Origin of the sequence: Pararhizobium sp. IMCC3301 (assembly GCF_030758315.1) — a bacterium.
Lineage (GTDB): Bacteria > Pseudomonadota > Alphaproteobacteria > Rhizobiales.
In genome coordinates this window covers 1-57,671 of sequence record NZ_CP132336.1, presented here as the reverse complement: position 1 = coordinate 57,671, position 57,671 = coordinate 1, and the positions used below count along the sequence as shown (strand labels likewise).

Annotated in this window: 53 protein-coding genes; 17 read left to right on the top strand and 36 right to left on the bottom strand. The window is 55.6% G+C overall.

What is annotated here, in order from left to right; translation table 11 throughout:
- Window positions 1-27 precede the first annotated feature (27 nt).
- Entirely contained in the window at window positions 28-945 is a 918-nt protein-coding gene (locus tag RAL88_RS00260) for a LysR family transcriptional regulator (protein ID WP_306266412.1), read from the bottom strand.
- 138 nt (window positions 946-1,083) lie between these two features.
- On the opposite strand from RAL88_RS00260, the gene RAL88_RS00255 reads away from it, so the two are divergent.
- The 4 genes from RAL88_RS00255 to RAL88_RS00240 all read left to right on the top strand — a co-directional run bounded on the left by RAL88_RS00255 (window position 1,084) and on the right by RAL88_RS00240 (window position 5,658).
- Window positions 1,084-1,521 carry a tripartite tricarboxylate transporter TctB family protein gene (locus RAL88_RS00255; protein WP_306266411.1) on the top strand — a complete coding sequence of 146 codons (438 nt, stop codon included), beginning with the start codon at window positions 1,084-1,086 and terminating at the stop codon, window positions 1,519-1,521.
- Between the two features lie 7 nt (window positions 1,522-1,528).
- The gene (locus tag RAL88_RS00250) at window positions 1,529-3,061 is read left to right on the top strand and encodes a tripartite tricarboxylate transporter permease (RefSeq protein ID WP_306266410.1); all 1,533 of its coding nucleotides are present in this window, start codon (window positions 1,529-1,531) and stop codon (window positions 3,059-3,061) included.
- 23 nt (window positions 3,062-3,084) lie between these two features.
- On the top strand, window positions 3,085-4,053 hold the full coding sequence (locus RAL88_RS00245; protein ID WP_306266409.1) for a tripartite tricarboxylate transporter substrate binding protein: 969 nt from the start codon (window positions 3,085-3,087) through the stop codon (window positions 4,051-4,053).
- Between the two features lie 66 nt (window positions 4,054-4,119).
- On the top strand, window positions 4,120-5,658 hold the full coding sequence (locus RAL88_RS00240; RefSeq protein ID WP_306266408.1) for a sulfatase-like hydrolase/transferase: 1,539 nt from the start codon (window positions 4,120-4,122) through the stop codon (window positions 5,656-5,658).
- A gap of 89 nt (window positions 5,659-5,747) precedes the next feature.
- On the opposite strand, the gene RAL88_RS00235 is transcribed toward RAL88_RS00240, so the two are convergent.
- From RAL88_RS00235 to RAL88_RS00185, 11 genes are all read right to left on the bottom strand, one after another.
- The gene (locus RAL88_RS00235; RefSeq protein WP_306266407.1) at window positions 5,748-6,509 is read right to left on the bottom strand and encodes a hypothetical protein; all 762 of its coding nucleotides are present in this window, start codon (window positions 6,507-6,509) and stop codon (window positions 5,748-5,750) included.
- A gap of 173 nt (window positions 6,510-6,682) precedes the next feature.
- Complete coding sequence (locus tag RAL88_RS00230) at window positions 6,683-7,765, bottom strand: BMP family ABC transporter substrate-binding protein (RefSeq protein WP_306266406.1); 1,083 nt, start codon at window positions 7,763-7,765, stop codon at window positions 6,683-6,685.
- A gap of 88 nt (window positions 7,766-7,853) precedes the next feature.
- Window positions 7,854-8,774 carry an ABC transporter permease gene (locus RAL88_RS00225; protein ID WP_306266405.1) on the bottom strand — a complete coding sequence of 307 codons (921 nt, stop codon included), beginning with the start codon at window positions 8,772-8,774 and terminating at the stop codon, window positions 7,854-7,856.
- Window positions 8,774-9,850, bottom strand: coding sequence for an ABC transporter permease (locus RAL88_RS00220; RefSeq protein WP_306266403.1), 1,077 nt, complete (start codon window positions 9,848-9,850; stop codon window positions 8,774-8,776). Before RAL88_RS00220 ends, RAL88_RS00225 begins: the two co-directional genes overlap by 1 nt.
- Window positions 9,840-11,450 (bottom strand): ABC transporter ATP-binding protein, encoded by a 1,611-nt coding sequence (locus RAL88_RS00215; RefSeq protein WP_306269793.1) that lies wholly within the window; start codon window positions 11,448-11,450, stop codon window positions 9,840-9,842. Before RAL88_RS00215 ends, RAL88_RS00220 begins: the two co-directional genes overlap by 11 nt.
- A gap of 94 nt (window positions 11,451-11,544) precedes the next feature.
- The gene (gene xdhC / locus RAL88_RS00210) at window positions 11,545-12,444 is read right to left on the bottom strand and encodes a xanthine dehydrogenase accessory protein XdhC (protein WP_306266401.1); all 900 of its coding nucleotides are present in this window, start codon (window positions 12,442-12,444) and stop codon (window positions 11,545-11,547) included.
- 24 nt (window positions 12,445-12,468) lie between these two features.
- Window positions 12,469-14,814, bottom strand: coding sequence for a xanthine dehydrogenase molybdopterin binding subunit (gene xdhB / locus RAL88_RS00205; protein WP_306266399.1), 2,346 nt, complete (start codon window positions 14,812-14,814; stop codon window positions 12,469-12,471).
- Window positions 14,811-16,289, bottom strand: coding sequence for a xanthine dehydrogenase small subunit (xdhA, locus tag RAL88_RS00200; protein ID WP_306266398.1), 1,479 nt, complete (start codon window positions 16,287-16,289; stop codon window positions 14,811-14,813). Before xdhA ends, xdhB begins: the two co-directional genes overlap by 4 nt.
- Window position 16,290: 1 nt before the next feature.
- Complete coding sequence (uraH, locus tag RAL88_RS00195; RefSeq protein ID WP_306266396.1) at window positions 16,291-16,641, bottom strand: hydroxyisourate hydrolase; 351 nt, start codon at window positions 16,639-16,641, stop codon at window positions 16,291-16,293.
- Between the two features lie 88 nt (window positions 16,642-16,729).
- Window positions 16,730-17,707 (bottom strand): quinone oxidoreductase, encoded by a 978-nt coding sequence (locus RAL88_RS00190; protein ID WP_306266395.1) that lies wholly within the window; start codon window positions 17,705-17,707, stop codon window positions 16,730-16,732.
- A 10-nt stretch (window positions 17,708-17,717) separates the two neighbouring features.
- Window positions 17,718-18,941, bottom strand: a complete 1,224-nt coding sequence (locus tag RAL88_RS00185; RefSeq protein ID WP_306266393.1) for an MFS transporter — start codon at window positions 18,939-18,941, stop codon at window positions 17,718-17,720.
- Between the two features lie 105 nt (window positions 18,942-19,046).
- Between RAL88_RS00185 and RAL88_RS00180 the strand changes: the two genes are divergently transcribed.
- Window positions 19,047-20,219 carry an FAD-dependent monooxygenase gene (locus RAL88_RS00180; RefSeq protein WP_306266391.1) on the top strand — a complete coding sequence of 391 codons (1,173 nt, stop codon included), beginning with the start codon at window positions 19,047-19,049 and terminating at the stop codon, window positions 20,217-20,219.
- A 49-nt stretch (window positions 20,220-20,268) separates the two neighbouring features.
- Window positions 20,269-20,940, top strand: coding sequence for a phosphoglycolate phosphatase (gene gph / locus RAL88_RS00175; protein WP_306266389.1), 672 nt, complete (start codon window positions 20,269-20,271; stop codon window positions 20,938-20,940).
- Between the two features lie 11 nt (window positions 20,941-20,951).
- Here gph and galE read toward each other — a convergent pair whose 3' ends face one another.
- Together galE and RAL88_RS00165 are read right to left on the bottom strand one after the other, a co-directional pair.
- Window positions 20,952-21,983 (bottom strand): UDP-glucose 4-epimerase GalE, encoded by a 1,032-nt coding sequence (galE, locus tag RAL88_RS00170; protein WP_306266386.1) that lies wholly within the window; start codon window positions 21,981-21,983, stop codon window positions 20,952-20,954.
- Between the two features lie 5 nt (window positions 21,984-21,988).
- Window positions 21,989-23,167: a glycosyltransferase gene (locus RAL88_RS00165; protein WP_306266384.1), complete on the bottom strand. Its 1,179-nt coding sequence runs from the start codon at window positions 23,165-23,167 to the stop codon at window positions 21,989-21,991.
- A 266-nt stretch (window positions 23,168-23,433) separates the two neighbouring features.
- Here RAL88_RS00165 and RAL88_RS00160 point away from each other — a divergent pair, with 266 nt between their 5' ends.
- Entirely contained in the window at window positions 23,434-24,030 is a 597-nt protein-coding gene (locus tag RAL88_RS00160; protein ID WP_371932131.1) for a L,D-transpeptidase, read from the top strand.
- A 48-nt stretch (window positions 24,031-24,078) separates the two neighbouring features.
- Here RAL88_RS00160 and RAL88_RS00155 read toward each other — a convergent pair whose 3' ends face one another.
- A complete protein-coding gene (locus RAL88_RS00155; RefSeq protein WP_306266382.1) occupies window positions 24,079-24,444 on the bottom strand; it encodes a DUF971 domain-containing protein in 366 nt (121 codons plus the stop codon).
- Between the two features lie 188 nt (window positions 24,445-24,632).
- Here RAL88_RS00155 and moaA point away from each other — a divergent pair, with 188 nt between their 5' ends.
- Together moaA and RAL88_RS00145 are read left to right on the top strand one after the other, a co-directional pair.
- Window positions 24,633-25,661 (top strand): GTP 3',8-cyclase MoaA, encoded by a 1,029-nt coding sequence (moaA, locus tag RAL88_RS00150; protein WP_306266380.1) that lies wholly within the window; start codon window positions 24,633-24,635, stop codon window positions 25,659-25,661.
- 109 nt (window positions 25,662-25,770) lie between these two features.
- On the top strand, window positions 25,771-26,997 hold the full coding sequence (locus tag RAL88_RS00145) for a multidrug effflux MFS transporter (RefSeq protein ID WP_306266378.1): 1,227 nt from the start codon (window positions 25,771-25,773) through the stop codon (window positions 26,995-26,997).
- 22 nt (window positions 26,998-27,019) lie between these two features.
- Here RAL88_RS00145 and RAL88_RS00140 read toward each other — a convergent pair whose 3' ends face one another.
- Both RAL88_RS00140 and apbC read right to left on the bottom strand, forming a co-directional pair.
- Window positions 27,020-27,976 (bottom strand): rhodanese-related sulfurtransferase, encoded by a 957-nt coding sequence (locus tag RAL88_RS00140; RefSeq protein WP_306266376.1) that lies wholly within the window; start codon window positions 27,974-27,976, stop codon window positions 27,020-27,022.
- Window positions 27,948-29,147 (bottom strand): iron-sulfur cluster carrier protein ApbC, encoded by a 1,200-nt coding sequence (gene apbC, locus RAL88_RS00135; protein ID WP_306266374.1) that lies wholly within the window; start codon window positions 29,145-29,147, stop codon window positions 27,948-27,950. Before apbC ends, RAL88_RS00140 begins: the two co-directional genes overlap by 29 nt.
- Window positions 29,148-29,342: 195 nt before the next feature.
- Between apbC and RAL88_RS00130 the strand changes: the two genes are divergently transcribed.
- On the top strand, window positions 29,343-31,343 hold the full coding sequence (locus RAL88_RS00130) for a bifunctional 2',3'-cyclic-nucleotide 2'-phosphodiesterase/3'-nucleotidase (RefSeq protein ID WP_306266371.1): 2,001 nt from the start codon (window positions 29,343-29,345) through the stop codon (window positions 31,341-31,343).
- Here RAL88_RS00130 and RAL88_RS00125 read toward each other — a convergent pair.
- Both RAL88_RS00125 and RAL88_RS00120 read right to left on the bottom strand, forming a co-directional pair.
- Entirely contained in the window at window positions 31,333-32,280 is a 948-nt protein-coding gene (locus RAL88_RS00125; protein ID WP_306266370.1) for a hypothetical protein, read from the bottom strand. The genes RAL88_RS00130 and RAL88_RS00125 overlap by 11 nt on opposite strands.
- Before the next feature lie 155 nt (window positions 32,281-32,435).
- The gene (locus RAL88_RS00120) at window positions 32,436-33,044 is read right to left on the bottom strand and encodes a hypothetical protein (protein WP_306266368.1); all 609 of its coding nucleotides are present in this window, start codon (window positions 33,042-33,044) and stop codon (window positions 32,436-32,438) included.
- Window positions 33,045-33,423: 379 nt separating this feature from the next.
- On the opposite strand from RAL88_RS00120, the gene RAL88_RS00115 reads away from it, so the two are divergent.
- From RAL88_RS00115 to RAL88_RS21675, 3 genes are all read left to right on the top strand, one after another.
- Window positions 33,424-34,377, top strand: a complete 954-nt coding sequence (locus RAL88_RS00115) for a tripartite tricarboxylate transporter substrate binding protein (RefSeq protein ID WP_306266366.1) — start codon at window positions 33,424-33,426, stop codon at window positions 34,375-34,377.
- Between the two features lie 76 nt (window positions 34,378-34,453).
- Window positions 34,454-36,421 (top strand): tripartite tricarboxylate transporter permease, encoded by a 1,968-nt coding sequence (locus RAL88_RS00110; RefSeq protein ID WP_306266364.1) that lies wholly within the window; start codon window positions 34,454-34,456, stop codon window positions 36,419-36,421.
- A gap of 32 nt (window positions 36,422-36,453) precedes the next feature.
- Window positions 36,454-36,885: a GFA family protein gene (locus RAL88_RS21675; protein ID WP_371932130.1), complete on the top strand. Its 432-nt coding sequence runs from the start codon at window positions 36,454-36,456 to the stop codon at window positions 36,883-36,885.
- 105 nt (window positions 36,886-36,990) lie between these two features.
- On the opposite strand, the gene RAL88_RS00105 is transcribed toward RAL88_RS21675, so the two are convergent.
- The 10 genes from RAL88_RS00105 to RAL88_RS00060 all read right to left on the bottom strand — a co-directional run bounded on the left by RAL88_RS00105 (window position 36,991) and on the right by RAL88_RS00060 (window position 48,310).
- Entirely contained in the window at window positions 36,991-37,695 is a 705-nt protein-coding gene (locus tag RAL88_RS00105) for an SCO family protein (protein WP_306266363.1), read from the bottom strand.
- A gap of 120 nt (window positions 37,696-37,815) precedes the next feature.
- Window positions 37,816-39,348 carry a Ppx/GppA family phosphatase gene (locus RAL88_RS00100; protein WP_306266361.1) on the bottom strand — a complete coding sequence of 511 codons (1,533 nt, stop codon included), beginning with the start codon at window positions 39,346-39,348 and terminating at the stop codon, window positions 37,816-37,818.
- A 260-nt stretch (window positions 39,349-39,608) separates the two neighbouring features.
- Window positions 39,609-40,994 carry a TrkH family potassium uptake protein gene (locus tag RAL88_RS00095; RefSeq protein ID WP_306266359.1) on the bottom strand — a complete coding sequence of 462 codons (1,386 nt, stop codon included), beginning with the start codon at window positions 40,992-40,994 and terminating at the stop codon, window positions 39,609-39,611.
- A 330-nt stretch (window positions 40,995-41,324) separates the two neighbouring features.
- On the bottom strand, window positions 41,325-43,595 hold the full coding sequence (locus tag RAL88_RS00090; RefSeq protein WP_371932129.1) for an RNA degradosome polyphosphate kinase: 2,271 nt from the start codon (window positions 43,593-43,595) through the stop codon (window positions 41,325-41,327).
- Window positions 43,596-43,760: 165 nt separating this feature from the next.
- Window positions 43,761-44,423 carry a hypothetical protein gene (locus tag RAL88_RS00085; protein ID WP_306266357.1) on the bottom strand — a complete coding sequence of 221 codons (663 nt, stop codon included), beginning with the start codon at window positions 44,421-44,423 and terminating at the stop codon, window positions 43,761-43,763.
- Between the two features lie 101 nt (window positions 44,424-44,524).
- Window positions 44,525-45,589, bottom strand: coding sequence for an AI-2E family transporter (locus RAL88_RS00080; RefSeq protein ID WP_306266355.1), 1,065 nt, complete (start codon window positions 45,587-45,589; stop codon window positions 44,525-44,527).
- Window positions 45,590-45,718: 129 nt separating this feature from the next.
- Window positions 45,719-46,261 carry a CDP-alcohol phosphatidyltransferase family protein gene (locus RAL88_RS00075; protein ID WP_306266353.1) on the bottom strand — a complete coding sequence of 181 codons (543 nt, stop codon included), beginning with the start codon at window positions 46,259-46,261 and terminating at the stop codon, window positions 45,719-45,721.
- Between the two features lie 112 nt (window positions 46,262-46,373).
- A complete protein-coding gene (locus tag RAL88_RS00070; protein WP_306266351.1) occupies window positions 46,374-46,571 on the bottom strand; it encodes a hypothetical protein in 198 nt (65 codons plus the stop codon).
- A complete protein-coding gene (locus RAL88_RS00065; RefSeq protein ID WP_306266350.1) occupies window positions 46,568-47,317 on the bottom strand; it encodes a trans-aconitate 2-methyltransferase in 750 nt (249 codons plus the stop codon). The genes RAL88_RS00070 and RAL88_RS00065 overlap by 4 nt, the downstream gene beginning before the upstream one ends.
- A 99-nt stretch (window positions 47,318-47,416) precedes the next feature.
- Window positions 47,417-48,310, bottom strand: coding sequence for a dihydrodipicolinate synthase family protein (locus RAL88_RS00060; protein ID WP_306266349.1), 894 nt, complete (start codon window positions 48,308-48,310; stop codon window positions 47,417-47,419).
- 225 nt (window positions 48,311-48,535) lie between these two features.
- Between RAL88_RS00060 and purM the strand changes: the two genes are divergently transcribed.
- Window positions 48,536-49,627 carry a phosphoribosylformylglycinamidine cyclo-ligase gene (gene purM, locus RAL88_RS00055; protein ID WP_306266348.1) on the top strand — a complete coding sequence of 364 codons (1,092 nt, stop codon included), beginning with the start codon at window positions 48,536-48,538 and terminating at the stop codon, window positions 49,625-49,627.
- The gene (purN, locus tag RAL88_RS00050) at window positions 49,624-50,268 is read left to right on the top strand and encodes a phosphoribosylglycinamide formyltransferase (protein WP_306266346.1); all 645 of its coding nucleotides are present in this window, start codon (window positions 49,624-49,626) and stop codon (window positions 50,266-50,268) included. The genes purM and purN overlap by 4 nt, the downstream gene beginning before the upstream one ends.
- Here purN and RAL88_RS00045 read toward each other — a convergent pair.
- Window positions 50,253-50,969, bottom strand: a complete 717-nt coding sequence (locus RAL88_RS00045) for a YafY family protein (RefSeq protein ID WP_306266345.1) — start codon at window positions 50,967-50,969, stop codon at window positions 50,253-50,255. The genes purN and RAL88_RS00045 overlap by 16 nt on opposite strands.
- 87 nt (window positions 50,970-51,056) lie before the next feature.
- Between RAL88_RS00045 and RAL88_RS00040 the strand changes: the two genes are divergently transcribed.
- On the top strand, window positions 51,057-51,470 hold the full coding sequence (locus RAL88_RS00040) for a VOC family protein (protein WP_306266344.1): 414 nt from the start codon (window positions 51,057-51,059) through the stop codon (window positions 51,468-51,470).
- A 73-nt stretch (window positions 51,471-51,543) separates the two neighbouring features.
- On the opposite strand, the gene ndk is transcribed toward RAL88_RS00040, so the two are convergent.
- The gene (gene ndk, locus RAL88_RS00035; protein ID WP_306266342.1) at window positions 51,544-51,966 is read right to left on the bottom strand and encodes a nucleoside-diphosphate kinase; all 423 of its coding nucleotides are present in this window, start codon (window positions 51,964-51,966) and stop codon (window positions 51,544-51,546) included.
- 217 nt (window positions 51,967-52,183) lie between these two features.
- Window positions 52,184-52,837: a glutathione S-transferase N-terminal domain-containing protein gene (locus tag RAL88_RS00030; RefSeq protein ID WP_306266341.1), complete on the bottom strand. Its 654-nt coding sequence runs from the start codon at window positions 52,835-52,837 to the stop codon at window positions 52,184-52,186.
- A gap of 169 nt (window positions 52,838-53,006) precedes the next feature.
- On the opposite strand from RAL88_RS00030, the gene RAL88_RS00025 reads away from it, so the two are divergent.
- Window positions 53,007-54,935 carry an ABC-F family ATP-binding cassette domain-containing protein gene (locus RAL88_RS00025; protein WP_306266339.1) on the top strand — a complete coding sequence of 643 codons (1,929 nt, stop codon included), beginning with the start codon at window positions 53,007-53,009 and terminating at the stop codon, window positions 54,933-54,935.
- Window positions 54,936-55,010: 75 nt separating this feature from the next.
- On the opposite strand, the gene RAL88_RS00020 is transcribed toward RAL88_RS00025, so the two are convergent.
- The 4 genes from RAL88_RS00020 to RAL88_RS00005 form a co-directional block, all read right to left on the bottom strand.
- Window positions 55,011-55,715 (bottom strand): phosphodiester glycosidase family protein, encoded by a 705-nt coding sequence (locus RAL88_RS00020; protein ID WP_306266337.1) that lies wholly within the window; start codon window positions 55,713-55,715, stop codon window positions 55,011-55,013.
- Window positions 55,672-55,884 (bottom strand): hypothetical protein, encoded by a 213-nt coding sequence (locus RAL88_RS00015; RefSeq protein WP_306266335.1) that lies wholly within the window; start codon window positions 55,882-55,884, stop codon window positions 55,672-55,674. Before RAL88_RS00015 ends, RAL88_RS00020 begins: the two co-directional genes overlap by 44 nt.
- Before the next feature lie 872 nt (window positions 55,885-56,756).
- Window positions 56,757-57,323 (bottom strand): ImmA/IrrE family metallo-endopeptidase, encoded by a 567-nt coding sequence (locus tag RAL88_RS00010; protein WP_306266334.1) that lies wholly within the window; start codon window positions 57,321-57,323, stop codon window positions 56,757-56,759.
- The gene (locus tag RAL88_RS00005) at window positions 57,316-57,654 is read right to left on the bottom strand and encodes a helix-turn-helix transcriptional regulator (RefSeq protein WP_306269789.1); all 339 of its coding nucleotides are present in this window, start codon (window positions 57,652-57,654) and stop codon (window positions 57,316-57,318) included. The genes RAL88_RS00010 and RAL88_RS00005 overlap by 8 nt, the downstream gene beginning before the upstream one ends.
- Window positions 57,655-57,671 lie beyond the last annotated feature (17 nt).

Below are 57,671 nucleotides of genomic sequence, written 5' to 3'. Positions count from 1 at the left end.
ATCGATAGCCGCAAATCCTGCATCGGCCTAATTATAGCCTTCGCAGATCGTCTTGATTTCGGACATCAGCGATCTGCCGGCCGGTGGCAGCCTGTAGCCTTTGCGGACCGCAATTCCCGCGACACGGGTCCAGGTGATGTTCTGGCAGTCGATGCGAACGATGTCGCCGTGATAGGGATTGGTGCGAATGTTCGGCAACAGGGTCAGCAGGTCAGACTGCTGCACAATGCGGATGGCGACCGTGCGCGACACAGCCTCGACCGAGACATGCGGAAACACCCAGCCGCGCGAGCGAAAAACGCTTTCCAGATAGAGATATTGCGGATCATCCTCGCCACCCAGAACCCAGCCGAAATCCCGAAGATCAGCCGGACCGATATTCTTGCGTTCAGCCAGCGGATGGCCGGCACGGGCGACAATATCCATCTCGTTGGTGATCAGCGGCTGCCAGTCGATGTCCTGCATGGTGGCGATTCCGGGAAATTCGGACACGAACAGCAAATCGAGCTTTCGCTCCCTCAGCAAATTCAACAGAACCGCGACCGTATCCACCTTGAGATGGATTTTGGCGGTCGGGCTGCGCGAAACCACATTGGCAATCGCCCGGGGCAGCAAAGCATCCAGGAACGAGGCCCCAGCTCCGACGTGGACCTTGCCGGGGGAATTTCTGAGACCGTCAATCGCATTCATGATCTGATGGCTCTGACTGCGGATGATCTTGGCGTGCTCCAGAGCGGCCTTGCCGGATGCCGTTGGAAGAACACCTTTGGAATGCCGGTCAAACAGCCGAACCCCCAAATCCTCCTCTGCCCGTTGCAGAGCCTTGGTCAAGGCCGACTGGGTCATGCCGAGAATGGTTGCGGCGGCATTTATACTGCCATGCTCCTCAAGTGTGAGCAGGACAGCAACATGGCGGAGCGGCAGGTAAGTATTCATTTTATTCATATCATATGCCTGATATTCAGTCTTGACCAGAATGTATCTTAGATGCGAGCCTTTGTTCAATCAAGTGGTGACAATCCCGACGCCGCCTAAGCAGGCCGTCGCATTAATAACGGGACATCATCACAGGGAGGATTGTTTGTGCGCCAAGCGCTGTTCCAGGAATTACTGGTTTTATCGGCCATTTTAGCTGTTGCCGTTCTGGTATTTGTCGAAACCGCATCTGGAACGGGCGGCGGCCAGGTGTCCTCTGGCACTTTTCCGCGCCTGGTTGCCGGCGCTATGGGTGTTTTCGCCATTGCGCGGATGCTGCTGTTTCTCGCAAAAACAACTACGCTGGATGGCGATTATGACTGGCATTTGAGCGCCACGCACCGCGCGCTTGCGGCGAGCGTGCTGATGATCCTCTACATTTTGCTGTTCAGGCAGGTCCATTTTGCATTGTTGACCTTTGTGTTCCTGTTGCTGGTGTTCTTCGCCTTCGGTGTGCGGCCATTCAGCCGTGTTCTGATCGGAGCAGTTCTTTCCACCGGCTTCCTTTACATCCTGTTCGTGCACATTGTCGGCATTGTGAGGTGAGTTTTTAATGCAATTCATCCTTGGTGCCTTCGCCGATATATTTCAGCCGGTCAGTTTTGCGTTTTTGTTCATTGGCAGCGCATTGGGGCTTCTGGTCGGTGTCCTGCCCGGGCTGTCATCTCCCATGGCGCTGGCCATTCTCATTCCGATTACATTCGGCATGGAACCGTTTTCCGCCTTCATGATCCTGATCGGGATCTATGTCGGCACCAAAACCGGCGGTGCCTTTTCCGCCATCCTGATCCGTACGCCCGGAACTCCGGCAGCCGCAGCAACAGCCATGGAAGGCTTTCCCATGGCCCAGCGCGGTGAAGCCGGCCGGGCTCTTGCCCTGTCGATTGGAGCATCCTTTTGCGGGGGAACGGCCAGTTGGCTGGTCGCCGTTCCGCTGGTCGGCGTCATCGGAATTTATGCGGTCCGGATTTCGTCGGCTGATCTGGCAATGATCGGGCTGCTGGCGCTGGCAGCTGTTTCAAGCCTGTCCGGGCGCGATCTGCTGAAAGGCCTGATGGCATCGTGTCTGGGGCTGATCATTTCGACCATCGGGCTTGATGAACTGACCGGAATGCCGCGATTGACGCTGGGTTATTATCAGTTGCTCGGCGGCATCCCGTTTCTGGCCGCCATTGTCGGCCTGTTTGCAGTGGCGACCGTGCTGGTTGATATTTCCCAGGATGCAGCCAGTGCAAAACCACCATCAAAAGACGGCAGTTTCAGAATGGGCGGGTTGCTGCGTGATTTGTGGAACATGCGCAAGCAGCTTGCCGTGGGAACCACAATCGGGTCGCTTCTTGGCATCGTTCCGGGCGTTGGCTCCGATACAGCCGGCTGGCTATCCTATGCCTATGTGAAACGCCAGATCGAAAAGGGCTTCCTGAAGAGCGACCGGAAAATGGGCGAAGGCGTGCCGCAGGGACTTGCAGCGCCGGAGGCTGCCAATAATGCGGTCACAGGCGGCGCCACAATCCCGATGCTGACATTGGGTATACCGGGCGACGGATCGACTGCCATCATGCTTGGCGCTCTGATGCTGTTCGGCCTGCAGCCGGGTCCGCTGTTCTTTCGTGAAAGCCCGGAAATGGCCTATGGCATTCTGGTGGCGCTTGGCGTTGCCAATCTGACAACACTGATTGCCGCCTTTGTGCTCATCAGACCTTTTACAGCCGTGTTGCGGATAGACCGGGCCGTGCTGCTCGGCAGTGTTCTGGTTCTGGCTCTGGCAGGCAGCTTTGCCAGCACCAACAATTCCTTTGAAATGGTCGTCGCACTGGTCTTCGGCGTACTCGGCTACATCATGTACCGGTTCAATTTTTCAATCCCCGCCCTGGCGCTGGGGCTGATCCTGGGACCGGTGATCGAAAGCAATTTCCGCCGCGCCCTGATGATCTCGCGCGGGGACGCAACGGTTTTTCTGACAAGCCCTCTTTCGCTTCTGAGCATTGTTGTGCTGACCGCGATTGCCGGAAAATTTCTTTATGACTTCGCTTCCCGTTCAAAACACCGATCAGAAGCAAGACAAGGCCGGAAACCCGGCCCATGATTTTAATCAACAAGGAGGAAAACATGAAAATATTCCACTCAATTACCAGCTGTGCAGCGGCTCTCGCCACTGCGGCGGCGGTCAGTTTTACCGGGATGGCCGTTGCACAGGAATTTCCATCCAAACCAATCCACATCATCAACGCTTTTGCGCCCGGAGGCGCAACGGATACGGCCATTCGCGGGCTGACCAAAAACTCTGACGCGTTTATCGACCAGCCGATTGTGATCGATTCAGTGACGGGTGGTGGCGGTGTCGCAGGCATCTTGCAGGCGGCACAGGCAGAACCGGACGGTTACACGCTGCTTGTCGCCGACACGGTGCTGACCACGCTGGCCCTGTTCCAGGAAAATCTGCCGGTCAGTGCAGATGATTTCCGTCCGATCGGTGTTTTCAATCTGCGCGGTGCCTGGTTTTTGACCCGGCCCTCGAAGAACTGGAAGACGCTCGATGAATTTGTCGCTGCGGCGAAGGAAAAACCCGGCGAACTGACAGTCGGTGTGCCGGCCCTCAGCAGTCCGCAACACCTTGCCATCATTGCTATCGAAGATACTTATGGGATCGACGTCAATATCATTCCCTATGGCGGCGGTGCACCAACCATGGCCGCCCTGCTGGGCGATCAGATCGATGCAGCCATGCCGGGCGTGCCAGCGGGGCTGGATTCCATCAATACCGGTGATGCCGTCTTTCTGGTGGCGTCGACAGATCTGGAACTGGTGAAATTCAAAGGCGATCTGACCTCCTTTGCCGATGTCGGCATTCCGCACGATCTGGGAATCTGGACTGCGGTCTGGGCTCCCAAGGACACCCCGGACGACGTTATGGTCCGGCTTTCGGAGATCTTTGGCGGCATGGCGCAATCCTCCGAGTGGATCGACTTTGCAAAAAGTTATGGCGTGACGCCGATCTGGAAACCTCTGGATGACGCGGCTGCCTATATCGCGTCGTCTTCAAAAAGCATGTCCGATCTCGCTAAACTCATCAAGTAACAGCGCTGTTTGGCCCTGCATCCGCTTTGCAGGGCCAATCTGCGCCTGCGCCACAGGAATTCACCCATGAGCAAACGGCCAAACATTATTTTCATCACTGCCGACCAGCATCGCGGAGATTGCTTCGGCTTTGAAGGACGCAAGGTCAAAACACCGCATCTGGATCAACTGGCCCGTGAAGGCACCCATTTTTCCACCTGCATTACATCCAATCCGGTCTGCCAGCCGGCCCGTGCGTCGATTGTGACCGGCCTGCTGCCGGCGACCCATGGAGTTTCGGACAATGGCATCGACCTTGATCCGGCACTTGGCGAAAAAGGCTTTGGCGGCGCGCTGACCGCCTCTGGCTACAACACTGCCCTGATCGGCAAGGCCCATTTTGCCACTGCGCACACATTCGCGCCGACCGGCACAGCTGAATGCCGCGACAGTATGGATAAATATGATGCGGACTGGTTTGGACCCTATATGGGGTTCGGCTATGTCGAACTGGTGGTTGAAGGCCATAATCTGCATTTGCCGATGGAGCCGCCGAATGGCCAGCACTATGACCGCTGGTACTATGCTGACGGCCATGGCGAGGCCAAGAACAAAGCCTATGCGAGCAATGTCGGCCCGGACACCAAGGACGCTCCCCAGACTTGGCATTCCGGCCTGCCCGTAGCCTGGCATAATTCAAGCTGGGTCGCAGACCGGACCATTGCCCGTATCAATGAAGCGGAAAAGGACGACGAACCTTTTTTTATCTGGGCGTCGTTTCCCGATCCGCACCATCCGTTCGACTGTCCTCTGCCCTGGAGCCTTTTGCACCGGCCCGAGGACGTCGATCTGCCGGAACACCGGACACTTGACCTGGAAAACCGTCCGTGGTGGCACCGCAATTCGCTGGAAGGCAAGCCCGAAATCCGGGCAGATCTGGCTGAATTTCGCGAAAAATTCTCTCGCACCCCGGTGATGGATGACGATCAGCTGCGCGAGGTCATTGCCAATTACTACGGCATGATTTCACTGATCGATCACAATGTCGGACGCATCATGGCGGAACTGTCCCGGCTTGATCTCGATGACAATACGATCATTATCTATTCCGCTGACCATGGCGACTGGCTCGGTGATCATGGTCTGCTGCTGAAAGGGCCGATGCTGTATGACGGGTTGCTGCGTGTCGGCTGCATTCTGCGCGGCCCCGGTATACCGGCGGGGAAACGCGTTGCTGATCCGGTTTCCAATCTGGATTTTGCCGCGACAATTCTCGACTACGCTGATGCAGCGCCGCTGATGGAGATGCACAGCCAGAGCATGCGCGATCTGATTGAGCAGGACGATGCGCACCGCGAATTCGCCTACAATGAATGGGACCTGCGTCCGTCACGCTCTGGGGTCGCACTTGAACTGCGCACCGTCAGAACGCGGACCCACAGGCTGTCACTGGATCAGATCAGCGGCGTCGGGGAATTGTATGATCTGGAAAATGATCCCGACGAAATGATCAATCTGTTTGACAGTGCCGATCACGCTTCCTTGCGCAAATCACTGGAAGCAATGATCGCCTTGCGCCCGCAGGATGCCCGTAAGGTCCCGCTGGAACAGATCGGGATGGCCTGACAAATTTGAAGCATGACGGCAACTTCCCGGACTTGCGGCGCTTATTTTGATCGCAAAGTCCGGGAATGTGAGTCGCCTGTTGGATATTGTTAAATAATCGACGGGCGGCCGACGATTGTGCGGTGGCCTATTCCGGCTTCCAGCAGATTTTGCGCGATGTCGGCTCTGGCGCTGGCGCCGAATTTGCGGATCAGATTGGTCTCGCGGCCGGTCAGCAATGTCAGGGAAATCAGGGCGATATCGCCCATCGGACCATCAATATAGAGCGTATCAAAATCCGCTTTCGGAGCGCCCATCAGGATGCAGGCGCTGCCGTCGGCGGTGAGATGCGTAGCGGGCAAATCGCTTTCGGGAATTTCCATGGAAATTACGCCGAATTCGTCCAGCAGGTCCTCCATGCCGCCGCGGGCGACCGTGTTGTAGGCCACCGTCATCAGCGTTTCGACGGCGATATTGCGTGACTGTTCCGACATCGGACGTTCGGCAATATCCATGAAAAATTCCAGCCCGAAACCCTGATTGCCCTGATGGTTATCGTGGAATGGATCAGACAGGCCATCTGTGGCCAGCACCGTCGAGCCTTCACGCTCGATGGTCAGGAAGGCAAGACGATCAGATGGCCAAGCGGGAATGTTCTTGTAGATCGAATTGACCTGGGGCGCGATCAGCTCCGGCGCCAGATCGCCCAGTTCCTGCCAGAAAACCCAGCGCGCGCGAATGCTCTCCGTCAAAGCGCCGTCAAATGCCTCTTCGGCAGCGATATCGGTGATTTCGTCAACGTCGCGAAAGCGTTTCCGGCTGCTGCGGGTTTTGACAGGTGGTTTCGGCTCGGCGTCCGGTCGCCGACCCATCATTCGCTTCCAAAGACTCATATGCGCACCCCTGGCGCCGACTGCCGACGCTGTTCCCTCGGCCTGAATCCTAGATTGTTTGATGCAGTATGTCACGGAATTGTATCGGCAAATGCCGAAAAGCAAAGAGCCGGCCTTCCAGCCGGCTCCCTTCTGTTCACCATCAAAGGTGATTATTGCGGCAGTTCACCGTCAACGCCTTTGACATAGAAATTCATGCCCAGCAGTGTGCCGTCATCAACCGTTTCACCTTCACCGACGAGCAGCGTTCCGTCCTTCTTGTAGATTGGGCCGGCGAACGGATGCAGGTCGCCATTGCGGATTGCCGCCTCGGTTTCGGCAGCTTCTGCAGCAACATCATCGGGAAGGTTGGTGTAAGGCGCCATATTCACCATCTTGCTGTCCAGACCGCCCCAGACCTCGGTCGATGTCCAGGTGCCATCCATGACGGCCTGGACACGGGACACATAATAGTCTTTCCAATTGTCAACGATTGAGGTCAGCTGCGCATCCGGCGCAAATGCGATCATGTCCGATGCCTGGCCGAATCCCTTGACGCCGCGCTCTGCTGCAACCTGAAGCGGCGCCGGAGAATCCGTGTGCTGGGTGATGATATCAACGCCCTGATCGATCAGCGCCTTGGCAGCATCGGCTTCCCTGCCCGGATCAAACCAGGTGTTGACCCAGACCACTTTCAACTTGAAATCCGGATTGACGGATTGTGCGCCGAGCATGAAGGCATTGATACCGCGCACCACTTCGGGAACCGGGACTGATCCGATGTAACCTGCGGTTCCGGTCTTTGAGACTTTTGCCGCGATCTGACCGATAATGTAGCGGCCTTCGTAAAACCGCGACGAATAGGTCGCAACATTGTCGGCGCGCTTATAGCCGGTGGCATGTTCAAAATAGACATCGGGGAATTTCGCCGCCACCTTGATTGTCGGATTCATGTAGCCGAAGGATGTGGTGAAAATCATATTGTATCCTTCACGGGCGAGACGTTCGATTGCCCGCTCCGCATCCGGTCCTTCCGAGACGCTTTCCACATAGTTTGTCTCAACCTTGTCACCAAAGGCTTCTTCAATGGCAAGCCGGCCTTGATCGTGCTGATAGGACCAGCCGAAATCGCCAATTGGTCCGACATAGATAAAGCCGACCCTGATTTTCTCATGACTGTCGGCAAACACCGTCCCAGCCAGACCGATGGTGGCAAGAGCGACAGCTCCCGCAAGAGTTCTGATAATGCGTTTCATATGACAAAATCCCTGATTATGTGACTGATTGCGTGCCTGATTGCGTGATTGCGTGATTGCGTGATTGTAAAAGCTGCTCTGATGCTGATTAGACATCAGGTACAAACGGCTTGCCAAGGCAGGCCGGTGCGTTTTTCTTCACCAGCGTGCGATTTCTGGATATCAGAACAAGCACAATGATGGTCGCCAGATATGGCAGACTTGAGAGGAACTGGGAGGGAATTTTGACGCCTGCGGCCTGTGCGTGCAGTTGCAGGATCAGGACAGCACCAAACAGATAGGCCCCGGCGAGCAGCCGACCCGGCATCCATGTGGCGAAGACCACCAGAACCACTGCAATCCAGCCCCGTCCTGCCGTCATGCCTTCAGTCCATTGCGGGGTATAGACCAATGACAGATATGCCCCTGCCAGACCGGCACAGGCCCCGCCGAAAATAACCGCCAGATAGCGCACCTTGCGCACTGATACACCCAGGGCATGAGCCGAGGAATGGCTGTCGCCGACCGCGCGCAGCGCCAGGCCGGCGCGCGATTTGAACAGGAAATACCAGACTGCCAACAGCAGCACGATGGATGCATAAACGATGATGTCCTGCGAAAACAGGATTTTGCCGACATAAGGCAGATCCGAAAGCCCTTCAATGTAGATCGGTGCCAGTTTGACGCCGGGCAAGCCGATATAGGCATCACCGATCATTCCGGACAGCCCAAGCCCGAGGATGGTGAGCGCAAGGCCGGTCGCCACCTGATTGGTGACCATTGAAATCGTCAGAAATGCAAAGGGCAGCGAGGCCAGTGCACCAGCGGCAATGCCAGCCGCCACGCCAAGATAGGGCGAACCGGTGGTATAGGCAATGGCGAACGCACTCACCGCACCCATGATCATCATGCCTTCAACGCCGAGATTGAGAATCCCGGATCGTTCTGCGACCAGTTCACCACAAGCGGCCAGCAACAGCGGCGTGGCAGCCGTGATGATCGTCAGAATGACAGCTTCATAAATTTCCATCAACCTGGCTCCCTGACTGCACCGACACGGCGGATGGTGTAGACAATGAACGTATCGCAGGCGAGCACGTAAAACAGCAGCAGACCCTGGAACACCCTGGCAATCTTGTCGGTGATGCCAAGCGATACCTGGGCCGCCTCGCCGCCCAGATAGGACAAGGCCAGCACAAAGCCTGCAATGACAATGCCAATCGGGTTGAGGCGGCCAAGAAACGCGACGATAATCGCAGTGAATCCGTAACCGGGCGAGATCACCGGGCGGAGCTGGCCGATCGGTCCCGCTACCTCCAGTATTCCGGCCAGACCGGCTAATGCGCCGGAAATCGCGAAGGCGAGAAAGATCATCCTGCTCTGGCTGAAACCGGCAAAGCGCGCGGCCCGCGGAGATTGTCCGATCACCTGTATCTTGAAGCCGTGAATTGTACGGCTGAGTAAATAGGCCGCGACAATGGCGATGACGAGTGCGATGGGAAAGCCGATATGCATCCTGCCGCCATCAAAAATCAATGGCGTTACGGCATCGCTGCCAAACAGCCGGCTTTCGGGGAAATTGAACCCTTCCGGATCGCGCCACGGTCCACGGACCAGCCAGTCGAGGAGAAACTGCGCAACATAGACCAGCAGCAGACTGGTGAGAATTTCGTTGGCGCCAAACCGGACTTTTAGCAGCGCCGGTATCAATGCGAAAAGCGCGCCGCCGGCCAACCCAGCAGCAACCATCGTGGGAAACACCAGAGGCCCTTCCCAGCCGGACATCATGATCGGGATGTATGATCCGGCCAGAGCGCCCGCAATGAACTGTCCTTCTGCGCCGATATTCCAGATATTGGCCCGGTAGCAGATCGACAGGCCAATGCCGATCAGGATCAGGGGCGTTGCTTTCACCACCAGTTCCTGCAGCGACCAGGCACTGAGCAACGGTTCGAGGAAATATACCGACAAGCCTCTGACAGGGTCAATCCCCAGGCTTGTAAACAGCGCGGCTCCGGTGGCCAGCATCAGCAGCACCGCGATCAGGGGCGAGAAGACCGTCATCCATGTTGAATGCTCTTCCCGGCGCTGTAACTTAAACTGCATGGTCCACCTCGGTGTTGGCATCGGCGATCGGCCGATCCGCTGGTTCGAGAGGCTCTGACTGTTCGATGGGACCGGGCGGTTGCGATACGGGCCGCGCTTCTGCATCCACCCCTCCCATCAGAAGGCCGATCTGCTCACGGGAGATTTCATCAATCGGATAGGATTGTGACATCCGGCCTTCCGATATCACTGCCACCTGATCAGCAATCTCGAATATCTCGTCGAGATCCTGGCTGATCACAACAATTGTGGTGCCGCTTCTGGACAGATCAATGAGCTTTTGCCGGATCAAACTGGCGGCACCCGCGTCGACACCCCAGGTGGGCTGGGAAACGATCAGCAGCCTGGGATTGCGCTTAACTTCGCGGCCGACAACAAATTTCTGCAGATTGCCCCCGGACAGGGCACCGGCTTCCACATCGGCATGGGCCATCCGGACATCAAAAGCTTCCGTAATCCTGCCTTCCAGACGGGCCAGTGCCAGGCGGTCGATGACACCTCGTGAGGTGGTTCCATCATTGGCATTGTTCCAGGACAGCAGGATATTGCGGCTGAGTTTCAAATCCGCCAGCGCGCCATGGCCATTGCGTTCTTCGGGCACGAAGGCTGCACCGCGTCTGCGCCGTTCGGAAATTCCGTCAGCCGCGCATGGCCAGCCATCAAATACAATGGCACCAACGTCCGACACCGGGGTTTCCCCGGACAGGGCACCGAATAATTCGCTTTGGCCATTGCCGGCAATACCGGCAATGCAAAGAATTTCGCCATGCGCAACATCAAAGGACACATCCACCAGACTGGTGCCGGTGTTCACCTCCGGTTCAACATTCAGAGCGCGAACCACCAGACATTTCTTGGCGCCATGAAAATCCCGCGGAACGCGGCTGACATCGGCGACTTCACTGCCGACCATCATCGCCGCCAGTGTTTTTGCAGTTTCCTGTTTTGGATCACATTCGGAAATCAGTTTGCCGTGGCGCAATATGGTCGCCCGATGACAAAGCCGCTTCACTTCGTCGAGCCTGTGGCTGATATACAGAATGCTCTTGTGCTCGGCGGCCAGTTTTTCCAGCACCAGAAACAGTTCATCGGCTTCCTGAGGTGTCAGCACCGATGTCGGTTCATCCATGATGATCAGATCCGGTTCCTGCAGCAGGCAGCGGACAATCTCAACCCGCTGGCGCTCGCCAACGGACAGATCGGCAATCGTCGCGGTCGGATTGAGCGGGAGACCATATTCGGCAGACACTGTCTTGATCCGCTGCCGCAGGTTTTTGGCCTGCTCTTTTGGCAAAGCCAGCAGGATATTCTCTTCAACGGTCAGGGCTTCAAACAGCGAGAAATGCTGAAACACCATGCCGATGCCCAACTCCCGGGCCATGGCCGGGTTGGTGATGGAAACCTCGTTACCCTTCCAGCTCAGCGTTCCCTCATCGGGGCGCAAACTGCCATAGAGCATTTTGACAAATGTCGATTTGCCGGCACCGTTTTCGCCCAGAAGTGCGTGAATTTCACCCGGCACCAGAGATAGATCGATATAATCATTGGCAGTCAAAGTCCCGAACCGTTTGACAATGCCCCGGGCCTGCAACAATGGCATCGCATTATTCGACTGTTCAACTGTCAAGACTGTTAACCCCCTGCTCTTCAAGGTCGTATTAGGGCGCGTTGCCTGGTAAAAGACAAGTTCCGTTTTAGGTTTTAGGTTGTTTTCCCAAAAAAACCTGTGCTGAAACAGATGCCGCGATAATACTTGGTTCCTTGCCATCAACACCGGGAATGCCGATTGGACAGACAAAACTTCTCGCCAGTTCCGGTGCCATTCCGCTCTTTATCAGCATCGATTCAAACCTTGACCGTTTTGACCTGCTGCCAATGACACCAACGAAGGAAAATGAGGCTTTCAGAGCCGCTTCCAGAATCGACAGATCCTGAGCATGGCTGTGAGTCATGATGAGAATTGCCGTATCGCGGTCAAGATCAGGCAGAATGATGCGGGGATCAGCCAGCGCATGCATGCTGATATTGTCCGGCACCACGCCGGGAAACATGTCTGCGCGGCTGTCAATCCAGGTCATCCGCACCGGAAGCAGCGACAGGGATTTCATCAGCGCTTTGCCGACGTGACCGGCACCGAACACTGCCACGGGCACGGACCGGATGCCAAAATGCTCTGTTCCCCCGGTTTCAACGATTTTTCTGCGAATATGGCCGCTTGTATCGATTTGACTGGCAGTCTGAAAACTGCCTGCGCGTTCCACCCCTGCCAGCAATAGCGCCTCGTCGAGCCGGTCCGGTTGCCAGAGCTCAAAGCTCAGAGAGACATGACCGCCGCAGCATTGTCCCAGATTGGGGCCGAGCGGCACCTGAAGCCGTTCATGGTTCTTGCCGCATTCAGAAAATGATTTTGCATGGCCGAGCGCCTGCCACTCCAGAGCACCGCCGCCAATGGTTCCGTAAAAATCACCGCCCGGCAGCACGACCAGCCCTGCACCGGCACCGCGCGGCACTGATCCCCGTGCCTCCTGCACCAGAACAAGCACCACAGGCTGGCCGGATTTCAGGCATTCAGCAAGAGGTTGCCACAGTTTCATCGCCGCATCTTCATCAGAAACCCGCTATACCTGCCCCGGCATCTCCAGAGAAGCAATCGCATCGAGAATTGCTTCGGGCGTGGCCGGTGCCTGAAGACGCGGCCGCGCGCCCGGCTTGATGCTGGCGATGGCATGGTAAATCGCGCTGAACACCGACACAGCCAGCATCAAGGGCGGCTCGCCGACCGCCTTGGACTGGTAGATTGTATCTTCGCGGTTGCCGTCGTACTCGTAGAGCGTTGTCACAAAATGCTCGGGCACGTCCGATGCACACGGGATTTTATAGGTGGATGGCGCGTGGGTGCGCAATTGGCCCTTTGCATCCCAGACCAGTTCTTCGGTGGTCAGCCAGCCCATTCCCTGAACAAATCCGCCTTCGATCTGGCCGATATCTACCGCCGGATTGAGGGACTTGCCGACATCCTGAAGAATATCGACAGCCGTTACCCTGGTTTCTCCGGTCAGTGTGTCAATCTGAACTTCCGAACAGGCCGCGCCATAGGCGAAATAGAAGAATGGTCGGCCCTTCAACTCCACCCGGTCCCAGGACACTTTCGGGGTCCGGTAATATCCGGACGCAGACAGGGAAATGCGTTCCAGATGCATTTCGCTGGCCAGATCGCTGAAACTGATACTGCTGTCACCGACCGATACCTTGTTGTCGGCAAACACCACCTCGTCCTCGCGGGCCTGGAACCGCTCGGCGACGAATGCCCGCATCCGGTCCTTGATCTGACCGGCGGCAATTTTCGCTGCCATGCCATTCAGATCAGATCCGGAAGAAGCTGCTGTCGGTCCGGTATTTGGCACCTTGTCGGTGGTGGTTGCGGAAATCTTCACCTGATCGAGATCAATGCCGAATTCCTCGGCCACCACCTGGGCGACCTTGATATAAAGCCCCTGGCCCATTTCCGTGCCGGCATGGCTGAGAAACACCGATCCATCCGTATAGACATGGACCAGTGCACCGGCCTGATTGAGATGGTTCAGGGTGAAGGCAATGCCAAATTTGACCGGCGTCAGTGCCAGTCCCTTTTTGATGAACCTGCTGGTGCGGTTGAAGGCGTCGACCGCCTTGCGCCGTTCCCGGTAGCGGCTGGTTTCTTCCAACTGACTGACAAGATCCTCAATGATATTGTCTTCAATCACCATGCCGTAAGGGGTGATGTTACGACTGTCCTGTCCGTAAAAATTGGCCTTGCGCACATCCAGAGGATCAAGTCCGGTCTGAATGGCGATTTCATCCATCATACGTTCGGAAAACACCACACCCTGAGGGCCACCAAAACCGCGAAATGCCGTGTTCGAAACCGTATTGGTGCGCATGCGGCGCGAATGGATGCGCACATGAGGATAATAATAGGCGTTGTCTGAATGAAACATGGCGCGGTCATTGACGCCCAGAGACAAATCCGCCGAGTGACCGCACCGCGCGGCAAAGGATGTATCGACGCCGGTCAGGCGGCCATTGTCTTCAAATCCGACCTTATAACCGACTGCAAAATCGTGACGTTTACCGGTCATGATCATATCATCATCCCGGTCGAGGCGGAGTTTGCAGGGATGGCCCGTGACCTGCGCCGCGAGGGCCGCTATGGCCGCCCATTGCGACGCCTGGCTTTCCTTGCCGCCAAAACCGCCGCCCATGCGCCGCACTTCAACGGTCACAGCGTGCTGCGGCAGGTTCAAAACATGGGCCACCACATGCTGCACTTCAGTTGGATGCTGGGTTGAGGACAGAACTTTCATGTCGCCATCTTCACCGGGCATTGCCAGCGCAATCTGGCCTTCCAGATAGAAATGTTCCTGACCGCCGATTATAATGGATGATTGCAGGCGGCGCGGCGCCTTTTGAACGGCGCTTTCCGGTTTGCCGCGCAGAAACTCATAGGCATCCAGCACTTCAGAACGTGCCGCCAGTGCATCTTCCACGCTTAGGATTGGTTTTTCATCAACCTCATAATCGATATTTGCCAGCCGGGCGGCCTTGCGCGCCTCCAGCCTGGTTTGCGCGACGACCGCAAACAGCGCCTGGCCATGGAAACTCACAATATCATCGGTAAACACCGGATCATCGCCGGTCCCGGCAGGGCTGGTGTCATTGACACCGCGAATATGAGCGACGCTCAACACTTCTACCACCCCTGGGGCACGGCGGACCGCCTCCAGATCGATGCCGGTAATCCGCCCCGAAGCTATTGCCGCCAGCCCCGGCACCACATGCAGTGTTCCGGCGGGTTCCGGCACGTCGTCAATATAACGCGCCGTGCCACTGACGTGTTTTATGCCACTGTCATGTTTGACCGGCTTGCGGACACTCGCCGTACCTTCTGATGCAGCCCCGGTTTTTGAGAGGGTCGCGAGGGTCATTGTGCTGCCTCCAGATCATCAGGCCGCAGAGCGCTGACACGTGTTTCATTGCTCGGCATGCCGCCGATTTCCAGCAGGGCTTTGCGCAGCAGGTTTTTCGCCGCAACCATACGATAGAATGCGCTGGCACGCATGTCGGTCATGGGCGCATATTCCTGTTCGAGGGCGGCAATGGCGGGTTCCCAGCTGGCTTCATCGTTTACCGAGATACCCTGCAGCAACTGCTCTGAGCGACAGGCTCGTTTTGGTGTCCCGGCCATGCCGCCATAGGCAATCCGCGCCGCTTTGACAGTGTCGCCGTCCAGCGTGATTTTGAAAGCACCCATCACAGCGGAAATATCCTGGTCAAAGCGTTTCGATATTTTGCTGCAGCGCAAATGTTCACCCTGCTGCAAACGCGGCACTTCGATGCTACTCAGCAATTCACCCGCCTTGCGATCCTGCTTGCCGTAATCGATAAAAAACTCCTCAACCGGCATGGTGCGCTCCTGACGGGTGCTCTGCAATTTGATTGTTGCACCCAGAACAATCAGCAGGGGCGGCGTATCGCCGATCGGGGAGCCATTGGCGATATTCCCGCCAATTGTTCCGCTGGCGCGAACCTGGCGCGAACCGATGCGCAGGATCAGTTCGGCAATATCAGGATCAATCTCTGCCAGATGCGACAAAGCTGCCTCATAGGTGGCACCACCGCCGATGGTCAGACTGTCCGAAGTGGCTGTGATATCGGCAAACCCGTCAATGCAGCCGAGATACAGGATCTTCGGCAGATCATCGAGCCGCTTGGTGACCCACAGACCGACATCCGTCGCACCGGCAACCGGCGTTGCGTCAGGATGTCTGTCATATAATTCCAGCGCTTCTGTAAGGGTGGCGGGCGCTGCAAAGAAGCGCTGCTCGGTGCCGGCAAAAAGCGAGCGCGATGACAGTGCGGTTTTCATTTCCCGCATTTCGTCGAGGGCGGCCAGGACCGGTACTTGCGGCCCGAAACAGCTTTCCATGGCGGCATCGATGATCGGTTTGTAGCCAGTGCAGCGGCACAGATTGCCAGCCAGCCAGGTGTTGACCGTTTGCCGCGTCGGCGGTTCCGCCCGGTCCTGGTTGAGACAATACAGCGACATCACAATCCCGGGCGTGCAAAAGCCGCATTGCGATCCGTGATTTCGTGCCATGGCTTCCTGAACCGGATGCAGCGGACCATCGCCTTGCGAGAGGGTATCGACTGTAATGATATGGCGGCCATGCATCATTCCCAGCAACTGAATACAGGCATTGACAGGACGATAGATCATTTCGTCCTGTTCCAGCGTGCCAATGGCAACCGTACAGGCACCGCAATCACCCTCGTTGCAGCCCTCCTTGGTGCCGGTCAGATGCTGCTGCTCGCGGATGAAATCCAGTAATGTCGCGGTGGGATCGAACTCCTTCAGTCGAATGATCTGATCGTTGAGACGAAAACAAAGTTCATTCAGCATATCAACTCCCGCGATACGTCGAGTAGCCATATGGCGACAACAACAAGGGTATATGGTGGTGCGGACGCGCGGAATCGTAACGGAAGCGAATGGAAATCACATCAAAGAAGGGCGGCTCACTCGCGTCAATTGCCGGTTCCTTGTTCAGATAATGTTCGACAAAGAAGCGGATTTCATAAAACCCGTCCTGGGCGTCTTCCGGTGCGATCAAAGGCTTGTCGGTGCGGCCATCGGCATTTGTTGTGTGCTGTGCCAAACGGGTTTTGCCGTCCGCAGACCATAATTCAACCGGCAGTCCAGACGCAGGCAGACCTGTGGACGTATCGAGAATATGTGTCGTCAAACCTGCCATAATGATTTTCCTGAACAGGACCGGAAGCTCTGAATTCCGGTCATTTTAAATGAAGAAAGGCGTCAGCGGGCCGATAGAAGCGCCACTTTCATACTGTCAAAATGCTGGTTCCGGTGGTTTTCCGGCCCTCCAGCGCTTCATGTGCTTTTCCGGCTTCTGCCAATGGAAATTCCTGGTGAAGCGGGATCTTGACCCGGCCCGATGAAACCACATTGAACAGATCATTGGCGCTCTGTTCCAGATCCTGGCGTCTTGCGACGTAGTTGAACAACGTCGGGCGGGTTGCGAACAAGGATCCCCTTTGCGCCAGATCCGAAAGATTGAAATTGGTGATCGGACCGGAAGACTGACCAAACGAGACCCACATCCCCAACGGTTTCAGACAATCCAACGATCCGGGATAAGTGTCCTGCCCGACAGAATCATACACTACATCGACACCCCGGCCGCCGGTGATATCCTGAATGCGGGCAACAAAATCCTCTTCCCGGTAGTTGATGGTGTGATGAACACCATGGGCTTTCGCAAGTTCCGCCTTTTCATCCGATCCGACTGTGCCGATGACAGTGGCTCCCAACGCTTTGGCCCACTGACAGGCAATCAGACCAACACCGCCGGAGGCGGCATGAAATAGGATGGTATGCCCTTCTCCGACCTTGAAGGTGCGGCACAGCAGATATTGCGCCGTCATGCCCTTCATCATCATCGCCGCAGCGGTCTTGTCGGCAATATCCTGCGGAACGCTGACGAGACGGTCAGCAGGCACTATCCGCCGCTCTGCATAAGAGCCGAGCGGCCCGACATAGGCAACCCGGTCACCGGCTTTCACATGGGTCACCCCTGCTCCAACCGCTTCCACGATCCCCGCACCTTCATTGCCGGGAATGAATGGCATGCCGTTGGGAGGCGGATACAGACCCGAGCGGAAATACACATCGATGAAATTCAAACCGATTGCAGTATGGCGCACCAGCGCTTCGCCTTGGTTTGGCTCGGCCACTTCTATGGATTCATAGTTCAAGACTTCCGGGCCGCCGGTTTCGCGGATCACAATCGCCTTCGTCATCAGATCTCCCTCAGTCTCTTCTCGGATTCAGCGATGGTGCCAAAAAATAGCCCAGAATGCAAAATGGCAGAAGCGACAATAATCCATTCTGCAATCCAATCCCCTTGGCGACAAACCCGATCAGCGGCGGGCCTATGACAAAGGCGGTAAACGCCACCAGGAAAACACTGGCGACATTGACGGCGGCCGGGCGGTCCTTGCGCGCTGCTGCGGCTGTGACGGCCAGAGGAAATGCCATTGAGGCACCGAGGCCGACAAGTGCCCAGGCCACGACAGCGCCAATCGGCGTCTCTGTCAGCCCCAGAACCAGCAGACCCAGAATGGCAATCAGTGTTGTGATTCGGGCCAGCCGGACAGGTCCGAGCACGGTGCGGAAATGGTCTCCGAAAAACCGCCCGATTGCCATCGGCAGGGTGAAGGCGAAATAAGCCATTCCGATGAAAGCCGCATTCGCACCAACCACCTCCTTCATATAGATGCCGCTCCAGTCGAAAGCCGCTCCCTCCGACATTTGCAGCCCGACCGAAAAAGCGGCGAGGCCCAGCATGGCCTTGCTGGGCAGAGCAAAAGGCGGGCTTTGCCCGCTCGATGGTGCAGGCACCGGAATGGCTGCGCGCAGCTGGATAATCAGAAAGCCGGCAATTCCAAAGACAGGTGAGGTGATGAGAACCTGCTGCAATGGTGACAAGCCGACACCGGCTGAAATGGCGCCAAGTCCGGTTCCGGTCAGCGCCCCCAGGCTCCAAAACCCGTGACACGATCCCATGATCGGGCGTGACACCCATTTTTCGACCCTATCTGCATCAACATTCATGCCGATTTCAATGAGGGCCAGAGACAGGCCGACCACAAACAACGCGCCAAACAGACTGGCCATCGACCAGGACAAGGCAGGCAGGATCATCGATACGGAGACCAGGCAGATGCCCACCAGCGAAGCCCGTCTGGTCCCCAACCGGTCAACCAGGCCGCCCGCCATCAGCAGTGACAACAGCGTACCCAAAGGCAGTCCCAGCAGGCTTATCCCCAACTGGGCGTGGTCGAGAGCGAGCACCTGTTTAAAATCGGGAAAACGCGGAAATATCGATGTCAGGACCGCCGCCTCGCAAAAGAACAGGGCCCGGATATTCCAAATGGCGGAACGTTTTGCGGAAGGAGCAATCACTGTGGTCATGATATTGCCATAGACCAAGCCAAGATCGGATTGAAGTGTTTTGTTTGCTTCGCTGGCCAAGGCTGTTTCCGGTCTACAACTCCAAATGAAAGCCCTATATGATCGCTAGCGGGTGTCTGCTTCAACCGGCGAACAATTGCAGCCCAGGGAACAAAATAGGCTTATATGACACAGACGAGTTCCAATTTGCAGACGCGCGCACTGGTCGTTGGCGGCGGACCGGTGGGCTGGTTGAGCGCGCTGGCGTTGGCCAGAGCTGGCCTGCAAACCACATTGGTGGCCCGAGAGGAACCGGAAGAGGATCATCGGACCATCGCCCTGATGCAGGGGTCGTTGTCCTTTCTGGATACGCTTGGGATTGCTCCTGAAACCATAGAAAATGCAACGCCGCTGAAAACCATGCGACTGATCGATGCATCGGCGCGCCTGATCCGCGCGCCAGAAGTCAGCTTCCACGCCAGCGAAATCGGCCATGATTATTTTGCGTTGAATATTCCTGTCAGTGGCCTTGTGAAACGGATTCAACAAAAGGCTTCAACTGGCTCAAATCTTGTGTGTAAAAATGGCTTCGTGACGAATATTTCTCTGACAGATGGCGTGACAGTGACGCTTGATGACGGCAGTTTCATCCATGCCGATCTGATCGTTGGTGCAGATGGACGGCATTCGGTGGTGCGCGCCGCCGCCGGTATTTCTGTGCGGCAGTGGGATTATCCGCAAACCGCTTTTATAACGCAGTTCCGCCATCAGGTGCCGCACCACAACATTTCCAGCGAGTTGCATACTGAAACCGGGCCCTTTACCCTTGTTCCGTTGCAAGGCCATCGCTCCAGCCTGGTCTGTGTCGTAACTCCGGATGAGGCTGCGGAGATGATGCAACTTTCCGAAACAGCCCTGGCGCGGGAACTGGAACGGCGCAGCCACCATCTGCTTGGCAAGCTGAGCGATTTTGGTGCGCGGCAGAGTTTTCCGATGTCGTCTTCAATTGCCGCGAAGATGGCAGATGGCAGAGCCTTTCTGGTGGGTGAAAGTGGCCATTCCTTTCCGCCGATTGGTGCGCAAGGCCTCAATCTGGGAATACGTGACGTTGAGGAATTGGCATCGCAACTGGCGCATCTTCAAGCAGCTGACGTGTTTCAGGCTTCAGCGGAATATAGCCGCCGCCGTGTTTTTGATGTCAACAGCCGGACATACGGCGTTGACATGTTGAACCGATCTCTTCTAAGCGGGCTGCTTCCGGTGCAAATGGCAAGAGGTCTGGGCCTGTATGCGGCAAAGTCGATCAGTCCGCTACGCCGGACATTGATGCGCCAGGGGCTCGGCGCCTATTCCAACTGAATTCCACCAATTTGCTTCGATCATTTCTCCTCCCTAATGAAAGTACCCGATGACCACACCTTTGCTTGTATTCGATCTTGATGGCACTTTGCTGGAAACCGCGCCTGATCTGGTTGGCACCCTGAATGAAATTCTGGCGGGAGAATGCCTGCAGCCAATTCCGTACGAGACCGCCAAAACCTATATCGGGCAAGGCGCAAAAATGTTGCTGGAAAAAGGTTTTGCAGCAAATAATCAACCGCTTGCGGGCGATCGTGCCGATACACTGTTCTCGCTTTTCCTGACCAGCTATGAAGCCCGGATAGCGCGGGAAACCCATCCGTTTCCAGGCCTGCTCGATGCTCTTGACCAACTGGCGCAGGAAGGCTGGGCATTTGCGGTCTGCACCAACAAGCTGGAGCATCTGGCGCGTCTGCTGCTCGACGAGCTCGACCTGTCGGCTCGCTTCATCGCGATTACCGGTGGGGATACATTCAGCCAGAAAAAGCCGCATCCCGACCATCTTTTAAAGACAATCGAACTGGCCGGCTCTACGCCCGACAAGGCGATAATGGTGGGCGACAGCCGCAGCGACATCGATGCGGCAAAGGCTGCCAATGTTCCGGTAATTGCAGTGGATTTCGGCTATACGCCCGTGCCGGTCAGCGAGCTTGGTCCAGACCTGGTGATTTCGCAATTCTCGCAAATCCACGCAGCGATCAAATCAATCGGGCTGCGCTGATCCGCTTCACGTCACCGGTTTGCGTACCCGGTCGGGTTTCTTTGCTGCCAGTTCCAGGCGTCGCGGCACATTTGCGCAAGGTCCCGCTTCGCCTTGAAATTCAGCATTTCGCTGGCTTTTGAAGGATCGGCGAAACTCGTCGCGACATCACCGGGACGGCGCCCGACAACTTCATAGGGGACCGGCCTGCCAGACGCGATTTCAAATGCTTTGATGATGTCCAGAACACTGCTGCCCTGCCCGGTGCCCAGATTCACTGCAAACAGTCCATCTGTATCAAGACACCGTTGCAAGGCGGCAACGTGGCCGTCGGCCAGATCCATCACATGGATGTAATCCCGCACACCGGTGCCGTCTTTTGTGTCGTAATCATTTCCGAACACCTGCAGCGTCTCGCGGCGTCCCACCGCCACCTGCGACACAAAGGGGAACAGATTATCCGGGATGCCCTGCGGGTCTTCGCCAATCTCGCCGCTCACATGGGCACCGACAGGGTTGAAATAGCGCAGCACGCCGATACCCAAATCAGGTGCCGCAGTGACAAGGTCCTGCAGGATTTGCTCGATCATCGCTTTGGAATGACCATATGGATTGGTTGGCTGAATACTGGCGGTTTCAGGTATAGGCATATGTTCCGCGCCGCCATAGACTGTGGCAGACGATGAAAAAATCAGACGTTTGATGCCTCTGGACTTCAGTGTTTGCAACAGCGAGAGAGTGCCACAAACATTTTCCCGATAGGTCTCCAGAGGTTCTGAAACAGAGCGCCCGACCGCTTTCAGACCGGCAAAATGAATTGTGGCGGCACAGGAATGACGCTCGAGGACAGTTCCCAGACCGGTAGCATCGGCAATATCACATTTGTAAAATGCCGGACGCGTTCCGGTAATGGCTTCAATTCGGGAAATCGCCAGAGGATGGCTGTTGCTGAGATTGTCGACGATCACCGGCATGAAGCCGGCCTGGATGAGCGCCACACATGTATGGGAGCCGATGTAGCCCGCACCGCCGGTGACCAGTATCTCCGCAGTCTTCTTTATCATTTCGGTCAAACCACTTCCTGGTGGCCAACGTCATCATTGTTGCGGTAGCCATTGCCAGGTTGTTGAATTGCTCGCCGTTGCAGGACCTTTTGATACACTTGCAGGGTCTGATTTGCCATGTGGGCTACGCTGTGCTTTGCGGCCACCAGATTGCGACCGGCATCGCCAAAGCGCTGCCGCAAAGATGCATCGGCAAGCTGCAGAATACTGTCTGCCGCATACTCCGGCTGGCCCAGCGGATACAGGAAACCGCTTTTGCCATCCTCAACAACATCGCGATTGCCTACCACATCACTGGCGACAACCGGCAGGCCTTCAGACATCGCTTCCAACAGTGCAAGTGGCATTCCCTCCCACACAGACGTTGAAACAAGCATGTCGGCCTGACGGAAGACTTTTCGCACATCCGATACGGCGCCGGCCATGGTGACGAATTCGGCCAGCCTTCCAGCCTCCAGGCCGCGTTCAAACTCCGCCTTTCCGGTTCCCTCTCCCAAGACTGTCAGATGGAATCCACCGGGAACATCGCGGCACGACAGAATTTCGACAAGTTTCGCCATTTCAGCCGGATTTTTCTGCGGGTCAAATCTGGAAACGGCAACGAGGTTCAGCGGTTTGTCCGGCGTGTTGACATGGTTTCGCTGCAGGCCGTTGGGCACACCGTTTTCAATGACCGTGATCTTGTCGGGCTTTGAAATATGCTGCCCGACTATTTCGGCCTTTTCACCCTCTGACACGCAGATGGTTGCATCCGTGATTTTCCCCAGAATCATGTCAAGCCAGACATCGGAATCACGATACCATTGCCCGGATTTGACCACCGGGTTCATGCCATGGGAGGTGTAGATAACCCGGCGGCCAGAAACCAGAGCCACCAGCCGGCCGTAAACACCGCCACCTTTTCCGTGTGAATGTATGATGTCGATCCGACGCTCACGAACAGCACGAAACATCCGTGTCAATGCAGACAGGCTGAGCCGTCGATGCGGTATTTCGATGATCCGCTCCGCTCCCAACAACGTCATAAAGCGCTGAAAATACGGCCGGTCTGTTGGACAGGCAACGTGAAACTCGACCTGCCCGGCCAAGGCTTTCATCAACTGAAAAGCATGCTCGGGCGCGCCGCCGGTATCGACCCGGGCAAGACATATCATAACACGCGGCAACGAGTCGTTTTCGACCATCAGGGTTCCCCAAATAAGTAGAACAATCATAGATCTGGTGTGTCTAAGAATTTGTTAAGTTTTAATTCATGAATCGCCGAATTGAATCCGATTCCGGGCTATCTGCAATGTCGGAGTTGCGGCATTCGGTCGCGGACTGCCTTGGTCCCGACGTTTTTTCGACAAGTTGTGGCCAAAAAACAATTGCCTGAATCTTAAGGATTGGCTTTATATTCTATCTGGATCGCAGCCGGACGACGGATGTGGCAAATTTTTGGAGCGTAATCATGTTGCTGAGACGACTTTTTCTTGCGATCGCACTCATATTGACGAGCAGTGCTGTCGTACCATTTGGTAATGGCGGGGCGGAAGCACGTCAGGTTTTTGATCCGGCATCGCGGACGTGGCGTGACATCGGGCGGAGTACCCGTGCTGGCAAATCAAAGATCAAACGCAAACTGGTGCGCTATCAGACAAAAGAGAAACCGGGCACCATAATCATCAACACTTCAGAGCGACGCCTGTATCACGTCCAGGGCAATGGCAAGGCCATGCGCTATGGCGTTGGTGTCGGGCGGGTTGGCTTCCAGTGGTCCGGCGTAAATCGCGTCTCGCGCAAGGCAGAATGGCCAGGCTGGACACCACCGGCAGCAATGCGCAAGCGTCAGCCGGGTCTACCGGCCTATATGCCAGGCGGTATCAACAATCCGCTGGGCGCGCGCGCGCTTTACATCGGTAGCACTATTTACCGCATTCACGGTTCAAATGAGCCAACGTCGATCGGACAGGCGGTGTCATCCGGTTGCATCAGATTGACAAATGAAGACGTCAAATATCTTTATGAACGTGTCAAAGTCGGCACAAAGGTCATTGTTGTACGCTGACCTCCGACCAGCCAAATCATTGAAAACCGGCCTTTACGGCCGGTTTTTTTATGCACCACGTTGTAAATTCTTGTCTTCGATCTCAGCCAGATATGCGGCCCAAAGCTCGTCCTTCTGGCCTGCCATTTCATGAAAATAGGCCCAGGAAAAAATGCCGGTATTGTGCATATCATCAAAACTGATGCGCACCGCATAATTTCCTACCGGCTCGATCTTCATGATTGCTACCGACTGCTTGCCGGATACGATCTGCTTCTGTTCGCGAGAATGTCCCTGCACTTCGGCACTTGGAGAGTGAACCCGCAGAAACTCGGCGGTAAAATCGGCAGAAATGCCGTCATCAAATTTCACAGTCAGTGTTTTTTTATCCCGGCTCACTCGAATTTCTTCCGGCCATGACGCTTCATCAGACATATGAGAGATTTTTCCTTTCGGTGTTTTGCGTATCCGTTAAATCCGCCCTATCGGTCAGCCGAGCTTGAAACGCAACCTCTATTCCTACACATAGATACTATCACTACAGTTGGGGCCTATCGCTGCAGACGGGTATGTGTGTAAAGTTGGGGAAGACATGCGCGTCTGTACCCTATCGGGAGAACGGAATGGAACGGCAGAGCCAACCAGCAGAAACCAGTGCCCGGATGATCGACCCATTTGGTCGCACAGTATCGTATCTGCGCGTCTCCGTCACCGACCGGTGTGATTTCAGATGTGTATACTGCATGGCGGAAGACATGACCTTCCTGCCGAAACGGGATGTGCTGTCGCTGGAGGAACTCGACAGGCTGTGTTCCGCTTTTATCGCAAAAGGTGTGCGTAAATTGCGCCTTACCGGCGGTGAGCCGCTGGTGCGCAAGAATATCATGCAATTGTTCCGCTCGCTCAGCCGCCATCTGGACAGCGGCGCGCTGGAAGAACTGACTGTCACCACCAACGGGTCACAACTCGCGCGATACGCTTCGCAACTGGTAGAGTGTGGCGTCAAGCGCATCAATGTTTCGATGGACACGCTGGATCATGACAAATTCAAGGCCATTACCCGCTGGGGGGATCTGGGCCGCGTGATGGAAGGTCTTGCCGCGGCGCGCAACGCTGGTTTGGCGGTCAAGATCAATGCGGTTGCCCTGAAGGGTGTCAACGAGCATGAGATCGAAGACATGCTGAGTTGGGCTCATGGTGAAGGCATGGACATCACCTTCATTGAAACCATGCCGCTGGGCGAGATTGACGAAGACCGGACCGATCAATATCTGCCATTGTCGCTGGTGCGCCAGAGGCTCGAAGAGAAATACACGCTGACCAATATCCCGTACAAGACAGGCGGCCCGGCGCGCTATGTTGAAGTGGCGGAAACCGGTGGGCGTCTGGGTTTTATCACACCGCTGACGCATAATTTCTGTGAAAGCTGCAATCGGGTCCGGGTGACCTGTACCGGAACGCTGTTCATGTGCCTTGGACAGGATGACGCGGCGGATCTGCGCGCGCCGCTGAGAGCTTCGGAAAGTGACGATTTACTGAATGGCGCTATTGACGAAGCCATAGGCCGCAAGCCAAAAGGACATGACTTCGTGATTGAGCGGCAAAACAGAAAGCCTTCGGTTACGCGTCATATGAGCGTGACCGGCGGCTGACGGCGTCACAACCGACGCTGCCATCGTGCAAGAATTACAACTCCTTCGACGGCTCGCCGTCATCGTTCAACCTGCGCTGTCCTGCGCACATAAACCTGTCTGACCGAATATGAACGTGCAAGCTGTAACCGGTTCCGCGCCTCCCCGCGAGTTTGATCGCAAGCCTCCACTGGCGATTCTCGTTGTCATCGCCATGCTGGGTCCGCTGGCAATGAATATATTCCTGCCATCGATGCTGGGGATACAACGCTATTTCGCGACTGATTTTGCCACAGTCCAGTTGGGTCTGTCCCTGTTTCTGGCGTCACTGGCGGTGGCCCAACTGGTTCTCGGTACGATGTCTGACCGATATGGCAGGCGGCCAGTTTTACTGGCAGGAACTGCATTGTTCCTGGTCGGCACTTTGACCTGTATCTTTGCTCCAAAGATAGAATTTTTCCTGCTTGGCCGGGTGATCCAGGGGCTGGGTGGGTCGGCCGGTCTGATTTTGGGCCGTGCGATCCTGCGCGATATGTATGATCGCGATCGGGCCGCCAGCATGATCGGTTATGTCACCATGGGAATGGCGGTGGCGCCGATGGTAGGGCCTGCGATTGCCGGCTATCTGGATAAATTCTTTGGCTGGCAGAGCAGCTTCTGGCTGCTGGCGGTGTTTGCCGTCGCTGTTCTGATTGCCTCTTATTTGAAGGTTTCCGAAACCAACAGAAATCCAATCCCCTCGATAAATTTCTCCAGCGTTCTGAAATCCTACCGCGAACTGGTCAGCATCAAAATATTCTGGCTGTATACCGGCATCTCAAGTTTCACCACGGGGATGTTTTTTTCGTTCCTCGGAGGCGCGCCATTTGTCAGCGAGAAGGTTCTAAGCCTGAGGCCGGATCAGTATGGCCTGTATTTTGTCATAGTCGCGCTTGGTTACAGTGTCGGCAACTTCATGTCAGGCCGGTTTGCCGGCCGCCACGGTGTTTTCCGGATGATCATGTTCGGAAATCTGCTTGGCATAGTTGCGATCAGTGTCATGGCCCTGCTGTTTCTGTTCTTTGATGTTGGCGCCTGGTTGCTGTTCGGGCCAATGTTCTTTCTCAGCCTTGCAAATGGACTTGTATTGCCAAGCGCCATGGCCGGCACAGTGAGCGTGAAGCCGCACCTTGCCGGCTCTGCGTCGGGCTTGGCGGGCAGCATCCAGATGCTGTTTGGCGCCGTTTTGAGCTATCTGGTGGGTATTGCCTTGCCGCTTTCAGTGGTGCCATCGGTGTGGCCGCTGATTGTGGCGATGTTTCTGTCGCTGTTGATGGCTCTGATTTTTGGCGGCTGGCTCTGGACAATGCGGCACTAGCGCATTTGCTGATGCCGGATCGTCAGGACCTGTTGCCGCTCTGATCACCGATATGCTGTTCATTGCGCTGTTGCGCCAGCAGCACCTGGCGGTGACGCTCCTCGGCGCGCTGGTGTTCAGCGGCGCTGCGGCTGTCCCTGCAATGGTGGCAATGCACACCTGCGCGGTACTCGGGGCGTTGCAGATCAGCCTCGGCCAGTGGCATACGGCAACCGAAGCACAGAACATGCGGTCCTTCGGCAAGACCGTGCTGCACAGAGACGCGCTGGTCAAAAACGAAACAATCGCCCTGCCACAGGCTTTGCTGCGCCGGAACCTGCTCGAGATATTTCAGGATGCCGCCCTGCAGATGGTAGACTTCTTCAAACCCCTGTTGCTTCATGAAGGCCGTGGCCTTTTCACAGCGGATGCCACCGGTACAGAACATGGCGACTTTCGGCTTGTTCAGTGTGTCCCTGTTGGCCTCTACCCAGGCTGGAAAATCGCGAAATGATTTTGTCTTCGGGTCAACCGCACCCTGGAATGTGCCAATTGCCACTTCATAATCATTGCGGGTGTCGATGACGAGCGTATCCGGGTCGCTGATGAGCTGGTTCCAGTCCTGCGGCGCAACGTAGGTCCCGACAGATTGCAACGGGTCAATCCCACTGACACCCATGGTGACAATTTCTTTTTTCAGACGCACCTTCATGCGGTAAAACGGCATGTCGGCTGCCAGGCTTTCCTTGTGCTCAAGATCAGCAAATTCCGGAAACGCCTTCAAGCCAGCGAGACACGCGCGCATATCCGTTTCAACACCGGCTATGGTTCCGTTGATACCTTCTGTAGCCAGCAGGAGCGAGCCTTTGATGTGCAGTGACCGGCACAATTGCTGGATCGGCTGCTGCAGCGCGGCCGGATCTGCAACCGGTGTAAAGCGATACAGGGCGGCCACGAGAAACTTTTTATTATCAGTCGTTTGAGTCATCTTCTTCGTCATCTGATTCAAATATAATGGCCGGGGCCGGTTTGGCTTCCCTGGCTTTTCCACCGTCAAGACGCTCCCAGATGGTTTCGGCCATGCGCTTGTAAAGCTTGGCGTGAACGCCATCCGGCTCGCTGACCACCACCGGCTCTCCGGCATCGGATGTTTCCCGAATGGTGATATGCAGCGGCACGGCACCAAGGAAACGGACACCCAGCCGGGTGGCCTCTTTTTCAGCGCCGCCATGGCCGAAAATATCGGTGCGGTGACCGCATTTGGGGCACATATGATAGCTCATATTCTCCACGATACCAAGAATGGGTACGCTGGTTTTCCTGAACATATTCAGACCCTTGCGGGCGTCAATCAGAGCCAGATCCTGAGGTGTCGATACAATGACGGCGCCGGCCAGCGGAACCTGTTGTGCCATGGTCAACTGGGCATCACCGGTGCCCGGCGGCATGTCGACCACCAGCACATCCAGTTCGCCCCAGGCTACCTCTTTCATCATCTGATTGAGTGCGGAGATGACCATCGGTCCGCGCCATATCATGGGCGTATCTTCATCGACGAGAAAGCCGATCGACATCACTTTCAGCCCGTACCCGTCCATCGGCTGCAGGATCTTGCCGCCGCTATCCACCGATTTTGGCTTGCCTTTTATGCCCAGCAGCCGGGGCATCGAGGGGCCGTAAATATCGGCGTCAAGAATGCCGACTTTCAGTCCAAGTTCCTGCAACCCGAGGGCGAGATTGACCGATGTCGTCGATTTGCCGACACCGCCCTTGCCGGACGCAACAGCGATGATTGACTTGATGCCGGGAATGCCCTGAACGCCAGGTTTTGCAGCAGGCGGCGATTTGGTGCCCGGTTTTTCAGCGGCCGATTTTTCAGCAACCGGTCTGGGTGCGGCGGTTTCAAGGCTCTGACCGCCTTTCCTTTCAGCCGTCAGCGCGACCAGCACATCGACTGCGCCGTCAATATCCCTGACCACCTGTTCTGCGGCCTGGCGTAACGGTTCCAGTTCCTGAGCGCGCTCAGCGGGAACCGTTATGGAAAATATGATCTTTTCCGTACCGATGAAAATGTCGGAGACCAGGCCCAGGCTGACAATATCACTGTCCAGATCGGGGCCTTTGACACGGCTTAACTGCTCTAGAATCTGTTCTTTTGTAACGGTCATCATTGTGCTTTGTCTGTACTGAAATGGCGATAATTCGCCCAGGCTCGTGACCTTATGGGGCGAACGGACAACACGGTCAACATTGCAATCATCCACTTAACGCAAAGATTTACTGGAGTTGACCGGGCATTCTTGTCATCCTGTTCCCATAGTTCCGTCTTATGAGACCAGACAGGTCAATTTGCCAAGGAGTTTATCATGCCCAGCATCCTCACATCCCCAGCATTCCCAGCATTCCCAGTCTCGCGCCGCGCCTTTCTTGCCGGTTCCGGGGCAGCGGCTATTTCCGTGCTTCATCCGTTTTCGGTTTTTGCCAGTGCCCATCAGGCGCATTTGCGGATCATGGAAACCACCGATTTGCATGTCCATGTCTATCCTTATGATTATTACGCGGACCGGCCGAGTGATGCCGTCGGGCTGGCGCGCACTGCGACATTGATCAGAAATATTCGTGCAGAAGCTTCCAACAGCATGCTGATCGACAATGGAGATTTCCTGCAAGGCAACCCGATGGGTGACTATATCGCCTATGAGCGCGGCATGTCCGCCGGGGATATTCACCCTGTCATAGCAGCGATGAATCTGCTCGGGTTCGACGCCACCACCCTTGGCAATCACGAATTCAATTACGGTCTCGATTTTCTCGAAGCCGTGCTGGGGGGAACGAATTTCCCGGTCATATGCGCCAATATTGCGTCCGGAGCGCTGGGCGCCACACCGCAACAGGATCAACGGCTGGGCAAGGTGAAGCCGTATCAGATCCTGGACCGCATGGTGACGGACGGGGCTGGCACGGAGCAGCCGATCAAGGTCGGCATCATCGGATTTGTGCCGCCGCAAATCCTCAACTGGGACCGCCGCTGGCTCGAGGGAAATGTATCGGTCCGCGACATTGTCGACACCGCTGAAGCCTATGTTCCGGAAATGAGACAAGCCGGTGCCGATGTGATTATCGCGCTGGCGCATTCGGGCATTGAAGGCGGCGCAGCGCAGGAGTTTCAGGAGAACGCCACACTGCATCTGGCAGGCGTTGACGGGATAGATGCCGTTCTGGCCGGGCATCACCATCTGGTTTTCCCCGGACCCAAATATGAAGATGTCGCCGGCGCGGATATCGCCAATGGCACATTACAGGGGACACCGGCAGTGATGGCCGGGTTCTGGGGCTCGCATATGGGCCTCATCGATCTGCTGCTGGAGCGCGACGGTAACTCGTGGAAAGTCGCTGCATTTGAATGCGAAGCACGGCCGATTTCAGAACGCGTCGACCGCGAGACGCAGCCATTGGTGGAAAGCCAGCAAGATGTCCTTGCTTCGGTGAAAAAAGAGCACGAAGAGACTTTGGCCTATGTGCGCCGGGCGGTGGGGAAAACCGCAGCGCCGCTGCACTCCTACTTCTCGCTTGTGGCTGATGATCCGTCGGTGCAAATCGTTTCCCAGGCTCAGATCTGGTACATCACGCAAATGATGGAAGGCACTGAATGGGAAGGTCTTCCGGTGCTGTCGGCGGCAGCTCCATTCAAGGCCGGGGGTCGCGGCGGCCCGGACTATTACACCGATGTCGCCGTGGGCGACGTCGCGATCAAGAACGTTTCCGATCTGTATCTATATCCCAACACGGTCCGTGCAGTTGAAATCTCCGGCGCACAGGTTCGGGAATGGCTGGAACGCTCGGTCGGGATTTTCAATCAGGTCAAGCCGGGCATGGCAGATCAGCCGCTCATCAATACAGACTTTCCGTCCTACAATTTCGATGTGATTGACGGGGTTAGCTATGAGGTCGATCTGACGCAAGCATCAAAATACAGCTCCAAAGGCGAGTTGGAAAATGCTGATGCCAGACGCATTGTGAATTTGCGATATAATGGTGAGCCTATCGATCCGGAACAGAAATTCATCGTCGCCACCAATAATTACCGCGCTGGCGGCGGTGGCAATTTCCCGGACATTGGTGACGACGTCGTGGTGTTTGTGGCACCGGATACCAATCGCGATGTGATTGTGCGTTATATTGTCGAGAAAGGCACAATCAATCCAAAGGCCGACAGCAACTGGTCGTTCAAACCTGTTGAAGGTGCCAGCGTGATATTTGAAACCGGGCCGGCTGGCGCAAATCATGTCGATAGTGTCACCGCGGTTAAAATTGAGCCGGCCGGCGAAGGATCTGACGGGTTCGCGAAATACCGCATCACTTTTTGAAGGACGCGTCGGTCTCGCGGTTGCGCAGCAAGCGGGACCAGTGTTTGTCATAGACAAAGATCCACTGGCCCGGAAACTGTTTGAAAAACTGTTCAAGCGCACTGAGCCACGCCTGGGTGGTGGTCAGCACATCGCTCGCGATTATCGGCTCGCCAAGATGTAGAATAACTGCAGCCGGTGTCTGTTCGACGATCACGGGGACAATCGGAACCTTGCATTTGGCGGCAAAGCGTGCCGGCCAGCCAGCGACACCGACCGGTTTACCGAACGCATGAGCGCGGACCGTATCCCGGTTTTTTGCAACAGGCTCGTTTTCCGGCGGCGGCTCCTTGATGCGGTCGACCGTGCCGATGACAAGCTTCCCCTCACGCAGGGCTTTCAATACGCTTCGGGCGATGACAGCTTCATTGTTGCGCCGGACATCAAGCACCTCGCATCCCAGATTGGCAAAATAACGCCGTTGCGCGGCAGCACGCGCTTCCTGCTTTGGCTCACGGACCAGCATCAGCGTGTCGTAGCGGGACGCCAGGCCGCGCACCATCAACAGCGCACCGTGGCAATGCGGCAATGCAAATATAGCGCCGCCATGTTGGTTGATAATGCTGTCGAGCCGGTCTTTGTGTGGAATTTCCAACAACTGATCGATGGTCTCTGTGCGGCCGCGGCTCAACAGTTCAATGCGCCCGGCAAACAGCAGCACACCGTCGACAAATTGTCCGTAAATCGTAGCAGGAGTAGCCTGTCCGCTGGCTGCACAGAGCGCGGCAGCGGTTTTGCGCATATAGCTTCCCGGCACGACATAGATCAGCCAGAAAAAAACCCGCAACATGGCAAAGCCGGTTTTCTGCACGGGAACAGATTGGTGGGAGAGCCAGTTGGATGCGGCATAAAGCGAATTGGACGTCCGGTCCTTGAACCGGGTAAAACTGAATTTCATCCGCACCTCAATCTATTGCGCTGCATAAACATTTCATAGCACGTCAGTCTTGATGTTCCAGACAGGTTCGGGTGTCAACTGCAGCACCAAAGCGTTTGCCGTCGACTGCTCCTGTCGAACCTGCCGCATCTTCTCCATTTGCAGTCGGATGCAAATCAATCGGAGAAAAAGTGGACGCCGAAAAACATGACAAGAAGCGGAATTGGCGCAACGGCGATGGTGATGGTCAGCAGAAAGGCAGGTATCGAATAGAGCCGGCTGATGCCTGCCAGCAGCACAATACCTCCGCCTCCTCCGATCAGCGAATTTCCCGGAACGTTGAGGACAATTCCAAGAGCAAGGTAACGATGGCGCAGCAAAAACGGTATCAGCCGGTTGGGAGCGGTCGACATGAGGAATTGCAGTCTTTCGGTTGGCTGAAGCGGCTCGATGGTCAAAAGCAGCGCCTGGGCTTTTCGGAAACCCAGCAGCCTGAAACAGTTTGTCAGCACCTGAAGCGGCAGAAATCTGCCAAAGAGAAAGCTGATGCTGAGGCCGGCAATTGTCGACAGATAGACCAGCAGTGCAACTCTGGCACCGGCCATCATCATCATGGCCAGGCCGATCTCGGCACCGGGGACAAAAGGGACAGCCAGAACCAGGGCGTAGACAACCGCCGCCAGCAGGACCTTGGGCCCCAGCAGACTTCGTCCATCCGCGGGAATATCAATCTCGACCGTGCTGGTCAGCCATACCGAAAGCAGGTTCCCCAACGCCAGCAACATGACTATGCAGCCAATTTGAAGCGAAAGCCTCGCATAGGAGAATTTGCGTCGTAGTGCTGGTTGTTCGGGTTCCCCCCGGCTCGGGCCCGAGATATTGCCGGTGACTCGCGTCAAATTGCCCACCCTTTTTCGCAGTCAGAAACGGCAATGCTCAAAGCATGAAATGCCTGTTTTGGAGCCTGTTTCTGCCCCATACTACACCAAACCACGGCGTTACCACGCAAATAAATCACACGCAGACAAAGCCCGGACTGACGCGATAGCACGGCAGGCCGCTGCCACCAGAACAAGATTTTGCCAATCAGGGTTGTAATACGAGCGCTCTTATATAAGAGTGTCGGAGATCACAATAAGAATGATCTAACACCGGGAGAACCTCATGATAAAAAAATCACTCATTGCTGCCATTGTTGCCAGCGCTTTCGCAGCATCGCTTGCGTCTGCTGCGGAATATCCGGACAAGGCCGTGGATTACATTATTCCATTCGGCCCTGGTGGCGAGTCGGACATCACTGCGCGCCTGCAACAGCCATATTTCAAAGAGAAATTCGGACAGGATCTGGTTGTGTCCTACAAGCCGGGCGGTGGCGGAGCGGTTGGCTGGTCGCAACTCAACAGCATGGCTGGTGATGGCTACAGTATTATCGGCGTCAACCTGCCGCACATCATCGTCAAACCGCAACAGGGCGATGTCGGGTTTCAGACCGATGACATTACCAATGTCTACATGTTTCATTATACGCCTGATGCGATTGTCGTGAATGCCGATAGCGAATTTCAGACACTTCAAGACCTGATTGATTACGCGAAAGCAAACCCGAAGAAGACCATATTTTCCGGCTCCGGCAAAGGCACGGCCAATCATCTGGCGCAGGTGATTTTTGATGAAAAAGCCGGAATTGAAACAACTTATGTTTCGTTCAAAGGCACAGGTGCAGCCGTTACTGCCCTGCTCGGCAAGCAGGTTGTCGCGGAATGGGGATATACCACGGTAGGAGCTGCCCAGGGCGACAAGGTGCGCATGCTGGCAGTGGCAATGGAAGAACGCCACCCGGCCTTTCCCGACGTTCCGACCTTCCGGGAACTGGGGTTTGACATGGTGTCAGGTGCCTATCGCGGTATCGCCGTGCCGAAGTCGACACCGGAAGACATCCGCACGAAACTGTCGGACATCATCCGCGCAATCAACGCGGATCCAGCGTTCCAGAAACAGATGCTGGACGGTGGTTTCGCTCTGTCCGATATCGGGTATGGCGCTGAAATGGACGCATTCATGAGCCAGAAAACCGATGAGTATATCAAAGCGGCAAAGGATGCTGGCGTCATCGACTGACATCACACCCCGTGTGCGGCGTTTGCGCGCCGCACACGCCACATGATAATTCCCGTCGTCCGCGCAGAGACCGATCATGCTTGAGTACCTGATGTCGGCGTTCTCGCCGCTGAATATTTTCCTGGCACTTCTGGGGGTCGCAGCAGGTACAATTATCGGCTCAATTCCAGGACTGACTGCAACCATGGCTGTTGCTGTCCTGGTACCCATCACCTTTTCCATGCAGCCTGATTCCGCTCTGATCCTGATGGGTGCGATCTATACCGGTGCGATCTACGGCGGCGCATATGCGGCGATTCTGCTGAATACGCCGGGCACACCCTCGGCAATTGCCACGACATTCGATGGCTATCCAATGGCGAAGCGGGGCGATGGTGACCTTGCGATTTCAATTGCCTGTCTTTCCAGTGTCTTTGGCGGTCTGGTCGGGGCTTTGGCACTGCTGCTGCTGGCGCCGCCACTGGCCGATGCCGCCCTTGCTTTCGGTCCAGTGGAATATTTCTGGCTGGCCGTATTCGGTTTGTCGCTGATTGCCGCCCTTTCGGAGGGCGAATTTCTGAAAGGCGTGATTGCCGCCTGTTTTGGCCTGCTGCTGGCAATGGTCGGAATTTCGGAAACCAGCGCGGAAGTACGTTTCACCTTCGGCTCCACGACATTGCTGGGCGGGATTGAAGTGGTCTCGGCCCTGATTGGCCTGTATTGCATTCCGGTGCTGATCGATCTGGTTGCAACTCCGGACCGGCATCTTGATCCTGCCGAAACGAAACGCGGATTCCGTTTGGTTGAAGCGATCGAGACGATGCTGAAAAACAAATGGAATGTGGTGCGCAGCTCGGTAATAGGCACGTTTGTCGGCGCCCTGCCCGGCGCCGGCGGCTCGATTGCCGGTCTTGTCGCCTATTCAGAAGCGCGCAGATCGGCAAAGGCACCGGGCAATTACGGCAAGGGCGAACCGGGCGGTGTGATTGCCACAGAATCAGCCAATAACGCCACCGTCGGCGGCGGCTTCATTCCCACCCTGGTGCTGGGAATTCCCGGTACGCCGCCGGATGCAGTGATTCTTGGCGCTCTTCTTGTGCAGGGTGTGCGGACCGGACCAACCCTGTTTTCAGAGGGCGCTGATATTGTTTACACCTTCATTTTCGGGCTGCTGCTGGCGACAGTACTGATGCTGCCTGTTGGTTTGCTGATCGGCCGGTTCGCCTATGGTGCAATCGTGCGCGCGCCGAAATCCGCACTGGTACCGATCGTGGCGTTCATGACCGTGATTGGTGCCTTTGCCATTCGCAACAGTCTGTCAGATGTCATTATCATGATTGTTCTCGGCATTGTCGGCTGGGTTGCCTCGAAGCGTGGCTTTTCGGTGTCGCCGATCGTACTCGGGCTTATTCTGGGCCGCATCGCCGAACAGGGCTTTGTTCAAAGCTGGACCATTGGCGATGCACTGGGCAATCTTTGGGGCCAGTTTTTCGGCCGGCCCTTGTCGCTGATCATCATCGCCATGACATTGCTGACTTTCGTATACCCCTTCATGCCTAATCTGAAAGCGCTGTTATCGAAAAAAGACAACAGCTCTGCCGCATTGCAGGAAAGGGGATCGAATGGTGCGGTGGCACGGGATGTCATCTCATTTGGTGCGTTCGCAGTGGTTGCAGTGGTCGCCCTTGTCCAAACCGGCACATTGAACGATGAAGCCGCAGTATTCCCGCGCACGATAGCGCTGGGAATGGTGGTGTTTCTGATTATCGCCGTGCTGCGTCTGCTGCTCACCGGCAGCGTCAGGGAAATCGCAAGTCCCGGATCTGTGCCGCGGCGCGTTTCTGTTCCCGTGATCATGCTGATCGCCGTCCTTCTGGTGCCGACACTGGGTTTTGGACTGTCTGGAATGCTGATGGGCCTGGGCCTTATTGCCAGCGCCCAATATGAGCGCCTGAAAGCAAAGCCGATGGCGCTGCTTGCCGTCAGCGTCGTTGTGGTGATCCTGTTATTTACCTATGGATTCCGCGAACTTCTGGGCGTGCCGCTTCCTGGAGGATTTCTTTAAACCGTGTCTTGGGGTTTGTAACGGAATGAGCAATGACCACTGAAACCACCATGCTGCCGGTTACTGGCCGATGCTATTGCGGGGCAACACATATTCGGGCTGAAACTCTGCCGACTGACATTTCATACTGCCACTGCAGCGATTGTCGCCGGGTGACCGGGGCGCCTGTCGCTGCCTTTGCGGCGTTTGAGAACTCAAAGGTGACATTCTTACCAGATGAAGGACGTGCGGTTACCGTCACTCCCGGCGTGAGACGCACCTTTTGTGAGTCCTGCGGGTCTCCAATTTCGGGCCGTTTTGACTACCTTCCGAACACGGTCTACATCGCTTTGGGGTTGCTCGACCAAGCGGATGCTCTCCCTCCGGAGCTTCATGCGCACGCCAGTAACAGATTGGTCTGGCTTCATATCGATGATGACTTGGAACGCCATGACAAGTCAGCTCGTGCCCGTCTCATCAGGTGACGCCACGCCCCGGACGCATGATCACAGGCTCTTGATGAAAGCGCACCACACCGTGTGGCTTGTAGCGCAGGGCGGCCCCTGACGCATAGCCTCGTTCGGGCCGGCTTATTTTATCAGATCTTTGAATTTCTCCCACAAACCACGCTCCTCCGGCTGCGCTGAGGGAGTGGCGATATTGGTCAGCCCGTTGATGTACAATACAAGGTTCAAAGGCTCAAACTGCAGGCCGTGAAATTTGGCGGCGAAACGTCCGCCTTTATCGATGATGTGGGTGACGACCCCGTGGGTCTGCTGGCCGTCATTGCGCGGCTCGAATAAAGTGTTGTAGCTCTTTGACAGAGACCGCGTCGCATCCTCGGCATCGCCGGGACGACGAGTGAGGAATATCCAGTTGTGAGGATCAAGACCACGAGGCTCGCCATAGCTCCTCAATACTTCAGGCGTGTCGACTTCAGGGTCGGTGGTGACCGAAATGAACTGGACCATGTCCTTCATTGGTGTGGCGTTGATCTTGGACTGGACATCGGCGATCAGTGAGGAGTGCACCGGACAGACATCCGTGCAACTGGCAAAGATAAAATTGAGCACGACTATCTTGTCGGCAAAGTCGGACAGGTGAACAATTTTTCCATCAGCGTCGGCCAGCTCGAACGCTGGTGCCGGATCGTCGATGATTTGAAAATATCGCTCCTTGCTGCCCATAAGCTTGTCGAGATCGGCACCGGGATGGTGTGCCGATGCCGAACTCGACAAAGTCATGGCGAAGGCAAGCGCGGCAACCAGCAATGCGGCAGGTTGTTTCAAACGCATATCATTCTCCTGTACTATCCGGCCGTTACTGGCCGGTCAGCGGCTCGTGCTTCACTCAGAAACCAAACAAAAACTATGACACCAATATCTCAGGAATGGCGTGCCGCCACCTGACAAAAATCAGGCCACTTCCACTGCGTAGTCGAGGCTGCCAATTTTGGCGAGTTGCCTGACCCGGTTGCAGAGGCGCTGGCCGATCAGATCCTGAAGATCAGCCGGCAATATCAACACCAGTTTGTCGTCACGTTTCAACAGACCGATGCGGTCCATAACTCCGGGCATGCCTGCCGACACCAGCATCGCGACGCGAATGGTCAGCGCCAACGCCTGGGCACGCAAATCAAGGCGCTCTCCGGCCAGTGTCTTCAGTTTGGGGCTGAGCTCATCTGTGCCACTTCCGGAATGGCGGTAAAAATTGGACAACGCCAGATAGGCCCGTCCCGGATGATCGATGCCGACAAAGGCCGCATGGGCAACAATGTTGAGACTCTGTTCGCCGCGATAATCCGGGTGAGCGCGCCAGCCGATATCCGACAGCAGGCAGGCCGCCACGCGCAACCGCGCTTCATCGGCGGTTTCGTCGAGCCCAAGCACATCGAACACCGTTTCCGACCATGAACACAGTTCTTTGGCATGCTCCGGTGAGCGGGCGCGCAGTATGGCCAGTTCCTCAGAAGCTGAAATCAGTGGATCGCGACTTTGTTCGGCGGCATCCAGCATCTGGTGAAGATGCCCCTCACGCACGCCTATAGCTGAGAATGCCACTTCCCTGGCACCGGTCTGTTTCAGTGTTTCCGCCAGCAACAGCGCGCCGTAAGGCAGCAACGGACGGCGCGCACGGGAGACGAACTTTATGCCATCAAGGTCATCACTCTTCGCGTTCATCACCTCATCGCAAAACGCTATCATATCAGCTGAGGCGACGCGAAAATCATGCATCACCAGCAGTGGATAGTTGATGTGATGCATGTAAAGCCGACCGATGGCGCGCCATGTGCCACCGACAGCATAAAATGTCCGCCCGCCGCCCTGCGCAAGCAAAGTGGCTTCTGCAAGACGCTGCTTTGCCAGTTTTGTAGCCTCCGAAACCTCGTCATGGGCATCAATCTGAAGCCGCAGTCCGCCGAGAGGCAATGTAATGCCCGAGCCGATATTGTTGCCCTTCACATCGACAAATTCCAGGCTTCCGCCGCCCATATCCCCCATAATCCCATCAGCGTGATGAAACCCGGAAATAACCGCCAGCGCGGAACGGTGCGCCTCCTGTCTGCCGGTCAACACTTCAACGTCGCAACCCAGTGTTTCACGGACTTTTTGCAGAAACTCCGCGCCGTTTTTGGCTTCACGGGCCGCAGCGGTGGCGATCACTTCGAGCTGGCGCACCTTGATCTGCTTGCACAGAATGCGAAACCGCCGCATCGCCGCCAGCGCCTGATTGACGCTGTCATCGTCCAGCAGCCCGGTTTCGGCAACGCTGCGGCCCAGACCGCACAGAACTTTTTCATTGAAAAACACCGAAGGGGACCGCGTCAGTCGTTCATATACGACCAGTCGAACCGAGTTGGACCCGATGTCGATCACCGCGACCGGTCCAACGCCGGACAGGCGTCCTTGAGCTTTGGTCGCGGTGATTTCCGGCGCGCAATCTGCCATCATGTTTCTCCCAACCAGCGCAGCAGGCGCTGCCTGTGCAATTCTGTCAGGGGTGATAAAGCACATTTTTTGAATGTCGAGTCATTTGACCGGGTTTGTGCACCGGTGACAGGACCCGCGTTGCGCGGCGGCAAAGATGAGAATAACCGAAAGACCGCCCATGCAGATTTACATATCGATCCCGTAGAGCGCGCGAAAATTGAATACTTCCAATCCGGGATTTTCACCAGTTCGGGTTCACGATTGCCTTTGTCGATTGCTCAGGTTTTCCAGAAATCGGGATCAAATGTTACAAGAAGAACCAGCACTTCCAAACGGCCGGCCAGCATGGCAACGATCAGCACCCACTTTGCGGTATCGGGCAAGTTCTCAAAATTACCAGCAGGCCCGATGATCGTTCCCATTCCGGGGCCAACGTTGGTAATCGCAGTGACACTTGCTGAATATGCAGTGACTATATCCAGCCCCAACACACCCAGAATGATTGTGAACAAGGCAATCGTGGCCACAAAAACAGAGAGAAACGCAAGGACTGAAAGGGGCACATCATTGGACAGCACATGCCCGTTATACTTCAATGGAACCACCCGGTTGGGCGAGTACAATAGTTTTAAGTATCCCCGGATATAGATAATAATGACCTGAAACCGGTATATCTTGATGGCGCCGGTTGTCGAACCGGAGCAGCCACCAACAAACATCAGAACCAGAAACACAGCGACGGCTCCGGGGCCCCAGGCCGTATAGTCATCTGAAGCGAACCCGGTTGTCGTAACCACGGACGTAATGTTGAAGGTCGTCAAAGTGAGCGCTTCAACCGCACCGATTTCGCGTTGCTCCATTAACCAAAGGCCCATCGCAAGACTGATAACGGCCAGAAGTATGAGAAATCCGCGCACTTGTTGATCTGTGAACAAGGCACGCACATTGCCAAGGGTCGCCTTTACATAGAGTAAAAACGGAATTGCCCCGGCAATCATAAAGAAAATTGCGGCCCAATGCAGCTTCAGGTCTTTAAAATATCCAAAAGAAGCATCATGCGTTGAAAAGCCACCGGTTGAAAGGGTCGTCATCGCGTGGGTAATGGCGTCAAATCCGGACATGCCGAGAAGATAGTATATCAGAGCACAGGCTCCTGTCAGAACCACGTAAACTTCCGCCAGAAATCGCAACGTCTTCAGCATCGGCGCGACTTTATCCTGAAAGGGGTCCGAGCTTTCGATTTTGAATAATTGCATCCCGCCAACATGGAGGAACGGCATTATCAGAACGGCAATGGCGATGATGCCAATACCGCCGATCCACTGCAGGATTGCACGCCACAGTAAAATGCCCGGTGGCAGTGAATCCAACCCGGTCAGAACTGTCGATCCGGTTGTGGTAATGCCGGACATCGACTCAAAAACGGAATCGGTAATCCCAATTCCCGTTCCCAAAAAGGGTATGGCACCAAAGAAGGAAACCAGAATCCATCCAAGGACGATGACCAGATAGGCTTGACGGTAGTTCAGCTTTAATGCACCCGGCGAATGGGTTGATAAAATTGTGGAAACTCCAACGAAGAGCGTAACTGCCGCCGTCAGAGCAAAAATTTTCCAATCGACGTTACGATTGGCCAGGTCCACAAAAGCAGGAGCGAACAGCATTGTGCCAGTCCAGCAAACTACCCAACCCAGAATGTGGAAGACAGGTCGTACCCCAATCACAGGCGTCTCCAGATAAAATATACCAATAACCGAGCCGCTTGAGGCAAGTGCTGGACCGCATACGTACCACAGCCTGTCGGAAAGCCTCGGAACTTGCTATCCCGGCGGCTATGAACGAACACACGCATAATGCAGCATGTGCCGCTGCACAATAGAGGAATAACCGCGCCTTTCCCACTGTTGCGACCATACGCCAGAACTCACCGGCCGACATTGCTGATCACGGTCTGGCAGATTAGCCGGATCGATGGAGCCGATCCGGACTATCCTCTAGGATTTCGCTTTCGATTTGGATTTGCTGCGTTTGGCAAGAGATTTGGGCGGGTTCTTTTTCAGAGACTTGCCGCGTCCCGACAGGCTTGGATTTGTCAGGAAGTGATTGTGCAAATTGAAAGGCTCCTCACCCTCCTCGGGGGCAAGGCGTCTGGAAGACCCATCGGACAGGATCTGCCAGCTCTGCTGATTGTCTCGCAGATTGGCAACCATTATCTGGTCAATGATCTGGTCGTGCACCGTTGGATTGGCAATCGGCACCATGGTCTCGACGCGGCGGTCCAGATTGCGCGGCATGAAATCGGCCGATCCGATATAGACAATTGCATCGTCGGACGGCAGGCCCTTGCCATTGCCGAAACAGGTGATGCGGCTGTGTTCCAGAAAGCGGCCGACAATCGATTTCACACGGATATTTTCCGAAATGCCGCGCAGTTGCGGGCGCAGACAGCATATGCCCCGCACGACAAGATCGATTTTCACTCCGGCCTGACTGGCGCGGTAAAACGCATCAATGATCTGCGGATCAACCAGGGAATTCATTTTGGCCCATATCTGCGCAGGCCGCCCGGCCTTGGCGTGGGCAATTTCCTGGTCGATATGCAGCAACATTCGCCCGCGCAGCGAAAAGGGTGAAACGGCCAGGCGTTCCAGATCCTGTGGCCTGGCATATCCGGTGATGAAATTGAACACCCTGGCGGCATCGCGGGCAAGCACAGGATCGTCGGTGAAATAGGACAGATCGGTGTAAATCTTCGCGGTGATCGGATGATAGTTGCCCGTACCGAAATGACAGTAAGTCCGCATCTGACCGCTTTCACGGCGAATGACCAATGACATTTTTGCGTGGGTTTTCAATTCCAGAAAACCATAGACCACCTGCACGCCGGCACGCTCCAGATCTCTGGCCCAGCGGATGTTGGCTTCCTCGTCAAACCGCGCCCGCAATTCGACCAGAGCGGTGACCGATTTTCCCGCTTCCGCAGCCTCGACCAATGCGCTGACAATGGGGCTGTCATTGGACGTGCGGTACAGGGTCTGCTTGATCGCGACGACATCGGGATCATTGGCAGCCTGTTTCAGAAACTGCAGAACAACATCAAAGCTTTCATAGGGGTGGTGAACAACCAGATCTTTTTCGCGGATGGCACCGAAACAATCCCCGCCATGTTCGCGGATGCGTTCGGGAAACCGGGCGGCCGGCTTGGGGAACAGCAGCTTCGGCAGATCCAGCTTGACCAGTTGTGACAGATCGCTGAGAGCCATCAGCCCTTCTGTGATGACCACGTCAACTGAACTGACATGCAGGGCTTCGGAGACGAAATTTCTAAGATTGGCCGGAAATGTATCGCTGATTTCCAGCCGGATGACCGAACCGCGGCGGCGACGTTTTAGCGCCGTCTCGAACAGCCGCACCAGATCTTCTGCCTCTTCCTCAATCTCCATTTCAGAATCACGAATAACCCGGAAAGTGCCTTTCGCGAGGATTTCATAACCGGGAAACAGACGGGAGATGAACAGGCCGATGATATCTTCCATGGCGATGAAGCGTACGGCCGCATCCGCCCCGGCCGGAAGCTGCACAAATCTGTTGATCGCGCCTGGAATACGCAACAGACCGGTCATGATCTTGTTTCTGATATTTTGCCGGGCCGTGGCCTGCAATTGCAGCACCAGAGAAAAACCCAGATTGGGTATGAAAGGAAACGGATGGGCCGGATCAATCGCCAACGGTGTCAGGACCGGAAATATATTTTCTGTGAAATATTCGTCCAGCCAACTGTATTCGTCGCTGCGAAGGGCATCGGCAGACAGCAGAAAAACGCCGTTTGTTTCCAGTTCCTTGCGCAAAGTCTTGAAAGCTGCCTGCTGATCCAGAACCAGCTTTTCCACCGCTTCCGCCAATTGATCCAGTTGTTGTGTCGGGGTCAGACCGTCAGCGCTCTGGGTCTTGATGCCCTCACGCTGCTGACCTTTCAAACCGGCCACACGGACCATAAAGAATTCACTGAGATTATCGGCGGAAATCGACAGAAAGCGCAGCCGTTCCAGCAATGGATGGGACGGGTTTTCCGCCTCTTCCAGAACACGATGATTGAAGCCGAGCCACGACAATTCACGGTTCATGAACCGCGCCGGGTCTTTCATCAAGCGGGCGTCAAGTTTGAGCGGTGTGCTTCCAGCAGAGGGTTTGGGCGGCAGCGGCGCGGCCTGAATGTCTGCCGCATCTCCACCATCAAACTTGTCTACTATTGAATGTTCAACCATTTCCCTGCTCAAAACCGGCTGTTGCGGACCTCTCCCGATTGACCGGGAACAGCATATGTATTCATGAGATAGTTCAATACTATGACAAAGCCGGTGCAAATGGGAATATTATCCGCAATAGGGTTAGTGTTCATTGGAATGTGTTGCGGCAGCGAGGTCTTCAAATCACAGGAGTTCTGAAGCGAGTTGGCGGGTAATGGCCCTGCCCCGCTCCAAAGACAGCCGATCAAGATCATCCACCAGCCGGCCGGCAGCGGATAAAGACCGCTCCATGCGAACCAGAAGATAATCCAGCACACGCGCCTCGACCGTCAATTGTCGGTCGGCAAACAATTTGACCATCACCTGCCGCAAAAGCCGATCGCTTGGTTCATGCAGCTCCAGCGGATGGGCGGCTCTGAGGCGGGAGCGCAGATCCGGCAATGTCAAAGGCCAGCTCTCCGGCCATGTCCGGGTTGTGATGAGAAGCCTCGACCCTTGTTCACGGACATGATTGAGAAGGTGAAACAGGCGGGTTTCATCAAGTTGCACACAATGCGCATCTTCCAGAAGCAGCGCTGCACCCTCCAGTTCAGACAGATCGGCAGGCAGCGGAAGTTCAGCGGCATTCAGCGAAACTGCCGCCGACATCTCGACATATATTGCAGCCAGGTGCGACTTGCCCGAGCCAACGGGACCGGCCAGTATCATGATATTTGCGGGCCAGTCCGGCCAGGCTGCGACCACATCGTAAGCAGTTTGGTTGGCTTCATCGAGAATGAAATCATCGCGCGTCATCGCCGTTGAAACGGGCAGATCGAAGGACATTTGCCACGTAGTGGAAGACATGTCTGAATAGCTTCCTGTTTAGATGCGCTCAACTGACCGGATTTTCACAGCCGTCAGCCGTGACAGACTATACGAACCGTTTCATGAAAACATAATTCCATCTAGGATTCGTGCCCTTTATAAAAGCTGCTCTGCAGATACTGACGCAGAGCGAAGCGGACAAGGACTCCCACCGCTGCAGCCAGTGGCACCGCTACCAGTAGCCCGACAAAGCCGAAAAGCGAGCCGAAGGCAAACAGGGCAAACATCAGCCAGACGGGATGCAGCCCGACGGACCGGCCAACCAGTCGCGGTTGCAAGATATTGCCTTCAAGGAATTGACCGGCAGCAAAAATCGCGGCCACCAGGGCGATGTTCAGATAATCCGGCCAGAACTGAACCAATGCAACACCGATCGACAGAAGAAAACCGGTGATCGAGCCAACATAGGGAATGAAACTCAACAATCCGGCCAGAATTCCGATGAGTAGCCCGAAATTCAGTCCTGCGAGGCTGAGGCCGATGGCATAAAATCCGCCAAGCAGCAGGCATACCAACCCCTGACCACGGATAAACCCTGCCAGCGCAGTATTGATTTCGTTGGCCAGAGTGCGGATCACCTCGGCATTATCCCGGGGCAGCCACGAATTGACCTTTGCCATCATGCGATCCCAGTCATAGAGCAGATAGAATGCCACGACTGGTGTGACGATAAACAGACCGGCAATATCGAGGATGGCCTGGCCGCCGCTCCACACAGAGCGCAACAGGCCGGTCAGCCAGCCGGCGCCCTCTTTGAGGAATTCTGAAAATGACTGCTGAACAGCGGTGCGGTCTTCCCCCATCAGACGTTCAAGCCAGCCTGCGTTGATTTCCGAAATGCGCGCCTGCAATTGCGTCACCAGAGTCGGCAGACGCTCGATGAAATTGGCTGTCTGCGCGCCCAGCAAGGGAATGATGATGACCAGCGCAAGCACGAACACGATCAGAAACAAGATCAGAATGACGATAGTCGCCATCATCCGGCTGAAACCGCGGCGTTCAAACCAGTCGGCCAGAGGGTCGAGGCAATAGGCCAGACCCATGCCGGCCACGAATGGCAGCAATATGCCCCGGAATAAATACAGGAACACAATGAGGACCGCCAATGCAGCGAGCCAGAAATAGATATGAGTTCGCAGTTTCAAAATGACCTATCCTGCATCCGGTGATCTCTGTAACAGGTGAACTGAAGCCTCGCAGCGTGGAGTTCGGTTCATTTGCTCCTTATGCCTCTTTCTCTCATATTCCCGCGAAAAACCTCCATCGTCCAGCCCTCAGCGTTTTTCGACTGTGCCCATATGGCTGAACCAGTCAAGCAGATAGGCCAGAGTGGACAGCAAAGTCAGCGCGGCCACGAGGATCACCGCCAAGCTGAAGAAGATTCCCAGATCCAGATCAAACGCCATAGCCCCCATGACCAGGCAGATCAGAATGATCTGCGCCACTGTATTGGCCTTGCTGACCATCAACGGCTTCATCGGTATGGGTTGATGCAGTATCCAGGTCAAAACCACCGCGCCAACAATCAGCAGATCGCGGCTGATGACCAGGATAACCAGCCACAACGGCAGCAAGCCCTGGATGCCCAGGGTCAGAAACACCGCGACCAGCATTACCTTGTCAGCCAGCGGATCGAGATGGGCTCCCAGTTCGGAAACCTGATTGAACTGTTTGGCAATGAAGCCATCGACACCATCTGACACTCCGGCGATCAGAAACAGCCAGAAAGACAGGGAATATTCCTCGATGCTGATCAGCCAGACAATCGCCGGTACAATGAAAAGCCGGAAAATTGAAATCAGATTGGGGATGGTCATGGGTGTGGAGCGTTTCTGGTTTAGGTTGAACTTTCTGACCGCAGGCATTCGATCAGATGACTGCGGGTTGCAGATAAGGACGGCACAGCGCCGCTGCCATGCTCAAAATCGATTATTCGGCACCCTGCCTGGTTTTGTTGCGGGATCGAACGAACGGTATCATCCACACAAGGCACGATACAATCCAAACGATGCTGCCCAGCACGGTCAGCACGTCACCGAATTTTATCCCCACTGCGATGAAGATAAATCCAGCAAGAATAAAGCCGATCAGGCCAATCAGCTGATAGTCATCGTCCCGCAACGTCATGTCAGCCCGCCAATTGGAATAATCTCGCGGCAGGATGCCTCAAATTCACCGCCCTGCCAATCGCCCAGCCACCGCTCGACGGTCAGACCGGCAGCACGCAGCTTGTCGGCAATATCCGGCTGTGAAGTGTAGCGGATTTGAGCACAAGCGGAAAATGTCTGACCTGTCGAGCCAATGCGGTAGCTGTTCTCATAGCTTAAAATACCGCTGGCCTCGTCATAGACCGATCCGTTCCCGGCTTCAACGGGTCCCATTTCGGGATGTTGCAGCTGGCGTTTATTGGTGTTGCTGTCTCGTGTCTTTGATCCTGGAAAGGCCAGGTTGCGGCTGTCAAACACAAACCGCCCGCCGGGATTGAGATGGGCGGCAATGGTTGCCAGAACGGCTATCTGATCGGCGTCGGTCAGAAACACCTGAAACGAATGACCGGTCAGGACCACCAGATCGAACTTTCTCGACAACCGCACACTGCGGGCATCTGCGAGACTGAAGTCTACCTGGTCTGCACCGGCGCGCGCCCGTGCAATCTCCAGCATTGCCGACGCCGGATCGACACCGCAAACTTCGCGACCTTCGGCCAGGGACACCGCCAGTTCACCGGTTCCGCAACCAAGATCCAGCACGGATGCGGCTGTTGCCGCCATTTTCCGGCAAAAATTAAAATCCGCCCGCTCTGTGGTGGCAAGATCATAAAACCGAGCCAGATCTGGATCGAGATAAATGCCGTTTTCTGCTGCATCAATCATAGCTCATCACAATCTGGCATAGCTCATCACAATCTGGCCAGTTCGGCCATATCCCGGATCAACACCGTGGATTGGCCGCGCCTGCGGCGCAATATGGCTTCAGTCGATGCCGAAACTTGCTTTCAGCGCCGCAAACCGGGCCAACAGGGCCTCGCGGCGTTCGCCGGTCAAACCTGTCAGCGGCAAGCGGACATTATTCCACACCGGTTCAGACATTTGCGCTGCCAGCAATGTCTTGATCGCGACAATCACCTGTTCGCTGATCACCAGTTCCACAAGTTGGGAAATGAAATCATTGTCCTTGCCCTGTGTCAGTTCGCGAACCTGCATAGGAAACAGATTGGCAAGGCCGCCAATCGCCCCTGCCGCTCCAAGCCGCACCGCCGGTGCCAGATGACGCTCATCACCAACCAGCACATCGATATTATGATGGGTTTCCACCAGCGGCTTTGTATTCTGCCAATTCGCCGAGGAATCCTTGATGCCGCGAATAACCGGGCCGAACCTGTCGCGCAATCTGGTAATTGTCTCAATGGATACGGGAACGCCGGTCAAGGAAGGGATGTTGTAGAGAATAACATCGCGGGCTGACGACCCCAAGCCGGCGAGAACACGCTCGTACCAGCCGAAAATGCCGTCTTCCTCGAGCCCGGCAAAATAATGCGGCGGTGCCAGCAGTACTGCCTTTGCACCAGCCTCAAGCGCGTTGGCAGATTCGCGGCATGCTTCTTCAACCGTGTTGCAAATCACCCCGGCAATCATCTTGTCCACCGCGATGCCTGCGGCGACAGCGTCCTTGAAAAGCTGCGCGCGTTCTGCTGCGGTGAGAGACGGCCCCTCCCCGGTTGTGCCGAAAAATGTGATGGAATCACAGCCATTTGCCAGACTTTTGTCAGCGTGGGAAAACAGCAGGTCTTTCTGAATTGCCCCGCTTTCATCAAACGGGGTTGCAATTGCGACAGACAGACCAAAGCGGGAGTGAGCGGACTTCAAATTGCTAATCCTTCTGAAACGGCTTCAGGCCGCAGACAACAGATCGAACCTTCCTTCTATCATACGCAGTGCCATTGCCAATGCTGCAGATGCGGCTTGCGCAAAGGTGGTGCCGGAACCGTTGTAAAAGCCCGATTTAAGTTGCCTAAAACGTACTCTGGGCTTGAATTCGCGCCCCGGAGCAGGCACACCGGCGCCAGATGAATTATCACCGGGATGCGTATCATGGGTGACTCCGAAAAATCCAGTTCCAACGGCCTGTCCTACCGCGATGCAGGCGTTGATATTGACGCCGGCAATGCGCTGGTCGACGACATCAAACCTCTGGTGAAGGCAACACGGCGTCCCGGAGCAGATTCTGAACTGGGCGGGTTCGGTGGCTTGTTCGATCTGAAGGCCGCTGGCTTCACGGACCCCATCCTGGTCGCTGCAAATGACGGTGTCGGTACCAAACTGGCACTGGCGGTGGAAGCAGACCGGCATCAGACCATCGGCATTGATCTGGTTGCGATGTGTGTCAATGATCTGATCGTGCAGGGTGCGGAACCGCTGTTCTTTCTGGATTATTATGCCTGCGGCAAGCTGGACCGGCGTGTCGCGGCCAGTGTCATAGCCGGGATCGCTGATGGCTGTCTTCAGGCGGGCGCTGCCCTGATCGGCGGCGAAACCGCTGAAATGCCCGGCCTTTATCGTGATGGTGATTATGATCTCGCCGGATTTTGCGTGGGTGCAGTGGAACGCGGACAAATCCTGCCACGCAGCGATATTGCCGCCGGCGACCTGCTGCTTGGCCTTGCCTCCTCGGGCATTCATTCCAATGGTTTTTCACTGGTGCGCAAAATTCTCTCCGTCAGTGGCGCGGATCTGTCCGGACCGGCAGAGTTTGCGGCTGAACGCAGCCTCGGCGAGGTGCTGATGGAGCCAACCCGGATTTATGTCAGAGCGGTACTCTCCACCCTGCGTCGGAGTGACGGGGTAAAGGCGCTTGCGCATATTACTGGCGGCGGCTTCACGGAAAATATTCCGCGGGTCTTGCCCGATGATCTTTGCGCCAGGATTGATCTCGACGAAATCCCCTATCCGGATGTTTTCAAATGGCTTTCCAAAACCGGCGGTGTTGAAGAGAGCGAAATGCTGCGGACTTTCAACTGTGGCATCGGACTGGTGCTCGTAATTGCTGCCGAAGACCGGGACGAAATCCTCACCGCGTTGCGCGAAGCGGGAGAGACACCGGTAGAAATGGGCTCACTTCAGCCCAGGGCCGACGGCGAAGAACAGGTCATCTATGCCAACCACCTGCCCGGCTACGACGCATGAAACAGGTTGCCATATTGATCTCCGGACGGGGCAGCAATATGGAAGCCCTGTGTCAGGCTGCCGAGACGACCGACAGCGCCTATCAGGTGTGCCGCGTGCTGTCCAACCGCCCGGATGCAAAGGGGCTGCAATGGGCCTCTGACCATGGCTTCAGCACGCGGGTTGTGGACCACAGAAAATTTACCAGCAAGGCCGAATTCGAGGCCGAACTGAATGATGATCTGAACACCGCCGGAGCTGATTTTGTCTGCCTCGCCGGGTTCATGCGGCTGCTATCGGCGAACTTCGTGCAAAAATGGCGCGGCCGGTTGCTGAACATTCACCCCTCGCTGTTGCCAAGCTTTCCCGGACTGGTGCCACAGCAACAGGCGCTGGATGCCGGTGTGCGGATTTCCGGGTGCACAGTGCATTTCGTCAGCGAAGATATGGATGCAGGGCCGATCATCGTCCAGACCGCAGTGCCGGTCCTGCCGCAGGACAGTGAAGCGACACTCAGCAAACGAATTTTGACTGCCGAACACCGGACTTATGCGCCCGCATTGGCAGCGGTGTGCGCGGGTCGGGTGTTCTGGGACGGTGGATCAAAAGCCACTATGTCAGACGAGGCCGGCGAGCCGCTTCATCACTATCTGGACATCTGAGCCGACGACTTTTCATCGCCCGGCCTGATGTGGAGTTTCCACCAATCGGCATAAAGCGTGGCGCGCCTTGGGCGATAACGCTCCTCCAGAACATCCATTGTGTCGATCCGGTCGGTGCGGAAATGGCGGAAATCAACCCGCAGCTCGCACCATGACACGACGACCCTGGCGGCGCGAAAATAGCCGATTGAAATTGGCCAGATGATGCGCTCGCTGGCGACATCGTTTTCGTCGCGATAGGCCAGCTTCAGCTTGCGCTGCTCGCGCATGGCAAAGCGGATTTGAGCAACATCAATCCGGTCAGTGGTTTTCGGGCCGTATTCCGCAGCATAAAGCGGGGCATCAATAAACGTTGACTTGAGATGATCCGGCAGCACAGCGGCGATTTTGGCGATGGCATCGCGGGCTCCCAGCTTCAGTTCATCGTCACCACGCTCCTGAACCATGCGCATGCCGAGCATGATCGCCTCCAGTTCGGCGGCGGTGAACATCAGCGGCGGCACATCGTAGCCGTCCTCCAGAATATAACCGACGCCAGCCTCGCCGCGAATTGGCACGCGGTTGCCAGCCAGATCGGCAATATCGCGATATATCGTGCGTAAGGATACTTCCAACTCCTCGGCAATCGCACTGGCCGGATAAGGTCGGCGCGCACGGCGCAATATCTGGATAATCTGTAAAAGTCGATCAGCTCTTCTCATGGCCGCTCTATAGCACACCATGCTGACATCATGTTGTCAGTATGGGACGGGTAAATTGGATTTTGCAACGAATGAGAGGATTTTGGAATGACCGGCACCTCAGAAAACCCAAGCATTATGTCTCATGTCTCAATCGGCGTCGCTGATTTCGCCAGCGCGGTTGCATTCTATGATGCGGTATTGGGCTCTATGGGAATCCGCAAAATCATGAGCCATAAAGACGCGGTTGCCTATGGGCGGGACTATCCGGAATTCTGGGTTCAGATTCCGCAGAACGGCAAGGCGCCTTCTGTGGGTAACGGAAGCCATATTGGGTTTTTTGCCCGCAGCAAGGACGAGGTTCACGGCTTCTGGGAAACCGCCCTTGCCCGTGGTGCCACGCCTGAAGGCAAACCGGGCCCGCGTCCGCATTATGGCGAGTCCTATTATGGCTGCTTTCTGCGTGATCTGGATGGCCACAAGATCGAGGCGGCATTCTGGGATGCCGAGTTGATGAAGTAGCTTGAGATCGTTGCAATAAAAAGGGCGCAATCTGCGAAGAATGCGCCCTGCATGTGGTGTAGTGTCGCTGAAGTCAGCCGACAATCTCGTCATTGCTGAAGAAATATTTGATTTCCTCGGCAGCTGTTTCAGGTGCATCGGAACCGTGCACAGAATTTTCTCCGATCGACAGGGCGAATTCCTTGCGGATAGTGCCTGCATCGGCATCCGCCGGGTTGGTTGCGCCCATCACTTCGCGGTTCCTGGCAATGGCGTCTTCGCCTTCCAGAACCTGAACCACAACCGGCTCGGAAATCATGAATTCAACCAATTCGCCAAAGAACGGGCGATCTTTATGCACAGCATAAAACCCTTCGGCCTGGGCTTTGCTCATATGAATGCGCTTGGAGGCAATGACGCGCAGACCGGCGTCTTCAAATTTGGCAATGACCTTGCCGGTGAGGTTGCGCCGCGTTGCGTCTGGTTTGATGATTGAGAAAGTACGTTCGATAGCCATGTCAAAACTCTGTTGTTAACGGTGATTGAAAGCGGGACAGCGGATGCTGGACAGCGCCGGGGCGCAAGGTTGCGCTCTCTTAGCTTTGCAATGACCCGGCTGCAACCCCTTTCACCGATTCGCCCGGTGGCACCCAACGCCATTGTCCGCTCTCCGGCTTGCCGATGGACTGAGCCGGAGGATCAATTGGTGCAAAGTAATTTGGAAAAGCTGTGAATCAGGTATCCAGATGGGCATACCAGTCCAGGATACGCGGTTTTTGCGGCAATACATCATAATCGCTACAGGCAGCTGGCCATTTCAGCGAGCCATAAACAATGAAATCCGCGAAATTCGGTGTCGCGCCTCCGATAAAGGGTTGCCGGCGCAACATCAGATCAAGCGCCAACAGATTGGTCTGAAAACCCTGCCTGTGCCGGTCCCGGTCCGCATGGAGCTGTTCCAGGGTGGTCTTCAGCGACTTCTCACGGCTCTTGCGAAAATAGGCCTGGTTCTCAGCATCAAGAATGTCATGAATATCCTTCGCCACCATGCGGACTATGCCCGGATGCAGGGCCGAATAGGTCCACGCTTCAACAAACCGGCTCATGGCGCGGGCCTGCGCGCCGTCAATCAGCTTCGGCGTCTGCGGATAGGCCTCATCGAGATACTCGGCTATGGCAAAGGAATCGGTTATGGATCTGTCGCCATCGCACAGCATCGGCACGGTTTTGGCATCATTGCCTTCAATCCCGGCAATCGCTGTGAACGGAACGGCGATGGTTTCATAGGCAAGCTTCTTATGATCCAGCGCCTTTTTTATACGCCAGCAATAGGGGCTGAAACGGCGGGATGTGTCGCGTCCGCATAGATCATAAAGCCTGATGGTCACCAAAAATCTCCGGGATATTCTGCAGCCGCGTTGATGCCAGTGTTGCGATCTTCAATCAACCGGCCATTCAGAGCGCTTTTGGTGAAAGTGGCCGCAAATCCGGTTTTTGCGGGGCTGATACCGAACTGGCTCTTGATTTTCCGCTGCGCGCACGGCACAAGCTCGCCACATGTTAAGCATCAATTCCCTGACCTATCGTATGGCTGGCCGTCTTCTGCTGGAAGACGCCTCCCTATCTGTGCCGACCGGCACCAAAATCGGCCTGGTGGGCAAGAACGGCACCGGCAAGACGACGCTGTTCAAACTCATTACTGGCGATCTTGCGCCGGAAAGCGGCAGCATCAATCTGGTGCGCAATGCCCGCGTCGGGCAGGTGGCACAGGAGGCCCCGGGCGGGCCGGACAGTCTGCTGGAATTCGTATTGCGGGCCGACAAGGAACGCAGCGCCCTGCTTGAAGAAGCGGAGACGGCTACAGACCCTCACCGCATTTCCGACATCTATACACGCCTTGGCGATATCGATGCCTATTCCGCCGAAGCGCGCGCCGGCACCATTCTCTCCGGGCTTGGGTTCGACGCTGCAGCGCAACTACGCCCCTGCTCCGATTTTTCCGGTGGCTGGCGGATGCGCGTCGCCCTGGCGGCGGTGCTGTTCTCCGCCCCCGATCTGCTGCTGCTGGATGAGCCGACCAATTATCTCGATCTGGAAGGCACCTTATGGCTTCAGGCCTATCTGAAGAAATATCCGCACACGATCATCATCATCAGCCATGACCGCGAATTGCTCAATGAATCCGTGGAGATGATCGCCCATCTGGAGCATCGCAACATCACCGCTTATCGCGGTGGCTATGACGTGTTTGAAAAAACGCGGCGCGAAAAGCAGCTGTTGCTGGAAAAGGGCAAGGTCAAGCATGATGCAGCGCGCAAGCATATGGAAGCCTTCGTCGAGCGCTTCCGCTACAAGGCTTCCAAGGCAAAACAAGCACAATCGCGGCTGAAAGCGCTGGAGAAAATGGGTACGGCCACCACGCTGATTGACGAGACCAGCCTGCCGATCCGGTTTCCGCCGCCGGAAAAGGTTCTGGCGCCGCCGATCATGCATTTTGAACAGGTTTCGGTGGGCTACACGCCCGGTGAGCCGGTGTTGAAAAACATCAATCTGCGGATTGATGATGATGACCGGATCGGGCTGCTGGGGCAGAACGGTAACGGTAAATCCACCTTCGCCAAATTGCTCGCCGAGCGTCTCAACGCCGAAACCGGCACCATTACAAAGCCTTCAAAGCTGAAAGTGGCGTATTTTGCGCAACACCAGCTGGATGAGCTGAAACCCGCCCAATCAGCATTCGAACATGTCCGGCCGCTGATGCCCCAGGCGCATGAATCCAAGGTCCGTTCCCGTGTCGCGCAAATGGGCCTTGGCTCTGACAAGATGGATACGAAGGTTGCGAAGCTTTCCGGTGGTGAAAAGGCACGCCTGATGCTGGGACTGGCAACCTTTGACGGGCCGCATCTGCTGATTCTGGATGAGCCGACCAACCATCTCGACATCGACAGCCGGCAGGCCCTGGTTAAGGCGCTGAACGACTATCCCGGCGCTGTGGTGATCGTCAGCCATGACCGCTCGCTGCTTGATGCAAGTGTTGACCGGCTGTGGTTGGTGGCCGATGGCACTATTGCGCCGTTCGAAGGCGATATGGATGAATATCGCCGCCTGATCTTAAGCGGCAAAAGCGCCAACACGCCCGCTGCAACTGCGGAAACCGAAATTGTCGAGACCGAGCTTGCACAGGCTCCGGCACGCCCGGCGATATCCGCCCAGGAGCGCCGCCGCGATGCGGCGCAGAAACGTGAAGCCCTGGCTCCAATGCGCAAGAAAATCAAAGGCCTGGAAGCACAAATTGCGAAATTGAATCAGGAAATAGCCCGCGCAGAAAAGGCACTGGCCGACCCTGATCTTTATACCAACGACCCTGGACGGGTTTCCGCACTTTCCAAATTCCGCGCTGATGCGCAAAAGTTGCTGATGAGCACGGAAGAGGAATGGCTTTCGCTGTCGGACGAGTTGGAATCCGCGATGAGCGAAGACGCATAGGCTAAAGGCTGACACCTTTTTGATGCACTGTTGATTGCACAAGCTCAGCGGCTGCGGCGCAGCGGGTTCAGCAGATCACGGTGCCGGCTTTGTTGCCACCACGCCGACAATCGGCCCCATTGCCCGGCCGGGATCGCTGCGTTCCAGATCGCGGATATAAAGCCGTGAAATCGAGCCATCAAGATACAGCGCATTTTTCGCGCCGAACCGGTCGCGGAACAGCCGGGCGAAATCATAAAAATTCACCCGGTCTTCACTGAGTGCAAACACAATTGTGCGACCGTCAGCGGCGATGCCGACGCCATTTCTGATTTTGCGCGAGGTGCCGTCCTGCAAGAAGCGCGGATGCAGCTCGCCATCGATAATCAGCATCGGCCCGGACTGGGTGGCAAAGTCCGGTTCAATCCCTGAGGTCAGATAGGCTTGCGTTTCCAGAATGCCGGCGGCGCTGCCCACCAGATAGAAAACACCGTTCGGCAGCAGGTGGAAGTTGCCGGGACCCTCGTTCTGGTTGACCGGACTGCGTTCGATGCCCTGCTCGACATACAGCCCGACCGGGTCTCTGTCGGCGTGATACATGCCGGCATTCATGGCGAAACTCAGTTGCAGTCCCTCGCTGTCGAGAAATGTCTCCAATGCGGCGAAATCCGCGAACCCGGTGCCGTTATCATCCCGGTGAAACAGCCGGATATCATGGGTCGTCGGATCAAAGCCACAGACCGTGTAGCGGGTGCCGTCAAAGCGCACGGTTTCGCAGCTGCCGGTGGGCCCGGATATCATGGGTAGTCGGATCAAAGCCACAGACCGTGTAGCGGGTACCGTCAAAATGCACGGTTTCGCAGCTGCCGGTGGGCAACGAAGCCGCTTCATCAAGCTGTGCCAAAGCCGGCGCGGCCGTGATTGCCGAGAGAAATACAAGGGCCAGAATGATTTCAAGCCGGTTGGTCATGATGGAAGCCACTCGCGATATTGATTTTTCATGGGCGTCAGGCACCTGTTGGCTGCGTCAGGAAATGTAAAAAAACTTCCACCATCCTCTATCAGCCTGTTCAGATAGGCGCTTGCGCCACTATTGCAAATCAACCGCTGTATTCCCGGGACAAGCCCGGGAACGACGAAGGTGGCTTGGGGAGCGCAAAAGAGCCTTGAGCGGTGTGATGTACGATGAAGACGCCCTCACCACCGCCGTCTCCCACGGGCTTGTCCCGAGGGTCCAGTTCTGCTGTGCGCAGTTGCTGTTCCTACCGTGGCAAATCAACTGCTGGGTTCCCGGGACAAGCCCGGGAACGACGAGCGTAGTGTTCTGACGTGCTGATTGGTGTGATGTCCGATTAAAACGCTGCCCTCGCCACCGCCGTCGCCCACGGGCTTGTCCCGAGGGCCCAGTTCTGCCGGGCAAGCAACCATTCCTACCGTTGCAATTCAACCGCTTCGTTCCCGGGACAGGCCCGGGAACGAAGCGTGTGGTTATCAGCTGCAGCCGCTGGTGCCGCCGCAGGTGTCGCATTTCAGGCAGGTGCCGTTGCGGACCATGGTGAAATTGCCGCATTCAGAGCAGTTTTACGCCAAATTGACTTCTCTGAATAGGTCCGCAATTGGTGGAAGTTGTTGGCGAATATGAACCTACAATAATTTGTCGTTCGCTACGCCGTCACTCTTCGGGTTGCCCCGAGAGCCGGATTTGTCTTGAACTCCCATTGAGTATATTTTTTAGAAAGCGTTGCGGTCATGACGCTAATTCAGAACTTTACTCCGCCACTTGAATGTAGCTGCCTCCAATATGCGATATTTTTTATTCCTGCTTCATATTTTGGTGGATTCTTAAAAACCGAGAATATCGCGCAAATATGTCGGTATTTCCCTCGGTTTAGTGGAATATTCTTTGAAGGCTCTTTCAGCTAATTTCCGCGGAACTTTGAGCCAATGTTCGATTTCTTCAATCGATTCGTACTGATAAACAATATGTCTGGGACATAAATAATGGTATGAAAATTCGTTAGCTTGCCATTCGGCGCTATGCTCACGAGACTTGATTTCTTTTCTACGCATATCCCATGCTTTTGCCTGGTCTCTGTGCAAAAATACATGACCGGTTTCGTGGCCAAGTGTGTGCCGTGCAAGAGGAACCCCAGAAAGAGCACCCGTATAAAGACTCTCGTGCAATTCAATCCTTAGTGGATCATAAAAGGTTTTCGCATCTTCAAATGGACTCAAGGCCGATCCATCCGGAATTAATGCAAATTCTTTTATTATGGTGGGTAATTTCGCTTCCAACGCCCAAACGATCTCTGGGCAGTGGTCGTTGTACATTCCAAACAAATCACGGACGCTAAGCGCAACCTGTTCTATTTCAAAAGAACTCTTTTGGGAAACGCGCATGTCACTCATGGTTTACCTCCCGATATTTGGAGCTAAGATAATAGATTCCCCCTTTCCCTGGATTCTCGACGAATTTTTTGTACCTTGATCGTGAAGCCCGAAACTCCTCCACCAAATTTTCCGAAATTAGAGTTCCTCCGAGATCCAATTTCCTTGCGTCAAGTAGTGAGGCTTTCCTACTTGGGCTTAACTTCAGGAAGTATGCAATTTTTTCAACAAGCTCATCAGATACATCTCTCCCTGTTTTTTCATAATGTGCGATCGTTGAAACTGAACAGCCAATTCTCTCTGCCATTTCCATAAGACTAATACCGAGCTCAATTCGGTATTCCCTTAATATTAGGCCAAATGTTGAGA

Excerpts from the sequence above, each read along its gene's own strand:
- RAL88_RS00260 (WP_306266412.1), bottom strand. The coding sequence starts at position 945 with ATGAATAAAATGAATACTTACCTGCCGCTCCGCCATGTTGCTGTCCTG.
- RAL88_RS00250 (WP_306266410.1), top strand. The coding sequence starts at position 1,529 with ATGCAATTCATCCTTGGTGCCTTCGCCGATATATTTCAGCCGGTCAGT.
- RAL88_RS00245 (WP_306266409.1), top strand. The coding sequence starts at position 3,085 with ATGAAAATATTCCACTCAATTACCAGCTGTGCAGCGGCTCTCGCCACT.
- RAL88_RS00240 (WP_306266408.1), top strand. The coding sequence starts at position 4,120 with ATGAGCAAACGGCCAAACATTATTTTCATCACTGCCGACCAGCATCGC.
- RAL88_RS00235 (WP_306266407.1), bottom strand. The coding sequence starts at position 6,509 with ATGGGTCGGCGACCGGACGCCGAGCCGAAACCACCTGTCAAAACCCGC.
- RAL88_RS00230 (WP_306266406.1), bottom strand. The coding sequence starts at position 7,765 with ATGAAACGCATTATCAGAACTCTTGCGGGAGCTGTCGCTCTTGCCACC.
- RAL88_RS00225 (WP_306266405.1), bottom strand. The coding sequence starts at position 8,774 with ATGGAAATTTATGAAGCTGTCATTCTGACGATCATCACGGCTGCCACG.
- RAL88_RS00220 (WP_306266403.1), bottom strand. The coding sequence starts at position 9,850 with ATGCAGTTTAAGTTACAGCGCCGGGAAGAGCATTCAACATGGATGACG.
- RAL88_RS00215 (WP_306269793.1), bottom strand. The coding sequence starts at position 11,450 with ATGCCATTGTTGCAGGCCCGGGGCATTGTCAAACGGTTCGGGACTTTG.
- xdhC (WP_306266401.1), bottom strand. The coding sequence starts at position 12,444 with ATGAAACTGTGGCAACCTCTTGCTGAATGCCTGAAATCCGGCCAGCCT.
- xdhB (WP_306266399.1), bottom strand. The coding sequence starts at position 14,814 with ATGACCCTCGCGACCCTCTCAAAAACCGGGGCTGCATCAGAAGGTACG.
- xdhA (WP_306266398.1), bottom strand. The coding sequence starts at position 16,289 with ATGCTGAATGAACTTTGTTTTCGTCTCAACGATCAGATCATTCGACTG.
- uraH (WP_306266396.1), bottom strand. The coding sequence starts at position 16,641 with ATGGCAGGTTTGACGACACATATTCTCGATACGTCCACAGGTCTGCCT.
- RAL88_RS00190 (WP_306266395.1), bottom strand. The coding sequence starts at position 17,707 with ATGACGAAGGCGATTGTGATCCGCGAAACCGGCGGCCCGGAAGTCTTG.
- RAL88_RS00180 (WP_306266391.1), top strand. The coding sequence starts at position 19,047 with ATGACACAGACGAGTTCCAATTTGCAGACGCGCGCACTGGTCGTTGGC.
- gph (WP_306266389.1), top strand. The coding sequence starts at position 20,269 with ATGACCACACCTTTGCTTGTATTCGATCTTGATGGCACTTTGCTGGAA.
- galE (WP_306266386.1), bottom strand. The coding sequence starts at position 21,983 with ATGATAAAGAAGACTGCGGAGATACTGGTCACCGGCGGTGCGGGCTAC.
- RAL88_RS00165 (WP_306266384.1), bottom strand. The coding sequence starts at position 23,167 with ATGGTCGAAAACGACTCGTTGCCGCGTGTTATGATATGTCTTGCCCGG.
- RAL88_RS00160 (WP_371932131.1), top strand. The coding sequence starts at position 23,434 with ATGTTGCTGAGACGACTTTTTCTTGCGATCGCACTCATATTGACGAGC.
- RAL88_RS00155 (WP_306266382.1), bottom strand. The coding sequence starts at position 24,444 with ATGTCTGATGAAGCGTCATGGCCGGAAGAAATTCGAGTGAGCCGGGAT.
- moaA (WP_306266380.1), top strand. The coding sequence starts at position 24,633 with ATGGAACGGCAGAGCCAACCAGCAGAAACCAGTGCCCGGATGATCGAC.
- RAL88_RS00145 (WP_306266378.1), top strand. The coding sequence starts at position 25,771 with ATGAACGTGCAAGCTGTAACCGGTTCCGCGCCTCCCCGCGAGTTTGAT.
- RAL88_RS00140 (WP_306266376.1), bottom strand. The coding sequence starts at position 27,976 with ATGACGAAGAAGATGACTCAAACGACTGATAATAAAAAGTTTCTCGTG.
- apbC (WP_306266374.1), bottom strand. The coding sequence starts at position 29,147 with ATGATGACCGTTACAAAAGAACAGATTCTAGAGCAGTTAAGCCGTGTC.
- RAL88_RS00130 (WP_306266371.1), top strand. The coding sequence starts at position 29,343 with ATGCCCAGCATCCTCACATCCCCAGCATTCCCAGCATTCCCAGTCTCG.
- RAL88_RS00125 (WP_306266370.1), bottom strand. The coding sequence starts at position 32,280 with ATGAAATTCAGTTTTACCCGGTTCAAGGACCGGACGTCCAATTCGCTT.
- RAL88_RS00120 (WP_306266368.1), bottom strand. The coding sequence starts at position 33,044 with ATGTTGCTGGCGTTGGGGAACCTGCTTTCGGTATGGCTGACCAGCACG.
- RAL88_RS00115 (WP_306266366.1), top strand. The coding sequence starts at position 33,424 with ATGATAAAAAAATCACTCATTGCTGCCATTGTTGCCAGCGCTTTCGCA.
- RAL88_RS00110 (WP_306266364.1), top strand. The coding sequence starts at position 34,454 with ATGCTTGAGTACCTGATGTCGGCGTTCTCGCCGCTGAATATTTTCCTG.
- RAL88_RS21675 (WP_371932130.1), top strand. The coding sequence starts at position 36,454 with ATGACCACTGAAACCACCATGCTGCCGGTTACTGGCCGATGCTATTGC.
- RAL88_RS00105 (WP_306266363.1), bottom strand. The coding sequence starts at position 37,695 with ATGCGTTTGAAACAACCTGCCGCATTGCTGGTTGCCGCGCTTGCCTTC.
- RAL88_RS00100 (WP_306266361.1), bottom strand. The coding sequence starts at position 39,348 with ATGGCAGATTGCGCGCCGGAAATCACCGCGACCAAAGCTCAAGGACGC.
- RAL88_RS00095 (WP_306266359.1), bottom strand. The coding sequence starts at position 40,994 with ATGCTGTTCGCTCCTGCTTTTGTGGACCTGGCCAATCGTAACGTCGAT.
- RAL88_RS00090 (WP_371932129.1), bottom strand. The coding sequence starts at position 43,595 with ATGGTTGAACATTCAATAGTAGACAAGTTTGATGGTGGAGATGCGGCA.
- RAL88_RS00085 (WP_306266357.1), bottom strand. The coding sequence starts at position 44,423 with ATGTCTTCCACTACGTGGCAAATGTCCTTCGATCTGCCCGTTTCAACG.
- RAL88_RS00075 (WP_306266353.1), bottom strand. The coding sequence starts at position 46,261 with ATGACCATCCCCAATCTGATTTCAATTTTCCGGCTTTTCATTGTACCG.
- RAL88_RS00070 (WP_306266351.1), bottom strand. The coding sequence starts at position 46,571 with ATGACGTTGCGGGACGATGACTATCAGCTGATTGGCCTGATCGGCTTT.
- RAL88_RS00065 (WP_306266350.1), bottom strand. The coding sequence starts at position 47,317 with ATGATTGATGCAGCAGAAAACGGCATTTATCTCGATCCAGATCTGGCT.
- purM (WP_306266348.1), top strand. The coding sequence starts at position 48,536 with ATGGGTGACTCCGAAAAATCCAGTTCCAACGGCCTGTCCTACCGCGAT.
- purN (WP_306266346.1), top strand. The coding sequence starts at position 49,624 with ATGAAACAGGTTGCCATATTGATCTCCGGACGGGGCAGCAATATGGAA.
- RAL88_RS00045 (WP_306266345.1), bottom strand. The coding sequence starts at position 50,969 with ATGAGAAGAGCTGATCGACTTTTACAGATTATCCAGATATTGCGCCGT.
- RAL88_RS00040 (WP_306266344.1), top strand. The coding sequence starts at position 51,057 with ATGACCGGCACCTCAGAAAACCCAAGCATTATGTCTCATGTCTCAATC.
- ndk (WP_306266342.1), bottom strand. The coding sequence starts at position 51,966 with ATGGCTATCGAACGTACTTTCTCAATCATCAAACCAGACGCAACGCGG.
- RAL88_RS00025 (WP_306266339.1), top strand. The coding sequence starts at position 53,007 with ATGTTAAGCATCAATTCCCTGACCTATCGTATGGCTGGCCGTCTTCTG.
- RAL88_RS00020 (WP_306266337.1), bottom strand. The coding sequence starts at position 55,715 with ATGATATCCGGGCCCACCGGCAGCTGCGAAACCGTGCGCTTTGACGGC.
- RAL88_RS00015 (WP_306266335.1), bottom strand. The coding sequence starts at position 55,884 with ATGACCAACCGGCTTGAAATCATTCTGGCCCTTGTATTTCTCTCGGCA.
- RAL88_RS00010 (WP_306266334.1), bottom strand. The coding sequence starts at position 57,323 with ATGAGTGACATGCGCGTTTCCCAAAAGAGTTCTTTTGAAATAGAACAG.